47 protein-coding genes (2 of these 47 cut by a window edge) are annotated in these 57,671 nt (G+C 58.7%); 23 read left to right on the top strand and 24 right to left on the bottom strand.

What is annotated here, in order from left to right; all coding sequences use genetic code 11:
• Window positions 1–281, bottom strand: partial view of an ion transporter gene (locus ACYQ11_RS11425; RefSeq protein ID WP_459923918.1) — the 5' portion only. 1,360 nt of this gene lie to the left of the window's left edge; 281 of the gene's 1,641 nt are visible here — the first part of the coding sequence; its start codon is at window positions 279–281; the stop codon falls past the left edge of the window.
• A 799-nt stretch (window positions 282–1,080) separates the two neighbouring features.
• On the opposite strand from ACYQ11_RS11425, the gene glnD reads away from it, so the two are divergent.
• The 3 genes from glnD (at window position 1,081) to ACYQ11_RS11410 (ending at window position 5,953) form a co-directional block, all read left to right on the top strand.
• Window positions 1,081–3,723, top strand: a complete 2,643-nt coding sequence (glnD, locus tag ACYQ11_RS11420; RefSeq protein WP_459923917.1) for a [protein-PII] uridylyltransferase — start codon at window positions 1,081–1,083, stop codon at window positions 3,721–3,723.
• Window positions 3,724–3,926: 203 nt separating this feature from the next.
• Window positions 3,927–4,265 carry a P-II family nitrogen regulator gene (locus ACYQ11_RS11415; protein ID WP_459923916.1) on the top strand — a complete coding sequence of 113 codons (339 nt, stop codon included), beginning with the start codon at window positions 3,927–3,929 and terminating at the stop codon, window positions 4,263–4,265.
• Between the two features lie 371 nt (window positions 4,266–4,636).
• Window positions 4,637–5,953: an ammonium transporter gene (locus tag ACYQ11_RS11410; protein WP_459923915.1), complete on the top strand. Its 1,317-nt coding sequence runs from the start codon at window positions 4,637–4,639 to the stop codon at window positions 5,951–5,953.
• Here the strand turns inward: ACYQ11_RS11410 and ACYQ11_RS11405 are convergent.
• Entirely contained in the window at window positions 5,923–7,047 is a 1,125-nt protein-coding gene (locus ACYQ11_RS11405) for a hypothetical protein (RefSeq protein ID WP_459923914.1), read from the bottom strand. The two genes, ACYQ11_RS11410 and ACYQ11_RS11405, sit on opposite strands and share 31 nt — an antisense overlap.
• Before the next feature lie 120 nt (window positions 7,048–7,167).
• On the bottom strand, window positions 7,168–7,560 hold the full coding sequence (locus ACYQ11_RS11400; protein WP_459923913.1) for a hypothetical protein: 393 nt from the start codon (window positions 7,558–7,560) through the stop codon (window positions 7,168–7,170).
• 626 nt (window positions 7,561–8,186) lie between these two features.
• Here ACYQ11_RS11400 and ACYQ11_RS11395 point away from each other — a divergent pair.
• From ACYQ11_RS11395 to asd, 3 genes are all read left to right on the top strand, one after another.
• Window positions 8,187–8,573, top strand: coding sequence for a hypothetical protein (locus tag ACYQ11_RS11395; protein ID WP_459923912.1), 387 nt, complete (start codon window positions 8,187–8,189; stop codon window positions 8,571–8,573).
• Window positions 8,570–9,076, top strand: coding sequence for a tetratricopeptide repeat protein (locus ACYQ11_RS11390; RefSeq protein ID WP_459923911.1), 507 nt, complete (start codon window positions 8,570–8,572; stop codon window positions 9,074–9,076). Before ACYQ11_RS11395 ends, ACYQ11_RS11390 begins: the two co-directional genes overlap by 4 nt.
• A 137-nt stretch (window positions 9,077–9,213) precedes the next feature.
• Window positions 9,214–10,329 (top strand): aspartate-semialdehyde dehydrogenase, encoded by a 1,116-nt coding sequence (asd, locus tag ACYQ11_RS11385; RefSeq protein ID WP_459923910.1) that lies wholly within the window; start codon window positions 9,214–9,216, stop codon window positions 10,327–10,329.
• Window positions 10,330–10,372: 43 nt separating this feature from the next.
• On the opposite strand, the gene ACYQ11_RS11380 is transcribed toward asd, so the two are convergent.
• Window positions 10,373–11,041, bottom strand: a complete 669-nt coding sequence (locus ACYQ11_RS11380) for a hypothetical protein (RefSeq protein WP_459923909.1) — start codon at window positions 11,039–11,041, stop codon at window positions 10,373–10,375.
• Window positions 11,042–11,350: 309 nt separating this feature from the next.
• Here ACYQ11_RS11380 and carA point away from each other — a divergent pair, with 309 nt between their 5' ends.
• From carA to ACYQ11_RS11350, 6 genes are all read left to right on the top strand, one after another.
• A complete protein-coding gene (gene carA / locus ACYQ11_RS11375) occupies window positions 11,351–12,490 on the top strand; it encodes a glutamine-hydrolyzing carbamoyl-phosphate synthase small subunit (protein ID WP_459923908.1) in 1,140 nt (379 codons plus the stop codon).
• Between the two features lie 32 nt (window positions 12,491–12,522).
• Complete coding sequence (gene carB, locus ACYQ11_RS11370; RefSeq protein ID WP_459923907.1) at window positions 12,523–15,768, top strand: carbamoyl-phosphate synthase large subunit; 3,246 nt, start codon at window positions 12,523–12,525, stop codon at window positions 15,766–15,768.
• Entirely contained in the window at window positions 15,765–17,171 is a 1,407-nt protein-coding gene (purF, locus tag ACYQ11_RS11365) for an amidophosphoribosyltransferase (protein ID WP_459923906.1), read from the top strand. The genes carB and purF overlap by 4 nt, the downstream gene beginning before the upstream one ends.
• 118 nt (window positions 17,172–17,289) lie before the next feature.
• Entirely contained in the window at window positions 17,290–17,841 is a 552-nt protein-coding gene (locus ACYQ11_RS11360) for a cyclic nucleotide-binding domain-containing protein (RefSeq protein WP_459923905.1), read from the top strand.
• A gap of 86 nt (window positions 17,842–17,927) precedes the next feature.
• Window positions 17,928–18,923: a radical SAM protein gene (locus ACYQ11_RS11355; protein WP_459923904.1), complete on the top strand. Its 996-nt coding sequence runs from the start codon at window positions 17,928–17,930 to the stop codon at window positions 18,921–18,923.
• A gap of 236 nt (window positions 18,924–19,159) precedes the next feature.
• On the top strand, window positions 19,160–20,968 hold the full coding sequence (locus tag ACYQ11_RS11350; RefSeq protein ID WP_459923903.1) for an acyl-CoA dehydrogenase: 1,809 nt from the start codon (window positions 19,160–19,162) through the stop codon (window positions 20,966–20,968).
• 97 nt (window positions 20,969–21,065) lie between these two features.
• On the opposite strand, the gene ACYQ11_RS11345 is transcribed toward ACYQ11_RS11350, so the two are convergent.
• The 5 genes from ACYQ11_RS11345 to ACYQ11_RS11325 all read right to left on the bottom strand — a co-directional run bounded on the left by ACYQ11_RS11345 (window position 21,066) and on the right by ACYQ11_RS11325 (window position 26,574).
• On the bottom strand, window positions 21,066–21,260 hold the full coding sequence (locus ACYQ11_RS11345) for a hypothetical protein (RefSeq protein WP_459923902.1): 195 nt from the start codon (window positions 21,258–21,260) through the stop codon (window positions 21,066–21,068).
• 61 nt (window positions 21,261–21,321) lie between these two features.
• Complete coding sequence (locus tag ACYQ11_RS11340; protein ID WP_459923901.1) at window positions 21,322–21,807, bottom strand: Crp/Fnr family transcriptional regulator; 486 nt, start codon at window positions 21,805–21,807, stop codon at window positions 21,322–21,324.
• A gap of 281 nt (window positions 21,808–22,088) precedes the next feature.
• Window positions 22,089–23,381 (bottom strand): M18 family aminopeptidase, encoded by a 1,293-nt coding sequence (locus ACYQ11_RS11335; RefSeq protein WP_459923900.1) that lies wholly within the window; start codon window positions 23,379–23,381, stop codon window positions 22,089–22,091.
• The gene (locus ACYQ11_RS11330; RefSeq protein ID WP_459923899.1) at window positions 23,374–26,019 is read right to left on the bottom strand and encodes a PAS domain-containing sensor histidine kinase; all 2,646 of its coding nucleotides are present in this window, start codon (window positions 26,017–26,019) and stop codon (window positions 23,374–23,376) included. The genes ACYQ11_RS11335 and ACYQ11_RS11330 overlap by 8 nt, the downstream gene beginning before the upstream one ends.
• 24 nt (window positions 26,020–26,043) lie before the next feature.
• Window positions 26,044–26,574, bottom strand: a complete 531-nt coding sequence (locus ACYQ11_RS11325) for a gamma carbonic anhydrase family protein (protein ID WP_459923898.1) — start codon at window positions 26,572–26,574, stop codon at window positions 26,044–26,046.
• 436 nt (window positions 26,575–27,010) lie between these two features.
• Between ACYQ11_RS11325 and ACYQ11_RS11320 the strand changes: the two genes are divergently transcribed.
• On the top strand, window positions 27,011–29,014 hold the full coding sequence (locus tag ACYQ11_RS11320; RefSeq protein ID WP_459923897.1) for an oxidoreductase: 2,004 nt from the start codon (window positions 27,011–27,013) through the stop codon (window positions 29,012–29,014).
• Between the two features lie 72 nt (window positions 29,015–29,086).
• Here the strand turns inward: ACYQ11_RS11320 and ACYQ11_RS11315 are convergent, their stop codons facing one another.
• The 5 genes from ACYQ11_RS11315 to recN form a co-directional block, all read right to left on the bottom strand.
• Complete coding sequence (locus ACYQ11_RS11315) at window positions 29,087–29,503, bottom strand: helix-turn-helix domain-containing protein (RefSeq protein ID WP_459923896.1); 417 nt, start codon at window positions 29,501–29,503, stop codon at window positions 29,087–29,089.
• 196 nt (window positions 29,504–29,699) lie between these two features.
• Window positions 29,700–30,851 carry an MFS transporter gene (locus ACYQ11_RS11310; protein WP_459923895.1) on the bottom strand — a complete coding sequence of 384 codons (1,152 nt, stop codon included), beginning with the start codon at window positions 30,849–30,851 and terminating at the stop codon, window positions 29,700–29,702.
• Complete coding sequence (locus ACYQ11_RS11305) at window positions 30,848–32,113, bottom strand: radical SAM protein (protein WP_459923894.1); 1,266 nt, start codon at window positions 32,111–32,113, stop codon at window positions 30,848–30,850. The genes ACYQ11_RS11310 and ACYQ11_RS11305 overlap by 4 nt, the downstream gene beginning before the upstream one ends.
• Before the next feature lie 36 nt (window positions 32,114–32,149).
• Window positions 32,150–32,407, bottom strand: coding sequence for an FmdB family zinc ribbon protein (locus tag ACYQ11_RS11300; protein WP_459923893.1), 258 nt, complete (start codon window positions 32,405–32,407; stop codon window positions 32,150–32,152).
• A 93-nt stretch (window positions 32,408–32,500) separates the two neighbouring features.
• On the bottom strand, window positions 32,501–34,213 hold the full coding sequence (gene recN / locus ACYQ11_RS11295) for a DNA repair protein RecN (RefSeq protein ID WP_459923892.1): 1,713 nt from the start codon (window positions 34,211–34,213) through the stop codon (window positions 32,501–32,503).
• A gap of 330 nt (window positions 34,214–34,543) precedes the next feature.
• On the opposite strand from recN, the gene ACYQ11_RS11290 reads away from it, so the two are divergent.
• The 7 genes from ACYQ11_RS11290 (at window position 34,544) to ACYQ11_RS11260 (ending at window position 44,320) form a co-directional block, all read left to right on the top strand.
• On the top strand, window positions 34,544–35,185 hold the full coding sequence (locus tag ACYQ11_RS11290; RefSeq protein WP_459923891.1) for a PAS domain-containing protein: 642 nt from the start codon (window positions 34,544–34,546) through the stop codon (window positions 35,183–35,185).
• A gap of 311 nt (window positions 35,186–35,496) precedes the next feature.
• Window positions 35,497–38,484: a sensor histidine kinase gene (locus ACYQ11_RS11285; RefSeq protein ID WP_459923890.1), complete on the top strand. Its 2,988-nt coding sequence runs from the start codon at window positions 35,497–35,499 to the stop codon at window positions 38,482–38,484.
• Window positions 38,481–40,514 (top strand): ATP-binding response regulator, encoded by a 2,034-nt coding sequence (locus ACYQ11_RS11280; RefSeq protein ID WP_459923889.1) that lies wholly within the window; start codon window positions 38,481–38,483, stop codon window positions 40,512–40,514. Before ACYQ11_RS11285 ends, ACYQ11_RS11280 begins: the two co-directional genes overlap by 4 nt.
• Entirely contained in the window at window positions 40,511–41,260 is a 750-nt protein-coding gene (locus tag ACYQ11_RS11275; RefSeq protein WP_459923888.1) for a response regulator, read from the top strand. The genes ACYQ11_RS11280 and ACYQ11_RS11275 overlap by 4 nt, the downstream gene beginning before the upstream one ends.
• Before the next feature lie 44 nt (window positions 41,261–41,304).
• Window positions 41,305–43,029, top strand: coding sequence for an HD domain-containing protein (locus ACYQ11_RS11270; protein WP_459923887.1), 1,725 nt, complete (start codon window positions 41,305–41,307; stop codon window positions 43,027–43,029).
• Window positions 43,026–43,889, top strand: coding sequence for an HDOD domain-containing protein (locus tag ACYQ11_RS11265; protein WP_459923886.1), 864 nt, complete (start codon window positions 43,026–43,028; stop codon window positions 43,887–43,889). Before ACYQ11_RS11270 ends, ACYQ11_RS11265 begins: the two co-directional genes overlap by 4 nt.
• 68 nt (window positions 43,890–43,957) lie before the next feature.
• Complete coding sequence (locus tag ACYQ11_RS11260; protein WP_459923885.1) at window positions 43,958–44,320, top strand: response regulator; 363 nt, start codon at window positions 43,958–43,960, stop codon at window positions 44,318–44,320.
• 9 nt (window positions 44,321–44,329) lie between these two features.
• On the opposite strand, the gene yedF is transcribed toward ACYQ11_RS11260, so the two are convergent.
• Window positions 44,330–44,923: a sulfurtransferase-like selenium metabolism protein YedF gene (yedF, locus tag ACYQ11_RS11255; RefSeq protein WP_459923884.1), complete on the bottom strand. Its 594-nt coding sequence runs from the start codon at window positions 44,921–44,923 to the stop codon at window positions 44,330–44,332.
• A gap of 230 nt (window positions 44,924–45,153) precedes the next feature.
• Here yedF and ACYQ11_RS11250 point away from each other — a divergent pair, with 230 nt between their 5' ends.
• The gene (locus ACYQ11_RS11250; protein WP_459923883.1) at window positions 45,154–46,101 is read left to right on the top strand and encodes a tetratricopeptide repeat protein; all 948 of its coding nucleotides are present in this window, start codon (window positions 45,154–45,156) and stop codon (window positions 46,099–46,101) included.
• A gap of 18 nt (window positions 46,102–46,119) precedes the next feature.
• Here the strand turns inward: ACYQ11_RS11250 and ACYQ11_RS11245 are convergent, their stop codons facing one another.
• Together ACYQ11_RS11245 and ACYQ11_RS11240 are read right to left on the bottom strand one after the other, a co-directional pair.
• A complete protein-coding gene (locus tag ACYQ11_RS11245; RefSeq protein WP_459923882.1) occupies window positions 46,120–47,529 on the bottom strand; it encodes a radical SAM protein in 1,410 nt (469 codons plus the stop codon).
• 151 nt (window positions 47,530–47,680) lie between these two features.
• Window positions 47,681–49,384, bottom strand: coding sequence for an FAD-dependent oxidoreductase (locus ACYQ11_RS11240; RefSeq protein WP_459923881.1), 1,704 nt, complete (start codon window positions 49,382–49,384; stop codon window positions 47,681–47,683).
• A gap of 267 nt (window positions 49,385–49,651) precedes the next feature.
• On the opposite strand from ACYQ11_RS11240, the gene ACYQ11_RS11235 reads away from it, so the two are divergent.
• Complete coding sequence (locus ACYQ11_RS11235) at window positions 49,652–50,818, top strand: TraB/GumN family protein (RefSeq protein WP_459923880.1); 1,167 nt, start codon at window positions 49,652–49,654, stop codon at window positions 50,816–50,818.
• Window positions 50,819–50,890: 72 nt separating this feature from the next.
• Window positions 50,891–51,334, top strand: coding sequence for a thioredoxin TrxC (trxC, locus tag ACYQ11_RS11230; protein WP_459923879.1), 444 nt, complete (start codon window positions 50,891–50,893; stop codon window positions 51,332–51,334).
• Between the two features lie 220 nt (window positions 51,335–51,554).
• Here the strand turns inward: trxC and ACYQ11_RS11225 are convergent, their stop codons facing one another.
• From ACYQ11_RS11225 to dsrK, 7 genes are all read right to left on the bottom strand, one after another.
• Complete coding sequence (locus tag ACYQ11_RS11225) at window positions 51,555–53,447, bottom strand: DUF2207 domain-containing protein (protein ID WP_459923878.1); 1,893 nt, start codon at window positions 53,445–53,447, stop codon at window positions 51,555–51,557.
• Window positions 53,444–54,013 (bottom strand): LemA family protein, encoded by a 570-nt coding sequence (locus tag ACYQ11_RS11220; RefSeq protein ID WP_459923877.1) that lies wholly within the window; start codon window positions 54,011–54,013, stop codon window positions 53,444–53,446. Before ACYQ11_RS11220 ends, ACYQ11_RS11225 begins: the two co-directional genes overlap by 4 nt.
• Window positions 54,014–54,113: 100 nt before the next feature.
• Window positions 54,114–54,977 (bottom strand): hypothetical protein, encoded by an 864-nt coding sequence (locus ACYQ11_RS11215; RefSeq protein WP_459923876.1) that lies wholly within the window; start codon window positions 54,975–54,977, stop codon window positions 54,114–54,116.
• Between the two features lie 234 nt (window positions 54,978–55,211).
• The gene (dsrP, locus tag ACYQ11_RS11210; RefSeq protein WP_459923875.1) at window positions 55,212–56,372 is read right to left on the bottom strand and encodes a sulfate reduction electron transfer complex DsrMKJOP subunit DsrP; all 1,161 of its coding nucleotides are present in this window, start codon (window positions 56,370–56,372) and stop codon (window positions 55,212–55,214) included.
• A gap of 12 nt (window positions 56,373–56,384) precedes the next feature.
• Window positions 56,385–57,194, bottom strand: coding sequence for a sulfate reduction electron transfer complex DsrMKJOP subunit DsrO (dsrO, locus tag ACYQ11_RS11205; RefSeq protein ID WP_459923874.1), 810 nt, complete (start codon window positions 57,192–57,194; stop codon window positions 56,385–56,387).
• The gene (gene dsrJ / locus ACYQ11_RS11200; RefSeq protein WP_459923873.1) at window positions 57,191–57,601 is read right to left on the bottom strand and encodes a sulfate reduction electron transfer complex DsrMKJOP subunit DsrJ; all 411 of its coding nucleotides are present in this window, start codon (window positions 57,599–57,601) and stop codon (window positions 57,191–57,193) included. The genes dsrO and dsrJ overlap by 4 nt, the downstream gene beginning before the upstream one ends.
• A protein-coding gene (gene dsrK / locus ACYQ11_RS11195; protein ID WP_459923872.1) for a sulfate reduction electron transfer complex DsrMKJOP subunit DsrK crosses the window boundary here: on the bottom strand, window positions 57,594–57,671 show its 3' end. 1,533 nt of this gene lie beyond the right edge of the window; 78 of the gene's 1,611 nt are visible here — the last part of the coding sequence; its start codon lies off the right edge, out of view — the gene reads right to left on this strand; the stop codon is at window positions 57,594–57,596. The genes dsrJ and dsrK overlap by 8 nt, the downstream gene beginning before the upstream one ends.

Genomic DNA, 57,671 nt, shown 5'->3' with positions numbered 1-57,671 from the left:
GTGAAGGGGTAGCGCAGCCGGTCGGGAGAGCCGTACCACCGGAGCAGGTATTCAACCACGAAAATGGCGGTAAAGCCAAGTTCGATGTTCCATAGAAGGTCCGTCTGGGCCGGGAACAGATACTCCAGGGGAATCAGCAGGCAGGACAGGATGATGCAGGCGATGATGAACAGATCCATGAACAGGCTGGCCCGGGTGGACGTTTCTGTGTAGGCGAAGGGCTCCATGATTTCATGGATCGCGGCTCTGAGGGACGAATCTTTCAGTTTGAAGCGGATCACGATACGGTCACCCTTTTTGGGACTGAAGGCCCGGTGTATGGGTCCGGAAGCCGGTGTTTGTGTGCATGCCGTCCTGGCGAATGGTGTGTCTTGGGGGTTGCTTCGCAATAGGTAAAAAAACCATAGCACAGTCCCCCGCGGGATTCAATAGGGCTCTTGGGCAGCGGCAGGGCAATCGCATGTATGTGTCCGGTTGAATCGCTATCGGCTCCAACATCGTTCGATACCGATAGCGAAAAAAGCCAACTCCGGCAGAATGCGTTTTCTCTGAGGTGGGGCAATTCTCTGGAACGGAAATTGGTGTGACGCCGCCAGAAGCCGTGAACCATGCCTTGGGCATGGTTTTGTTATCTCTGTGTCTTGGTGTCTCCGTGAGAAAACAAAAAGACCGGCGTACCTTCGGGGAAGCCGGTTTAAGTACTCTCACAGAGACACAAAGCCACGGAGAAAAGCCGGACATGCCGAGGTATGTCGCACGGTACCGCTCATCGGAATGGGGCGGATGCCCCCGGCACATGCGATTGCCCTGTGGGCAGCGGCAGGGCCGTTTCATGGTCCATGGGCATGGACCATGGGCGACGGGGAACACGAATATGCAAAAATGCAATTTTTGGGGTTTAAAAAATACAAATATGTCATTTCGACTTTGGGGGCTTGTCAGGGACCTTATTTTTTGTATACCCTGATCAGACATCGCCGCATTCGGCGTGCGGCCGGCAGAGAAGTTGCTTGATGATCGGTCGGGGGGGGCTTTGGGTGCCCCCCAACCGATTACGACGCGTAAACGAAAGAAGAGGCCATGACACCACGCCCATCGATCCAGTTGAAGAAAAACAGGGACGCCCTGATCGCCGCCCATGGAAAAATGTCGGCCACGGCCTATCTGAAGGAAAACGCCCGTCTTATCGATGAATATTTTCTGGAGAGTTTTGCCCGGAGTCAGGTGGGGCCGACCCTCAGCCGCGCGGGGGCTACCTGCGCCATGGTGGCTCTGGGGGGTTACGGCCGGGATGAGCAGTGCGTGCATTCCGATGTGGATATCCTGATCCTGTTTGACCGCAAGGTGCCCCGGGAAGCGGAGGATCTGGTCCGGGAAATCATTTATCCCCTCTGGGATATCGGTCTCGATGTGGGCCACGCCACCCGGTCCATCGACGACTGCATCAAGATGGCCGGGTCGGATCTGGAGGTGTTCACCTCCCTGCTCACGGCCCGGTTTCTCTGCGGCCTGTCGCCCCTGTTCTCCCGGCTGACCTCTGCCATCAACGACCGTCTGATCCAATCGTCCCGGGGAAAGATCCTGAAATGGCTGAAGGCCGGCAGCGAAGAGCGGCATAGAAATTTCGGGGATTCGACGAACCTGATCGAACCCCATCTGAAAAACGGCATGGGCGGGCTTCGGGACTATCACGTCATGCTCTGGCTTGGGCGGATCCGCTCCATGGTCAAACAGCCCGAGGACTTTCTGACGCAAGGGTACATGAACGCCAATGAATACGCCGGGTTGATGGATTCGCTGGAGTTCATCTGGGATGTCCGAAACCGGCTCCACATCATCACCGGCCGCAAGTGCGACCAGCTTCATTTCGAGCATCAGGCCACCATCGCCAAGTCGTTCAAGTTCAGAAAGATGGACGGTCAGCAGCCCGTGGAACGCTTCATGGGGGTGCTTCACGCCAAAATGGAATTTATCAAGCAGCACCACCTGATGTTCCTGGCCGAGATGGGTCAGAACCGCACGGCGGTGCTCAGCAGGGATCTGTTCAAGCGGTCCCGGATTCCCGGGCTGGCCATATCCAAACACATGCTTCACTTTGTGTCGGACCGGGATATTGTCGACAACCCATTGCTTCTGCTTGATATTTTTTCTGAAAGTGCCCGTCTGAAACTTCCCCTGTCGTCGTCGGCCAAGCGCAAGGTCACCGAGCACTGGGACCTGATCGAAACCTTCCGTTACGACAAAGCCGTCACCAAAAGCTTTGAGCGGATCATGGCCGGTGTGAGCCCGGAGTTCAACGTCCTCAACGACATGCTGTCCACCGGCTTTCTGGTCCGGCTGATTCCCGAGTTCGACAAAATCGCCAACAGGATCCAGTACAACCAGTATCACATCTATCCGGTGGACCGTCATTCGATCCATGTGCTCCAGGCGGTGATCCATTTCAGCTCCAGGGAGAGCATGGCCACGGAACCCTTCCACGCCAAACTCTACGGTGAGCTGATCAGCAAAAAAGCCCTCCACTGGGCGGCCCTGTTCCATGACATCGGCAAGGGCGTCCCCGGGGGCGAGCATTCCCGGGTCGGGGCGAAAATCGTAAGGGACGTTCTGGGCAAGCGCGCCGTGAACCCCCGGGTCATCGATGCCGTGGCCTTTCTGATCGAACGCCATCTGTACCTGATCAACGTGGCCAAACGCCGGGATATCGACGATGAGGAAACGGTGATGGCCTGCGCCCGGACCATCAAGGACGCCGACCGTCTGAAGATGCTGTATCTGCTGACGGTGGCCGATTCGGTGTCCACGGGGCCCAACGCCTGGAACACCTGGACCGCCAGTCTTCTGAGGGACCTGTTTTTCAAGGTGCTTGAGATCCTCGAATCCGGAGACCAGGTGTCCCACCGCAAGGAAAAAACCATTCAGCACAAGAAAGAAAAAATTCTGGCCGCCGATCATGCGTTCCGTCTCGATCCGGGTGCCCTGGGCGATCTGATCGAAAGCATGCCGCCCCGCTATCTGCTCAGCACCCCTGAAAAACGGATCATCGAGCATATCGATCTTTACGAGTCGAGACAGGACGCGCCCTTCGCCCTCAAGGTGCGCAAACTGCCCCAGTCCAGCAACCGCTGCGCGGCCATCTGCGCCACGGACAAGCCGGGGTTTTTTTCCAAGGTGGCCGGGGTGTTCACCCTCAACGATTTCGATATTCTCGATGCCCAGATCTATTCCTGGGGCAAGCAGACGGCCCTTGATCTGTTCACCATCAAGCCGTTTTACGACCTGAGCCGGGAATCCGAACGATGGGACCGGGTGCGGGATGATTTGTCGCGGGTTCTGTCGGGTTCCCTGGACCTGGAAGAGGCCTTGAGAAACAAGACCGCGGGGCCCTTCCGGAAACACCCCGTGGTGATGTCCGGTCAGGCCAACCGGGTGGATATCGACAACAAGAGTTCGAGTTTTTCCACCATCATCGAGGTGTACAGCTACGATTTTCCCGGTCTGCTTTACGCGGTAACCAACGCCTTGTACCAGTGCAGCCTCGACATCGTCTATGCCAAGATCGCCACCCATGTGGAACAGGTGGTGGATATCTTCTACGTGCGGGATCTGCTCGGCGCCAAGGTCGATCAGCCCGACCGGATCCGTGAGATCCGGAAGGCCGTTTTGACGGCCATTGGCCAGAGCCGAAGGCCCGCGGCCTCGCCGACCGTGATCGAGTTCTGATCTTTCCCGGTTGAACGGAGCAGGGGCTTGTGTGACGGCGGGCTTTGGTGTATGCTGTGCAGGTTTTTGCCAGTGTGATCGGTTTTTATTTTCGATGAGGACGCCCCTTCGATTCAATGCCGCCGGCGGCGGCTGAGGCGGGGTGGGCCAACGATGACGTTTTGTGTTCAATGAACACATTGCCGGAGAAAAGGAGTTGAACCATGAAGAAACTCGACGTGATCATCAAGCCCTACAAGCTCGACGACGTGAAAGACGCCCTCAACGACATTGGTATCAAGGGCATGACCATTTCCGAGGTCAAGGGATACGGGCGACAGAAAGGCCACAAGGAAATTTATCGCGGTGCGGAATATGTGGTGGATTTTGTGCCGAAAATCAAGATCGAGGTGGTGGTGCCCGCCGAGCTTCTCGACCGCGCCGTCGACGTGATTCGAAAAGCCGCCAACACCGGAAAGATCGGGGATGGAAAAATTTTCGTGACCCCGGTGGAGAAAGCCATCCGCATCCGTACCGGCGAGCAGGGCGAAGACGCCCTCTGACCCCGGGTTCCGAGATCAGCGCCGGATCAGGTGCCTCACCTGATCCCGGACGCCCGGCCTTCCCCAGCCTCCTCATCCCCTCCTCTCTGTGATGCCGTTTCAATCATGACGGCATCGTAACACATCCGATTTCAAGCGCTGCGCGTCATCCCCCGTCAGGGCGACGGACCTTAGGTGCGCCGTATTCCCCGATTTTGCCGGCACAATCGAACAAAAATGTCATATCCATAAAACGTGTGACAACGAAAATCATAGCCGTTTTGTCTTTTGTTTCAAGCGGTTGTTTTGTGTTTCATGATCTGGCACAGAGGTTGCTCATCTGGCCGCGAAAAACTTTCTTATTCTGTTCATCCATCAAGGGAGGCAAAGGAATGAAGGCGTGCTGGAAACGTGTCGCAGGGAGTCTTGTCCTGATCGGAATGCCGCAGGTTCTGTGGGCGGGCCAGGGGCAGGTGGTCGATACCGGGAATACGTGCTGGATGTTGATTTCGACGGCGCTGGTTCTGCTGATGGTGCCGGGGCTCGCCATGTTTTACGGGGGGCTGGTCCGGTCAAAGAATGTGCTGGGCACCATGATGCACAGTTTTGTTTCCCTGGCGGTGATCGGCGTGCTCTGGGTGGTCTGCGGCTTTGCCCTGACCTTCGGCCGGGGCATCCTGGGCGGCGTGGTCGGATGGAATCCGGACTATTTCTTTCTCACGGGGATCGATGACATGATTACGGACGGCATCCCCGAGTATATCATTGCGATGTTTCAGGGGAAATTCGCCATCATCACCCCGGCTCTGATCAGCGGCGCTTTGGCCGAACGCGTGTATTTCAGGGGGTACATCCTGTTTATCGCACTCTGGTTCCTTCTGATTTACTGCCCCCTGTGCCATTGGATCTGGGCGCCGGACGGCTGGCTTTTCAACGCCGGGGCCCGGGGCGTCATCGATCTGGCCGGCGGGCTGGTCATCCATGTTTCCGCAGGGATCAGCGCCTTGGTGGCGGCATTGTACCTGGGCCCCCGAAACAGTTCCCCCAAGCTTGCGGTTCAACCGAACAACCTGGTGATGACCCTGATGGGCGCAGGCCTTTTGTGGGTGGGCTGGTTCGGTTTCAATGCCGGATCGACCCTGCAGAGCGGACTCGACACGGCCCGTGCCCTGACCATGACCCAGATTTCGGCGGCCGCCGGAGCCCTGACCTGGCTGGCCATCGAGGCGGCGGTCTTCCGCAAGGCAACGGCCCTGGGTTTCGCCTCGGGCATTCTGGCCGGTTTGGTGGCCATCACCCCGGCGGCGGGGGTAGTGCAGCCCCTGGGGGCCCTGCTTTTGGGTTCCCTGTCGTCGCTGGTCTGCTACTACGCCCTGAAGATCAAGCTGGTGTTCGGTTATGATGACGCCCTGGACTGTTTCGGGATTCACGGTGTGGGCAGCGGCATGGGGGTTCTGGTGCTGAGTTTCCTGATCCGGGACAGTTGGATGGCGGCGGCCTCCGAGGCGGCGGGCCGGACCTGGACGGTCTGGGATCAGCTGCTCGTTCAACTGACCGGGATGGGGACCACCCTGGTGTTTGCGGGGCTGGGGACGTTTCTGATCTGCGTTCTGGTCGAAAAGAGTCTGGGCTTCCGGATTGATGAGGAATCGGAGGCTCTGGGCCTCGACCAGGCCCTTCACGGTGAGCGGGGATACGATCTGGTCTGATCAAAGGCCTCGTCGGTCAAACGCCGGAGTTCATCCAGGCGGGACAGGGTGTTCTCGATGATTGGGCCGCCTTCGGCGCGAAAGGTGTTCAGGGCGTCGACCCAGGACGTGAGTCGGGCAAGATCCCGGCTGATGTGGGCCGGCGACAGGGGGGGCGCCGGGGCCCGTCCGTCCTCGGCCTCCGCACCGGACCGGGTCCACCCCGGGGGCAGGGTCACGATCCGTTTCCGGGTCAGTCGGAGGCAGAGGTCCGCGCACCGTTCGAAAACCCCGATCAGGGCCTCCCGGAGCCGGTGCAGGCCGTAAGCCAGTTCCCGGCTGTTCTGGATCAGAAGCTCAAGGGTGATCAGGTGTCTTCGGTTCAGATCCATCTGACGGGTAAGGGCCTGCAGCCGGTTGCGCAGACGGGTGAGCAGGACTCCGGAGATGAAGTGCTCCCGGGGATCATCCCGGGGGACTTCGTACACCAGGGCTTCGCAAAGGGTCTGGTCAATCAGTTGCCCCAGGCGGATGGCGCGGCCCAGGGTTTGGGACAGATGCTGCACGTGTTCCATGTGATCGACAATGAGGAGTGCGGCGGCTTGTTGTCGGGACAGAATCCGGTCGATGGTTTTAAGATGTTTTTCCGCCTCGGGGCGAAGGGCCTCGATCTCCTGAAAATAGCGTCTGAGGGGCGTCGTTCCGGCGGGCAGACGCTCGCGGAGCCGGGCCTGGATGCCGGTGGGCAGCGGGCGGTTTACGGGGGAAAGACGGACGGCAAGACGGGCCAGGTCAGACAGGAGACGGCGGAGATCATCCGGCCCGGAGTCGGAAAACAGCCCGGCCAGCACGGCGCTTTGGGTGTCGATCGCCTCATCCAGAGCCTTCAGGCCGTCCCTGGCCTTGGCGCCGATGGTCTCCGCGCAGGTCAGGTGCTTGTCCAGCCGATCGATCTGCTCGGTGGCGTCGGGATTGACGTCGAGCACCGATTCCACAAAATGTCCGGCCCGGCGGGACAGGGCTCCCCGGGTGGACTCCCGGGTCACATCACCGATGGTCTTGAAATCATTCCCGGATCCCTCCAGGCTTTGTTCGTCCGTGACCTTGAGAATCACAACACCCTCCCGCAGGCGAGCCCCATGGCCCCCTTCTTTTGATGTCTGATCTCTATAAAGCAAATTGCCGGGGTCTGCAATCCTAAAACGGCGGACGAGGTTCCCTGAAAGGGTGAGGCATCAGGTGTCGTGAAGCCGGTACTCCGTGATGGTGATTTTTTTGACCGGATGGGAAAGGACCTGACGGGAGATGGCGCGAAGCGCATTGGCCACATTGCGCCGGCCCCGCCCCTCGAGCATGTGGGAATCGTGGTCCCGGAAGGCCAGGGCCATGGCCAACCGGAGCTGACCTTCCTTGGCCCGAACCTCCTGGAGAGCGTCGGGGCTGTCCAGGAGGAAATCGGCGGTGATCAGAATGTATCGGTGATCCTTGAGTCGGATGTCGCCCCGGATCGGGTGATGAAGATCGGGAGCCGGACACCCGGCCAGGGCGCAGGCAACAAGAACGAGAAGAAGAACGAGAACGGGTCTGTGGCGCATGGGAATACCTTTTTGAAGCATTAAGAGAGTCATGCTCCATCATGACATACATCTTGCGTGCCAGAGCAGTGAAATTACTTAAACGCTATTGATATCAAAGTGTTGTCGAGATTTTTCCGGCAAACCGATGTGACGGGCCGGGGCGGCTGTCCGATATTCCGGACAGCCGCCCCGGCCTGAGTAGCCCGCCGCCGGGGGCTTTTATTAAATAAGACGGCTTCGTAAAACGTCCGATTTTAAGCGTTGCGCGTCATCCCTCGTCACTGCGGCGTACCCTAAGTACGCCTCATCCTTGCGGATTCGCGACGCCTTGAACTCGAACGTTTTTCTTTGCCGTCCTTGGATGACTTTTTACGAGTTCATCAAATAACGTTTGTTTTCAAATGGTTTTGCGGCAGGTCAAATGTTCATGATTGTGGACGCCCCCCCATTTCCGCCTGCTGACGCGGGCGCGTTCGGGAATCCGGCCGTTTTAATCACACCCAAGCTGAGATTGAACATTGACAGAACTTGAAGAAGTATAATAAGGTATCATCCTTCTAGAGATTCCCGAACAAACGTATGGCTTCTTTTAACAATCCACGCTGTGGAATAGAGACGTGTTATCTCATTAGGGTCTATCGCGGAGACGTATAGGTTTAGTGAGGATAGTATGTGTTATGTATATGATAAAATCAAACATCGAAAAAAACAGACTGTATATCACGCTGGGCAAGATGGATGACCCGGAAATCCGAGGGCTCATCAAGGACATCACCTACAACACCGCCCAGCTCAAGCCGGGGTTCACCTGCCTGGTGGATATCCGCAACATGGATATCAAATACTCGGAAAAGCAGATGTTCACCATGGAACTGATCATGGGTGGGCTGGTCGACGCCGGCATGGGCCGGGTGGTCCGGGTGGTATCCAAGAAAAACAAGATTTCCCAGATGAAAATGGAACAGGAGAGCCGGGCGCTGGGGTACCGGGCCCGGCCGGCCTCGACCATCGAGGAGGCCGAGCGCATCCTCGACGAGGAAGATCCCAGAAAGGCTGATGAATGATTCGAACCGTTCTCGCCCTTTCGGCCCTGCTGCTTCTTCTCAGCGGTCCGGCCCGGGCGGATGATTTCCTGGCCCGTGCCGAGACCTGCTTTGCCCAGGGCAATTTCAAAAAAGCGGCCCGGTATGCGGAAAAGGCCCTGAAAGCCGATCCGGCCAACCTCAGGGCCGGCATCTGCCTGGCGGAGAGTTTCAGCGAGCGCGGCCGCATCAAGGCGGCCATCACACAGTACAAGGCCATGATCGCGGAGCATCCGGACAACCTGGATCTGATGCTTCGGCTGGGCCTGGTGTTCGACAAGGGCCGGTATCATCCCCAGGCCGTGGAGACGTACAACCGGGTTTTGGCCAAGGAGCCGAACAGCGCCCTTGCGCATTACCGGCTGGGGGTCAGCCACGCCATGGTGATGAATCTCTCCGACGCCTACACGCAATACAGGATTGTGAAAGGTCTGGACGCCGGGCTGGCGGACGACCTTCTCGAACGCATACAAACCAACAAATGACGGCGTCGTAAAACGTCCCATATGCTGCCTTACAGTGTTTGGCCTATGGATTTTTTTCCATAGCCGTCGGGCGACTTTTTACGAGTTCACCAACAAATGATCATCCGGATCGATCGGATGTCGGAAAAGGAGTGGGTATGATCAAGGTAGGTTTTGTAGGTTGGCGGGGCATGGTGGGCTCCGTCCTGATGGAAAGAATGCTGGCGGACAACGATTTTACGGGCATCGACCCGTTTTTTTTCACCACGTCCCAGGTTGGACTGAAGGGGCCGGACATCGGGCGGGACGTACCGCCGCTTCTGGATGCCATGGATATCGAGGCCCTGTCCCGGATGGACATCGTGGTCACCTGCCAGGGCAGTGATTACACCAAAAAGGCCTATCCCGCCATTCGCAAATCCGGCTGGAAGGGCTACTGGATTGACGCGGCATCGGCCCTGCGCATGGAAACGGACAGCGTCATCGTCCTCGACCCCGTGAACCGGTCCGTGATCGACAAGGCCCTTTCCTGCGGCGGAAAGGATTTCATCGGCGGCAACTGCACGGTCAGTCTGATGCTGATGGCCCTGGGCGGTCTGTTCGCCAACAACCTGGTCGAATGGATGACGTCCATGACCTATCAGGCGGCCTCCGGGGCCGGAGCCAACAACATGAGGGAGCTGGTTCGTCAGATGGGCGCCCTGTACGGTGCATCCCAGGCCGTTTTGGACAATCCCGCCTCGGCCATCGCCGAGCTGGACCGCACGGTGACCGCCACGATGAACGGCGCGGATTTTCCCACCTCGTTCTTTGGCGTACCCCTGGCGGGCAGTCTGATCCCCTGGATCGACGTGGCCCTTGAAAACGGTCAGTCCAAAGAAGAGTGGAAGGGCTTTGCGGAAACCAACAAGATTCTGGGGACCGGCACCCCGATTCCCATCGACGGCACCTGTGTGCGCATCGGCACCATGCGCTGCCACAGCCAGGCCATTACGGTCAAGCTGAAAAAGGATGTGCCTCTGTCTGAGATCACCGATATGATCGGGTCGGCCAATGACTGGGTGTCCGTGGTTCCCAACACCAAGGAAGACAGCGTCCGGCACTTGTCGCCGGCGGCGGTGACCGGCACCCTGACCGTTCCGGTGGGGCGTATCCGGAAAATGAATCTGGGGCCGGAATATCTGAATGTGTTTACGGTGGGCGATCAGTTGCTCTGGGGGGCGGCCGAACCCATCAAGCGGATTCTTGGCATTGTTCGGGAGCATCTGGCCTGATCGATCCGGACCGTTCCGGGCGGGTCCCCTGGCCCGTCCGGACTCAGGGCCGAGCCTTCAGTCTGGACAGGCTGAATTCAAGCAGGCGCCGGTCGACGGGATCGAGTTCGGCGGGCCGGATGTCGTTGGCCTTGAGGACAAATCCTTCATCGGTCCGGCGGATAAACCGCTCCAGATCGATCCGCCCGCTCAACTCCGTGTAGAGCGGGTACAGGGTCGACGCTTTCAGGGTTACCTCCGCAATCACCCACTGCCCCTTCCGCCGCTCGACCCACATGATGTCTCTGACAAAATTGTCGGAACCGATTCCGTAAAATAATTCGTGGACCAGGTTTTTCTTTTTTTCCGTAAAAGCGACGCTGATCCGGATCCGGTCATCGGTCACATAGGGAATCCAGAAGTGATCCCGTTTGATTTCAACTGAATAGTCTCCTTTGTCCAGAAGACCGAACCGGGAAAGGAAGGCCAGCTCGAACAAAAAAGCCGCCTGCGGGCAGGCGTCGTCGCCGGAAAGTGCCGGGATACCCGAAACGTCGCCCGGAACAGTGCAGAGGGCGTCGTAGTTACGGTTTTTCAGATCATTGAAAAAGCGTGTGACCAGGTCGTCGATCTTGTGGTTGTCTCCGAGAATGGACACGTAAACGATCAGCGTGAAAAAGGCCAGGGCCAGAAACCCCAGGACGCCGGTGGTCAAGGCATTCAATTTGTTCATGATGTGTATTCCAGTCTGTCCGGGTTGTCGGTTCAGGTTCGGGTTGTATCAGGTTCATTCGGCCTTGAAAAGTATAATCGGGGCAGGGGGTGTTTTTGACCGGAGGTCTGGTGGAGGCGGATTTTTTTTGGTGTTGTGTTAAATTCGGGATGATTTTTGCATAAAAGTTGGCTCTGGTTGATCTGGCCACTTGACTCTTTTGTCCAGTATGCTAAGTGACAGCCACCCGCACCGTCGTAAGAGATTGTGCGGGTTTTTTAAGGATGTGAATAATATCCTGTAACCATTAAAGATAATGAAGACGGTATCATGAAAGCAATGCTTGCCCTTGAAGACGGGCGTCTTTTCCCCTGCCGCAGCTTCACCGGCCCCGGCGAAACGGGCGGTGAAGTCGTATTCAACACCAGCATGACCGGTTACCAGGAGGTGTTAACCGACCCTTCTTATCGGGGTCAGATGGTGACCATGACCTATCCCCTGATCGGAAACTACGGGATCTGCCCTTTGGATGAGGAGTCGGACCGGGTTCAGGCGGCCGCGTTTATCGTTCGCGAATACCAGGATTTTCCGAGCAACCACCGTTCCCGGGAAACCCTGGCCGATTACCTGAAACGCCAGGGCGTGATGGGGGTGGACGAGCTGGACACCCGGGCCCTGACCCGCCATATCCGCAAGGGAGGCGCCCTTCGGGCCGTGATTTCCACCGAGGATACGGATCCGGAATCCCTGGTCCAAAAGGCCCGGGCCCTGCCTTCCATGGTGGGATGCGACCTGGTTCGCGAGGTGACCTGCCCCCGACCCTACCGCTGGGACGGTGAAAAACCGTTGGTCATCGAAGGCGACCTGGCCACCGTCTCGCCGCTCTGGCAGAGCGGGAAAGACCGGTTCAAGGTCGTGGCCTTTGACTTCGGGATCAAATACAACATCATCCGCTGCCTGGAGGCGGCCGGCTGCGAGGTGATCGTGGTCCCGGCTGAGACGTCCGCCGACACGGTCAGGGCCGTGAACCCGGACGGGGTCTTTCTGTCCAACGGCCCGGGGGACCCCGAGCCCCTGACCTATGCCGTCGACACGGTCCGGGCGCTTCTGGGTTTCAAACCCCTGTTCGGCATCTGCCTGGGCCACCAGATTCTCAGTCTGGCCCTGGGGGGCAAGACCTACAAGCTGAAGTTCGGTCACCGGGGCGGCAACCAGCCGGTCCAGAACCTGTTCAGCCGGAAGGTGGAAATCACCTCCCAGAACCACGGCTTCGCCGCGGACATGGCCAGTCTGGCCGGCAAGGATCTGGATGTGTTCCACATCAATCTGAACGACAACACGGTGGAAGGCCTGAAACACCGGACCCTGCCGGTGTTCAGTGTCCAGTACCACCCCGAGGCTTCGCCGGGTCCTCACGACGCGGCCTATCTGTTCGACGAATTTGTCGGCATGATGAAAAAACATCAATAACAAACCCCTGACGACCCGGAAGTTGAGAGACCATGCCAAAACGTACCGATATAAACAAGATTCTGATCATCGGGGCCGGCCCCATCATCATCAGCCAGGCCTGCGAATTCGACTATTCAGGCACCCAGGCCTGCAAGGCCCTGAAGGAAGAGGGCTATCAGGTCATCCTGATCAACAGCAACCCCGCCACCATCATGACCGATCCGGATCTGGCCGACTGCACCTACATCGAGCCGGTCACGGCGGCCAGCGTGATCAAGATCATCGAAAAAGAGCGGCCCGACGCCATCCTGCCGACGTTGGGGGGGCAGACCGGCCTCAACACCGCCATCGAGGTTTACCGCAGCGGCGCCCTTGACAAATACGGCGTGGAAATGATCGGCGCCTCCGAGCCGGTCATTCAAAAGGCCGAAGACCGGGAACTGTTCCGGAACGCCATGGACAAGATCGGCCTTCGGATCCCCCGCAGCGGCTTCGCACGGACCATGGAACAGGTCTGGGCCGTGGCCGAGGAGATCGGCTACCCGATCATCGTCCGTCCCAGCTTCACCCTGGGCGGCACCGGCGGCGGGGTGGCCTACAACCCCGATGACCTGGAAACCATGGCCAAGGCCGGCCTCGACGCCAGTCTGATCACCCAGGTGATGCTCGAGGAATCGGTGCTCAACTGGAAAGAGTACGAGCTGGAAGTGGTCCGGGACAAAAACGATAACGTGGTGATCATCTGTTCGATCGAAAACATCGATCCCATGGGCGTTCATACCGGAGACAGCATCACCGTGGCCCCGGCCCAGACCCTGTCGGACAAGGAATACCAGATGCTGCGGGACGCCTCCATCGCCATCATCCGTGAAATCGGCGTGGAAACCGGCGGCTCCAACGTGCAGTTTGCCATCAACCCGAAGAACGGCGACATGGTGGTGGTGGAGATGAACCCCCGGGTGTCCCGGAGTTCGGCCCTGGCCTCCAAGGCCACCGGCTACCCCATCGCCAAGATTGCCGCCAAGCTGGCCGTGGGCTATACCCTGGATGAGCTGAAAAACGACATCACCGGCGAAACCATGGCCTCCTTCGAGCCCACCATCGACTACTGCGTGGTGAAAATCCCCCGCTGGACCTTCGAAAAATTTCCCGAAACCCCGGATTTTCTGACCACGGCCATGAAATCCGTGGGCGAGACCATGTCCATTGGCCGGACCTTCAAGGAGGCTTTCCAGAAAGCGGTCCGGTCCCTCGAAATCGGACGTTTCGGCCTGGGCGCCGACGGCCGGGGACCCGAAGATCTGGACGGCGAGCCGCCCTCGGCCGCCGAAATCGAACGCAAGCTGGCCACCCCCAATTCCAAGCGCATGTTCTACCTGCGCTATGCCCTGAAAAGCGGCATGAGCATCGATGCGATTTATGCCCTGACCGGCATCGATCCCTGGTTTCTTCACCAGTTCAAGCAGCTGGCCGATTTCGAAGAGGTGATCCGCGCAGCCGGCACCGCCGTCGACCGGGATCTTCTCTGGAAAGCCAAGGCCTGGGGTTTTTCCGACACCCAGATCACTTATCTGTGCGGATTCGACGGTGAGGATCAGGTTCGTGAACTGCGTCGGAGTATGGATGTCCGGCCCGTGTACAAGCTGGTCGATACCTGCGCCGCCGAATTTTCGGCCCGGACGCCGTATTACTACTCGACCTACGAAAGCGAATGCGAGGCCCGGGTGTCCGATACGAAAAAGGTGATGATCCTGGGCGGCGGACCCAACCGCATCGGCCAGGGCATCGAGTTCGACTACTGCTGCGTCCATGCCAGCTTCGCCCTGCGCGAGGAAGGCATTGAAAGCATCATGGTCAACAGCAACCCCGAAACCGTCAGCACCGACTACGACACCTCGGACAAGCTGTACTTCGAACCGTTGACCAAGGAAGACGTGCTTCACATCGTCGAAACGGAAAAACCTCTGGGCGTCATCGTCCAGTTCGGCGGCCAGACACCGCTGAACCTGGCCTGGGGCCTCGAGGCCGCAGGCGTGCCCATTCTGGGGACCCGCCCGGAAAGCATCAACCGGGCCGAGGACCGGGACCAGTTCCAGGCCATGCTCCGCAAGCTGAATCTGGTCCAGCCGGACAACGGCATCGCCTACCGCTATGACGAAGCCCGGGCCGTGGCGGAAAAAATCGGTTACCCCGTGATGGTCCGCCCCTCGTTCGTCCTCGGCGGCCGGGCCATGAAGATCGTTTACGACCCCCAGGATCTGGATAATTTCGTCCGCCTGGCCATCGAAGCCTCCCCCGGCCATCCGGTACTCATCGACAAATTTCTCGAAGATGCCGTGGAGCTGGATGTGGACGCCATTTCCGACGGCACCCGCACCATCATCGGCGGGATCATGGAACACATCGAGGAGGCGGGGATTCACTCGGGCGACTCGGCCTGCGTGCTGCCGCCGGTGACCATCGACGCCGCCATGCTGGACCAGATCAGCGCCGCCACCAAGGCCATGGCCAAAGAGCTTCAGGTGGTGGGTCTGATGAACGTTCAGTATGCCATCAAAAACGGTACCCTCTACGTGATCGAGGTCAATCCCCGGGCATCCCGGACCGTGCCGTTTGTCAGCAAGGCCACCGGCGTGCCCCTGGCCAAGCTTGCCACCAAGGTGATTCTGGGCAAAACCCTGGACGAGCTGGGACTGACCGCCGAGGTGATTCCCGCACACCGCTCCGTCAAGGAGGCGGTCATGCCCTTTGACCGGTTCCCCGATGTGGACACGGTGCTGGGGCCGGAGATGAAATCCACCGGCGAGGTCATGGGGGTGGACATGGATTTCGGCATGGCCTTTGCCAAGGCCCAGCTGGGCGCCGGCCAGAGGCTGCCCCTCTCCGGCACGGTGTTCGTCAGTGTCCGGGACAAAGACAAGGAGGCGGTGATTCCCATTGTGAAACGGTTTGTGGATAACGGGTTTTCCATCGTGGCCACCAGCGGGACCTCGGCCTTTCTCAAGGAACGGGGTATCGAAAACACCATCATCAACAAGGTGTCCGTGGGCCGTCCCCATGTGGTGGACGCCATCAAAAACAACGAGATTCAGCTGGTTCTGAACACGCCGTCGGACCGGGGTTCGGTTCACGACGGGTACAAGATCCGGCGGGCCGCCTTGAAGTACAAGGTGCCCTACGCCACCACCATGGCCGGCGCCTCGGCCGTGAGCAAGGCCGTGGCGGCCCTCAAAGCCCAACCCTATGCGGTCAAAACCATTCAGGCCTATCATTCAAAACAGGGGAAACCATCATGATTGAGCATGATCGTCCGCGCGATGAGTGCGGTGTGTTCGGTATTCACGGCCATCCGGAAGCGGCCAAGATAACCTATTTCGGCCTTTACGCCCTCCAGCACCGGGGGCAGGAAAGCGCCGGCATTGCCGTGGCCAACGACAAGCGGATCGATGTTCACAAAGGCATGGGCCTGGTGCATGAGATCTACACCATGGAGGATCTGGAGAAGCTTCCCGGAACCAGCGCCATCGGCCATGTGCGCTATTCCACCACCGGGGGCTCGGTGCTGGCCAACGCCCAGCCCTTCACCGCCCGGCACAAGAATAAAACCTATGCGGTGGCTCACAACGGCAACCTGGTCAACGCCCATATACTCAAGGAAGAGCTGGAAGAGATGGGGTCGATTTTCCAGACCACCATGGACAGCGAGGTGGCCATTCACCTGTTCATCCGGAACGTGCAACGGGGGTTCGTGGACGGCATGGTCGAAACCGTGAGCCGTCTCAAGGGTGCCTTTTCCTTTGTGATCCTCACCGGCAAGGGCGAGCTGATCGGCATCAAGGATCCCAACGGCTTCCGGCCCCTGTGCCTGGGCCGCCTGAACGGTCACTACCTTCTGGCCTCGGAAACCTGCGCCCTGGATCTGGTCCAGGCCGAGTTCGTCCGGGAGCTTGAGCCGGGTGAAATCGTGATCATCGATGACTCGGGCATTCGCAGCATCATGCCGGAAACGCGCGTCACCCCGTCCATGTGTATTTTTGAATACATCTACTTTGCCCGGCCCGACAGCACCATCGCCGGTCGCAATGTCTACCAGATGCGCAAGGCCCACGGCAAACGCCTGGCCAGGGAGGCCCCGGTCGAGGCTGATTTTGTCATGCCCTTTCCCGATTCAGGAAACTACGCGGCCCTGGGGTATTCGGAGGAATCGGGCATTCCCTTTGAAATGGCGATGATCCGGAATCATTACGTGGGCCGGTCCTTTATCCAGCCTACCCAGTCCATGCGCGATTTTGCGGTGAGGATCAAGCTCAATCCGGTCAAGGAGCAGATCAAGGGCAAGGACATCATCATCATCGAGGACTCCATCATCCGGGGCACCACGGCCCGGACCCGGGTCAAGGCCCTGAGGGAGCTGGGGGCGAAAAAGGTCCACATGCGGATCAGCTGCCCGCCCCACCGGTTCCCCTGTTATTACGGCATCGATTTCTCGACCAAGGGTGAACTGATCGCCGCCACCAAAACCATTGACGAGCTGCGGGACTACCTGGGTCTGGACTCTCTGCACTACCTGAGCATCGAGGGCATGCTGGCGGCCGGCGGCGTCGAGAATCCGGAACGGCATTTTTGCAAGGCCTGTTTCGACGGGAAATATCCGGTTCCCTTTGACCCCTCCATTTCAAAAAACTGCCTGGGAGACTGATAAAAATACTTGAATGTTAAACGCTTATAGTGGTAACTTGGATTCTGTCGATACTTCCGGCAATGTGCTTTTACGGTTTTCCAATGAGAAAAATAGTCTGCTTCGGGAGTTTTTGTATATGATCGAAACCAAATATCTGAAAGATAATATCGAAAACATTCAAAAGCTGATGAGCATTCCGGCTCTGAAGAATTTTGAAACCAAATACCTGGGCAAACTCCTCAAACTGAGTAAAATCCGCGAGTACGAAAACGGTGAAATCATCATCAAGGAGGGGGATCTGGACCCCTGGCTGTATTTCCTTCTGGCCGGCAGCATCGTCATCAAGAAGGAAGGGGTCGAAATCGGCAAGATCGACAAGGTCGGTGAGATTTTCGGTGAAATGCGGATCGTGGACAGCATGAGCCGGTCGGCCTCGGTCTACGCCGTGGGCAGGACCACCTGCCTGGCGGTGGACACCAGTGCCGGGGACAAGCTGTCCGGTCAGGGCGAGCGGGACGAAAAGCTGGATTTTCTGCTGCTGCTCTACAAGATCTTTGCCGAGTACATGTCCCTCCGGCTCCGCCTGACCAACGAGGAACTGATCAAGGCCAAGCAGGAAGTCGAGCGCATCCGGGAAAGCAAGATGAACATCATCATGCGGAAAATTCAGAACAAGGATACCGACTGATCCGCAGACCCCGTTCGGCATCCGATGACAACCCAGATACGCTTTATGCCCGGTGACGGGCATTTTTTATTTGATTGAAGTGAGTTATGAAAAAAACCGTCTCGTTCTCAAAAAACGCCTGTAATGTGTTCTTTCACCTGCTGACACAATGCAACCTCAGTTGCCGTCACTGCTACATCAACAAAGAGCAGCACGGTTCACGCAGTGTCACCAGAGAGGAGATCGCCGCCTGGCTGAGGCTCTTTGCCGATAAACGTTCCGAAGCCAACGTGATTTTTTTGGGCGGCGAGCCCACCCTTCATCCCGACCTGGCCTTTGCCGTGAAAGAGGCCCGGGCGCTCGGTTACCAGTCCATCACCATCGATACCAACGGGTATCTGTTCCACGACATCCTGTCGGCCATCGGTCCTTCCGAGGCCGATTTCATCAGTTTCAGCCTGGACGGCGCGACGGAAGCCGTCAACGACGCCATCCGGGGCAGGGGCTCCTACCGCGCCTGCCTCGCCGGTATCCGACGGGCCGTGGACCGGGGCTTCGGCACCAGCCTGATCTACACGGTCAGCAGCGACAATCTTCATGAGCTCGAGCAGATGCCGCCCCTCCTGGCCGATCTGGGCATCCGGGAATTCTTCATTCAGGTGATCGGCATCCGGGGACATTCCGCAGCGGCGGAATCCGGATGCCGCCAGGTGACCCGTGACCTCTGGCAGCAAATCGTCCCGAAGGTGGCGGCCCGGGCGGCCGAAAGCGGAATCCCCGTCACCTATCCCAAGGTGTTCCTGGACGATGAGGATGTGTTCGAGTGTGCCGGCCTGGTGGCCGACAATTATTTCATCTTTCCCAACGGCCGGGTGTACCGCTGCCCCCTGTGCGAGGACTACCCCCTGCATGCCCATGAAATCAGGGACAATCGCCTGGTCGACACCCCCAAACTCAACGAACGGGATTTTTTCCCGCTGTCGATCCCCGAAGGCTGCGTGATGAACAAGCTCATTCAGCCCGACAATCTGACCTACGGCCCCGACGGCCGTCCTGCCTGCCGCATTGCCTGCTGTCTGCTCAAGGAGCGGATCGAACCCTGACGGCCAAATAAAAATGAATAGATATTCAGGTATTTGGTTGACCCTGTGAAAAAAGTTTGCAATAATACCGCGTTATGCTTGGGGGTCTTTGTTATACACAACGATTTCAATGAGTTCTGCTGAAATTGATTGAGAGGACCCCGGGCCCGTATGTGCTTTTTTAAAACCGCCATCGTGAGGGCCGGCGGTTTTAAACGACATATTATCATTATTCATTATAGAAGGAGAGATTGATTATGGCACAACAAATTGCAGACCGCAGAGACCAGGATTACGTACTGCACGAAATGCTCGACATCGCTCAGCTGACCGAAACTGAAAAGTACGCTGATTTCAACCGCAAGACCATCGACATGGTGCTTACCGAAGCCCGTAACCTGGCTGTCAAGGAAATCCTTCCCACCCAGAAACTGGGCGACGAAGAAGGCGTTAAACTGGAAAACGGCAAAGTCAGCGTTCCTCCTTCATTCCACAAACCGTACAAACTGTTCTGCGAGGGTGAATGGGTGGCCATGGCTGACGATCCTTCCGTAGGCGGTCAGGGTCTTCCCCACGCGGTTGCCCTTGCCTGCGGCGAGCTTTTCACCGGAGCCAACTGCGCCTTCATGATGTACCCCGGCCTGACCCACGGCTGCGGCAACATCATTTCCTCCCTGGGTACCGACAAACAGAAAGAACTGTACCTGAAAAAAGTCTTCACCGGTGAGTGGGGCGGAACCATGTGTCTGACCGAAGCCAACGCCGGCTCCGACGTCGGTGCCCTTGAATCTATTGCCACCCCCAATGCCGACGGCACCTACAACATCGTCGGTAACAAGATCTTCATCTCCGGCGGCGACTCCGACATGGTCACCAACGTGATCCATCCCGTGCTTGCCCGCATCGAAGGCGCTCCCGCCGGTACCCGCGGTATCTCCCTGTTCATCGTTCCCAAGATCTGGGTCAACGACGACGGAAGCATGGGCGAAGACAACGACGTGGTCGTGACCGGTGTGGAACACAAAATGGGTATCCACGGCAACGCCACCTGCTCCATCGCCTTCGGCGGCAAGGGCAAATGCCGCGGCACGCTGATCGGTGAAGTGAACAAGGGTATGAAAGCCATGTTCCTCATGATGAACGAAGCCCGCCAGGGCGTGGCCATGCAGGGCCTCGGCTTTGCATCCACCTCTTACCTGAACGCCGTCAACTACGCCAAGGAACGTATCCAGGGTCCGAACCTGATGACCATGCTGGAAGCCGATCCTCCCAAGGTTCCGATCATTCAGCATCCCGACGTTCGCCGCAACCTTCTGATCATGAAATCCTATGTGGACGGCATGAGAGCCATGCTTTACTTCATGGGCTTCTGCTTTGACAAGGTTCACACCGCCAAAGACGACGCTGAAAAAGATTACTACAGCGGTCTGATCGAAATCATCACCCCGGTGGCCAAATCCTACTGCACCGACAAGGGTTTCGACGTGTGCTCACTGGGTATCCAGGTATACGGCGGTTACGGTTTCATCGAAGAATATCCCCAGGCACAGCTGCTCCGCGACTGCAAAATCACCTCCATCTACGAAGGCACCAACGGTATCCAGGCCATGGACCTCCTCGGCCGTAAGCTGGGTATGAGAAAAGGCAAGCCGATGATGGATCTGATGGGCGAAATCAACAAAGCCATCGCCATGGCCAAAGAAGTGGGCCTGACCGATCTGGCCGACAAAGTCAACGCAGCTCTGGGCAAACTCGGTGAAGTCGCCATGACGCTGGGCGGCGCCGCCATGAGTGCAAAAGTCATGGATGCCTTCGGTTCCGCCACCCTGTTCCAGGAAGCGGCCGGCGACGTGGTCATGTCCTGGATGCTTCTGTGGAGAGCCGCCGTGGCTCAGGGCAAGATCGAAAGCGCCAAGAAGAAAGACAAGGTCTTCTACGAAGGCCAGGTGATCACGGCTGATTTCTTCATCAACCACATGCTGCCCATCGGCCTTGGCAAGATGAATTCCGTCATGGGTCTGACCGGCACCATCATGGCCATGCCTGAAGATGCGTTCAACGCCTGATCCTGATTAAGGATCGGCGTCGTCGCACACGATGACACATCAAGCCCCCCGCCACCGGATTTTCGGGCGGGGGGCTTTTTTTATGGCGGGAGGACGGTCAGTCTTCTTTCCGCCGGAGGGATGCTTCGGCCCGGCTGACGCAAGTATCCTCCCCGCCGCATTGACATCCCCGGCAGGTGGTTCGCGGCTGATCGTCGCTTCTCAGACCGCGTTTCCGATAAAGCGCATCCACACCCGCCCAGAGGGCGAGAATTCCCACAACCAGACCAACCGCAACAAGATACTGCATCATCACTCCTTTATCGTGACATGAATCCATGGACCTCTTACCATGCCACGGAGCCGCGTTTGGCTCAAGTCATTTCAGACTCGATCATCTGTCCGGAACCGTAGGTTTCCCGGGCCGTGTCATGAAGATTCTCGTAGATGCCCTGGTAGCTGGTGATCAGCCGGTTGCCCAGCATGGCGGCCAGTTTTTTGTAGAGCAGCATGCCGTTGACCGGGTTGTCTTCGGCCAGCCGCTGGATGTCCCGGGCATCGAATTTAAGCAGGGTGGTCTGTTCCATGCACTGGGCCCTTGAGGAATACCGGTCCCGTTCGAGCAGGCTGGACCAGCCGAAGGCCTCGCCGGCATGGCTGACAATGTAGACCAGCTGCTCGTCCCGGCCGATGTCGATGCGGACCCGGCCCTTGAGCAGCACAAAAAACCACTGGGCCGGATCGCCTTCATTGCTGAGCACATGCCCCGCCTCGTGGGTTTCCTTGACGGCGACGTCCATCAGTTCGGCAATGAAATCGTTGTCCATGCCCCAGAAAAGATCGGCTTGTTTGATAAACATGGCGGAATCCTCCTTGTGATAGGGTGTCTTCGGGGAAAGAAAAACCGCAGCAGAACGGGGGGAAACGGACATCCGGTGAGGGCTGATTCATCGGAAACGGTCACTGGCGTTCATGGAGCATCCGACCCGGTGTCTTACCGTCATATGATCAGCGCAAAGATGGGGTTTCTGCTGCGGAGTCTCTGTTCCTAAATTATCACAAAGAGGCTTGAAATCAACATGATACAAAGATTATTCCGGTAAACAAAATTACACCCCGGGACGGTGCGGGCCCGGGATGATCAACGAATCCGGGCCCGCACATGACGGCCCAGGACCGTGTAAAACAGGTGAGCATCGTCGGCTCCGGCCGTTTCACGGATCGAATGCATGGCCAGCATGGGGATGCCCGCATCCACGGTCCGGATGCCGATGCCCCCCGCCGTGATGGGGCCGATGGTGCTGCCGCAGGGCATGTCCGACCGCACGACAAACTCCTGGCAGGGGACCTGGTCCAGGGCGCAGAGATAACGGAAGGCGGCGGCGGTGCGACTGTCTGTGGCGTAGCGCTGACCGGCATTGAATTTGATCACCGGCCCCCGGTTGAGCAGCGGACTGTGGCGGGGGTCGTAGCGATCGGCAAACCCGGGATGGACCCCGTGGGCGTTGTCGGCCGAGATCATCAGCGACCGGGCCAGGCATCGGGCGCGGGTCTCGAAAGAGGGCATCATGCGCCCCAGGACCGAGGCCAGAAAATTACCCCCGGCCCCCGAGACGGACAAGGACCCCACCTCTTCATGATCATGGCAGACCAGAAGGGCGGGAAGCGGTCCGCCGTGATCGATCAGGGCCCGGGCGCCGCAATAGCAGCTGACCAGGTTGTCCAGGCGGCCGCCGGTGATGAATTCACGGTGACGACCGGTGAACGCCGGCGCCTTGGGGTCATACAGCATCAGGTCGAAATCGATCAGGGCGGGGTCCAAAGACGCATGTCCCATCCGGTCGAGCCTCAGGGCCAGTTCGTTTCGTAGATTGAAAGGCGTTTCGCCTTCGATCATCAACAGGGGGGGCAGATCGTTCTGTCTGTTGACGGCCTTTGAGGTGTTGGCCTCACGGTCCAGATGAATGGCCAGATTGGGGATCACGGCCACCGGGTCGATGAGGTCGATCATCACGCTTTGGATCTGACCCGTCTGGTCCACATAGGACACCCGACCGGCCACCGACAGCTCCCGATCGAACCAGGTGCCGAGAATGGGGCCGCCGTAGACCTCGACCCCGAACTGGACCAGGGACTTGGCGGAGATTTCGGGCCGGGGCTTGAGTTTCAGCCCCGGACTGTCCGTGTGGGCCCCGATCATCCGAAGGCCGTTTTCCGCATAATCCCCGTCCCCACAGACAAAGGCGATGAGGGCCGCGTCGTTGCGAAGGACCAGATAGCGGCCCCCGGGCTTCAGGTCCCAGGCCGCGTCTTCAAAAAGACGCTCAAATCCGGCCCCGGTGAGCAGCCGCGCCAGATAGGAGGCGGCGTGAAAGGCCGTGGGGGATTGGGACAGAAATTCGAACAAACCGTCGTTGAACGGGGTTTTATCCATTGAGGCAGGCCTCCTTGTCGTTGTGATTGACCACATTGTCCATCATGGGAATTTCCACCTTGATGCGGGTGCCCCTGCCGGACTGGGACCGGAATTCGATGGTTCCGGCCAGCAGGCGGGCCCGTTCCTCCATGCTGCGCAGCCCCATGCGTTTTTCCGCGCAGGCCTCACTCAGCCGTTCGTTGATGTCAAAGCCGAGGCCGTTGTCCTCGATGCGCAGGATAATGGTGGGAAAGGAGGCGATCAGGCGGATGGTCACCTGCCCGGCCCGGGCATGTTTGACCACGTTGTGCAGCCCTTCCTGGACGATGCGGTACAGGTTGATTTCCGTATCGGCGGACAGGCTCAGCCCCGACAGCCCCGCGGAAAAAAAATCGACGGCCAGGGCGTTGCGCCGGCCGAAATCCTCGCAGTAATTGGTCATGGTCCGTACCAGCCCCAGCTGGTCCAGGCCCGGGGGTCTGAGATCGTAGGCCATGTTGCGCACGTTCATGATGGTGCCCTGGAGAATGCGGGAAAGGCCGCTGACCTTGGACACCACGTCCGTGGGAAAGGGGTGCGGATCGGAAAACAGGGTGTCGCAGGTGATTTTCATGGTGGCCAGTTCCTGGGCCACGTTGTCGTGGAGATCCCTGGAGATTCTCTGGCGCTCGCGCTCCTGGACCTTGATCAGTTCCTGGGACAGGCTGTGAATGTGTTTTTCCGCGTTCTTCAGGTCGGTGATGTCCCGGGCAAACACGGCGATGCGTTCAATCGCGGGTTTGTCGTCGTTGATCGGGTAGACATGGATCAGATAATGCCGCTCGTCAAACTGGTCTTCGAAAATCACCGGCTCCCGACGGCTTACCGCTTCGGCCAGGGATCGCAGGCGGTGGGGGTTCTGGTCGGACCGGAAGTAGTCAAACAGGTTTTTCCCCTTGAGAGACCGGGTGTCGGCCCCGAGGCGGCCGGCCATCATTTCGTTGGCCATGAAGATGGTGCCGTCGGGTTTGAGCATCACCACGGCATCCCGGCAGGCGTCGAGCAGGGCCCGGGTCATTTCCTCGCTTTCACGCAGGGCCGTTTCCATGGATTTCATGCGGGATATGTCGGCGATAACCGAAAACCGGCCCTCGACGGCGCCGTCATCCCCATACAGGGCGGCCGGAGAAATGTAGACGTGGATTCGCTTTCCGGTTTTTTGCACAAGAACGGTTTCCCGGGGGCCGGCATCCCGGTGAGCGTCGTCATCGAGACGCTGCCTGAGCGCCTGAACATGGTCGGCGTCAACAAAATCATAAAAACTCCGCCCGACAATGTCGGTAAGGGGCCGCGAAACCATGGCGCAGAACCGTTCGTTGGAATAGCGGATTTTCATGTCGGCATCGAATACGAGAAAACCGTCGTTCATGTTTTCGATGAGCATCCGCGACTGCTCTTCGGTTCGCCGGAGGACGTTTTCCGTGCGCCGGTGGTCGGAGATTTCCTGGTGCAGAAGGCGCGCCGTTTTTTCCACCCGCTTGCTGCCTTCCCGGACCCGCTCGGCCAGATCGGTGTTTGACTTGCGCAGCTCCTCTTCGGCCACCTTTCGCCAGGTCACATCCCGGGCCGTGGCCAGAATCAGGTTCCGGGTCTGGAGCGTGATCAGCGAACACCGGATGTCCACGACGACGACGGAACCGTCCCGAAGGGTCAGCGGGATCTCATAGGGTCCGGCAAAGGTTTTTTCCAGGGTTTCCTGAACGATGGCGTCGATCAGGCGGCATTGTGACTCGGTGATAATCTCGATGTCCCGGTAGTTTTTTCCGATCACGTCGTCGGGGGCGTAATCGAACAGCTGTTCGGCATAGCCGTTGATCTCCGTGAACACGCCCCGGTCGTTATCGTAGAGCATGAAGGCGTCCGGCGCCTTGTCGAACAGGGTTTTCAACTGGGCCTCGGACCGTTTGAGATCGTCCAGGGCCTTGAGCCGTCCGCGGCTTTCCTCTTCGAGGGTCCGGTTGGCCCGGGCCAGCTGCTTTCGGATGTCGTAACCCCGGGCCGCCGCCATATAAAAGCTTCGTGAGATGAGCCAGGACACGATCATCAAAACGGGGATATGCATGTGCTCCACCCCCAGCCTGAGGATGTCGCCGCGGTAAAACAGGGTGGTCAGAACCAGCATGAGGGCGCTGAGGATGAAGAAGGCCAGCATGGCGTACCAGTTGATCACGAACACGATGCACAGCGAGAACATGGTGAAGAAAAACCGGGTGAGGGTGCCGGAGCCCACATATTCGACCCCCGAGGCGATGGACATCAGCACCGTGAAGAAAAAGGCCGCCGCATAGACCAGTCGCCCATGGACGGGGCGGACATCGGCCAGGGTGTCGGGTGTGAACCGCTGGAACAGGATCAGGAGAACGGCCGAGCCCAGCATGATGAAGACATTCAGGACGAACAGCGAGGTGTAGCCCGGCAGGGTTCCGTAACCGGGGTAAAGAAGAAGCCTCAGGCTGAAAAAAAGAAATCCGGCGGCCAGAAAGCCGCCGACGGCGATTTTCGCCCGGATGAAGTTCGACACGGTCAGTTCGGCGAGGAATTCACGGTCCGGGTGCCCGCAGGCGAAATACCCTGTTTCCGGAGATCCGGCCGTCGTGTCATGGGTGGGTGTCGTCATGATTATTCCACAGGTGTGAGACCGTCAGCCGATGCGGACGAAACGGGCCGGGTCCTTGTAGGCTTCCGACCGCTTGCGATACACGTCCGCCATGGCGGACATCAGGGTCACCATGTCGGGTTCAAGGGTGCGTTTGATCTTGCCGGGGGCCCCGGCCACCAGGGAACCTGCGGGAATATCCGTGTTTTCGAGAATGACCGATCCGGCGGCGATGACGCTGCCCTTTCGGATCACGGCGCCGTTCATCACCACCACCCCCATGCCGATCAGGCAGTCGTCCTCGATGGTGCAGCCGTGAATCACGCAGTTGTGCCCCACCGTGACCCGCTTGCCCACAAGAAGGGGTTTGCCTTCGTCCGCGTGACACATGGTCAGATCCTGGATGTTGCTGCCTTCGCCGATGGTGATGGTTTCAAAATCGGCGCGGATCACCGTGTTGAACCAGACCGAGGCCCGGGCCGCAATGCGGACCCGGCCGATCAGTACGGCATCGGGGGCGATAAAGGCGGTAGGATCGATGTGGGGCGTGTCCTGATCAAGTCTGTATATGCTCATGGCGACCTTCTTGGCATGGATCGGGGTGTTTGGGTGCCCCGCCGGGCGGAGACATGTCCGATGTCCGGCGGACGGATGAATTACACTGTTAGTAAAAAAAACCATTCATTTCAATAGAAACTTGGACGATGCCCACGAAAAACAAGTCTTTTTCAGATCTTACCGCCGGGTCCGATCAATTGTCTTGACATTTCCCGGCGGGTCATTTAATTTGTATACGAATGATATTTCATGTCTGCCCGACAGAAAAAAGCCGGTCAATTCCAATCGGGTGGAAGGGCCAACGACGATTTGGCCCTTATTAGCAATGGTATCCAGGCTTCGTGAGTCCGTTTCAGGTTGTCACGGGGGTGCGTCGGCCAGCTGGAAGAGAAAAATAACATATTAGCATGCTAAACAGTTTCGTCCGGAATCAGGACGCCGGAAAGGGGGAACCATGAACGACCCGTTGTTCGAATCCATTCAGATCAACCAGCTTCGCCTGAAAAACAGGATTTACCTGCCGGCCATGCACCTGGGAATGGCCGATCAGTTCCAGGTCACGGACCGGCTGGTCGATTTCTATGTTGAACGCGCCAGAGGCGGAGCCGGCATGATTGTGGTGGGTAACGCCACGGTCAACGAGGTCTCGGGCTTCTTCCAGTACATCGGCGCCCACCATGACGATTTCATTCCCGGTCTGACCCGGCTGGCCCGGGCCATCAAGGATCACGGGGCCGCAGCCGCCGTCCAGCTGAACCATGCCGGGCGCTATTCCCATTCGGCCCTGATGAACGGCAAAAAACCGGTGGCCCCCTCGGCCCTTGCCTCGACCTTGAGTCCGGAAGTCCCCGACGCCCTCGATGACGCGGGCATCAAACAGACGGTGGCGGATTTCGCAACGGCGGCCCGTCGGGTCAAACAGTGCGGCTACGACGCCGTGGAGGTCTTGAGCGGCACCGGTTACCTGATCAGCGAGTTCCTTTCGCCGGTCACCAACAAACGGACCGATGCCTACGGGGGAAGCTTTGAAAACCGCATGCGGTTCGGCCTGGAGGTGATGGCCGCCGTAAGGGAGGCCGTGGGCCCCGATTTTCCGGTGATTGTGCGCATGGATGACAACGATTTCATGGAAGGGGGGCTAAGGCACCATGAACTTGGGGAATACGCACGGCGGCTGGTCGCAGACTGCGGCGTCGACGCCCTTTGCGTCAAAGGGAGCTGGCACGAATCCCGGACGCCCCAGCTGACCACCCATGTCCCCCGGGGCGCCTACGCCTATCTGGCCCGGAACATCAGGCGGATGGTCGATGTGCCGATCATTGCCAGTCACCGGATCAACGATCCCCAGGTGGCCCGGGAGCTGATCCGGGACGGGTTCTGCGATATGGCGGCCATGGCCCGCAGTCTGATCGCCGATCCCTATCTGCCGGAAAAAGCCCGGACCGGTCGGGAAAAAGAGATCATCCACTGCATCGGCTGCGCCCAGGGCTGCTTTGACAATCTGTTCAAGCTCCAGGCCGTGGAATGCCTGTGCAATCCCGTGGCCGGGCACGAAAAGGAACGGGCCGTGACCAAAGCCGACCACCCCAAAAAGGTCATGGTGATCGGCGGGGGGGCCGCCGGCATGAGCGCCGCCCTGTCGGCCTGCGACCGGGGGCATGCGGTGAGTCTCTATGAAAAAACCGATCGTCTGGGCGGCCAGTTGTTTCTGGCGGCCATCCCCCCCGGCCGGGAGGAGTTTGCCGAGCTGGCCAGGGATCTGGCGACCCAGGTCTCATTGAAACCCATTGACGTTCATCTGAATACCGTGGTCGACGGGGAGCTGCTGGATCGGGAACGGCCCGATGCAATCATCGTGGCCACGGGGGCCGGTCCGATCACGCCCCCCATTCCCGGCGTGGACCGTCCCCATGTGGTTCAGGCCTGGGATGTTCTGGCCGACCGGGCCGATACCGGCTCCCGGGTGGTGGTGATCGGCGGCGGCGCCGTGGGGGTGGAAACGGCCCTGTTCCTGTCGGAAAAGGGAACGCTGTCGGCCGAAGCGATCAAGTTTTTGCTGGTCAATCGGGCCGAGGATTACGACACCCTGTATGACCTGGCCACCCGTGGGTCCAAGCAGGTGACCCTCATCGAAATGGCGGGCAAGGTCGGCGCCGGCATCGGCCGCAGCACCAAATGGGTGATGATGCAGGAGATCGACCGGAACCGGATCGACATCCGGGTGGGTACCCGGGCCCTTGAAATAACCGATGACGGGGTGAGGGTCCAGTGCGGCGATCGCATCGAGGACATTCCGGCCGATTCGGTGGTGCTGGCGGCGGGTGCCGCTCCGGTCAACACCCTGGCGACCCTGGCAAAGGATCGGGGCATCGCCTGTGTGACGGCGGGTGACGCACGGGCCATTGCCCTGGCCTTCGATGCCGTGCATCAGGGCCATGAGGCGGGCCGGTCCGTCTGACATGCCCTGGCCGGCCTCATAAAAAAAGCCCCTCTGAATGATCAGAGGGGCTTTTTTACGTGGGTGAAGGAACTATTTTCGTTTTTTACCGTTTGCGCACCGGTAATTGCCCCCCCGCTCAATGCACAGGATATGTTCGAAATATTCTGCGGGGACGGAGCCGTCGATGAACCGCTGGCAGAACAGCGTCTCCATCTCGGATTTGGTGATTTCCAGTTCTCTGTCCGCATAAAGATCAAGCAGGATTTCCAGCTCGTCGTCATTGGGCATGCCGTGCATCAGGGTGTAGGGTGATACCCCCAGCGCGTCGGCAATTTCGGCGATCCGGCCCAGAGAAACACCCACATGGCCGTTTTCGAGCTTGGCCACGTAAGATCGGGATGTCCCGATTTTCTCGGAGAATTCTTTCTGGTCGAATCCTTCGAGTTTTCTCCAGAACTGCATCGCTTTGCCAATGGATTTCACAATGGCCTTTCCTTCGTCTTCCATGTTGTACCCCCCCAAAAAAACAATGATGTGTATTGAACGTTTTTTGAAAAAACGGTCCTATGGTTGTTCAACACTATAGAACAATTTTCCCCTTCCCAAGAAACGTCTGTAAAAAGAATATTCCTTAAAACCATATCCTGACGTTTAGATCAATGCTTTTTGTCACATTTTTTGAAATTTTTTGAGTGACCGCGGGTCACTGTTCGGGGGGCGTCATGATCGATCCGGATACCAGGAAAAGCAGGGCGCCGGAAAGGGCCGTCAGCGCACTGGCAAGGTATAGATACACGCCGGCCGCTTCGAAAAAGTACCCGTTGAAGACAAACCCGGCCATCATGCCCAACCCGTAGGACACGGCGTTGTTGGCCACCTGGCCGAAGGTTTTTGTTTCCGGTGAGGACAGCTGGTCCATATAAAGGATGCAGGCGATATGGAAGGCCCCGTAGGTCAGGGCGTGGAAAAGCTGAGACAATAGAATCATCTCTGGAGAAACGGCGACGAACAGCAGCAGCCAGCGCAGGGCCGCCGCGACAAAGGATGTGATCAGGACGGTCCGGATGCTGAATCGCCTGAACAGGCGGTCGGAATTGAGCATGATGCCGATTTCGGCCACCGAGGCCAGGGCCCAGGCCAGGCTGATGAATGTGGGGCCAAACCCCAGCTGTTCCAGATGAATTGAGAAAAATCCATAGTAAGTTCCGTGGCTTGCCAGCATCAAAAACGAGCAGGTCAGAAAAATCACCATCCGAAGGTTGATAAAGGATCGCATCTGGCCGACCAGGGAGGTGACCCGGGCATGGGTCGTACCCGGAGGTACGGTCGGGGCCAGGAGGGCCTGAACCACGGAGCCCACAAGGATCAGGATCACGATGGTCCGGACCGGATAAAGATCGACAACATAGCCCGAGATCACCACCAGGGCAATGAAGCTGACGGACCCCCAGACCCGGATGGCCCCGTAGCGACGCTTGCCGCCGTCCCGACCCAGGGTGTCCATGGTCAGGGCCTCGAGGAAGGCGATGATCGGGCCGTAGAAGAGACCGTAGGCGATGGTGACGGCCAGCATGGGATAAAACTCCCCGGTGAACAGGTAAAGAGTCCAGATGGCGGCGCTGGCCGCGTTACACAGCAGGTAGACCGGCCTTCGGATGGCGTAGCGATCGGCCACGATGCCCCAGGCCAGGGAAAATACCACGATGGACAGGGTCCTGGCCGCCGAGAGGATGCCGATCTGGAATCCCGTGAATTCGAGGTGATAGCAGTACAGGTTGAAAAAGGGCAGAAACATGCCCATCACACCGAAATAAAAAAAATACTGGAGGGACAGGGGCCAGGTCGACGGTTTCATAGGCGTTGAATCAGGTAAAGAAACACCGGCAGGCGGCAGGCGCTCTTGAATACTTTGAAGTGTGAGATCAGGGTCCGACGGTCACGGATCGGGCCGTAGGGCGACACGTACACCGCGCCCCGGGGAAAAAATCTGGGGTATTTCGATTGAATCAGTTCGATCAGGGATGCCGTGTGGTCCGGGGAAAAGGATTCGCCGTAAAGAACGTTGGCGGTGATTTCAAGACCCGGATACCCGCGATTGAGGTCGGTCATGCAATCGAAGGCCGCCGTCACCTTTTCGGGGGTCAGGGGTTTGCCCAGACGCCGGAGGGTCGGACCGTGGGCCGATTCCAGCCCGATGTTGATCAGGACCTCACAGGGCAGGGCCGAAAGCTCCCGAAACAGCGCGGGCGGTGCGCCAAGCAGGGAATCGACGCTGCCGAACATGAACAGCCGGGGACCGCGGACGGCGGACCGGTCAAGACCGAAGGCCCGGAAGGCCGATTCGGCGGCATGGAGGATGAGGTCCCGGCCGGCCTGAAGGGCGTCGTGCTGCCCCAAAAAGATCGAATTGTAGTTGGTGAGATTGGCCCCGAAAAAGGCCTGGAGATCCCGGATCTGTCGGTCGATGTCCGGCCGGGACAAGGGAGAGAAGGCCCGGCCCGTCTTGACGGTGCAGAACCGGCAATTGTAGAGGCAGCCTTCGGCCACGGTCAGGGGAATCACATCGTAGTCCGTGTGACGGGCATCGGGCGGCAGGACGGTGACCGGACCGCGGATCAGGCGGTGCAGGGTGTCGGCGTGGTTCCGCAGGGCCGATGGGGTGTTGCGGTGCCGGGCGGTGCGGGCCCAGCGTCCGGCGGGGCCGTCGGCCGTGTCGGCCAGTCGGGCCAGGGTCCGGTCAAGAGCCGACAGCGCCCGGTCAAGAATCCCGTCACGAAAGGGATCGCCGCCCAGAAGGGGGTTGCTCGCATAGGTGAAGCAGGGAACGTAGTATTCGCCCAGGGCGTCGAAGGCCCCGTTGTATCCCCCGGAGGTATAGTACACCCAGTCGCCGCCAAGGGTCCGTTTCAGCCATTCCGACGGCGGCATGGCGTCCGCCCCGCGTCCGCGGATATGGGTGATGTCATGGTTCAGATCGAACTGGAACACAAAATCGTCGGACCGGATTTCCGTGTACGTTCCGAAACGGATGGGGCAGCTGAGTTTGGCGTAGTGATCGAGACCCCGTTCACCGAAGTGAATGGAAAGATCTCCGAGTTGATAGACGGCGGCATCCATGGTCGTGGGATGAAAAAAGGCCCGAAGGCCCTTTCTCTAATCGGAACCGGGAATGGTGTAAGTGGTGCAGGACCCGGTCGAACAGGTGCGCTCCTGTACGCCGACCCTGCCGGAGGGCCCGGCGGCGCAGGACGAAGTCCCGCCGCTGACGCTGAAATTGGTCCGACTGATGACCCGCTCAAAGGACTGGGCGCCGCATTTGGGGCACTTCATATCCTCCTCGTCGCTTTTTCCCACCATCAGAAGTTCGAAAAATTGGTCACATTTCTGACATTTAAATTCATAGATTGGCATGGTGACTCTCCCGTTAAGCCGTTTAAAAAAGTATGCTTAATTATCAGCACCCGATGAAAATTGTCAAGGTGTGAGTGGGGTCGTTTCCGGGCATCACCGGGTTTCAAGAAGCATTTCCCGGGCGTGGGCCAGGGTGGCGTCGGTGATGGTGGCGCCGCCGAGCATCCGGGCCAGTTCATCGACGCGGGCGGTTTCGGACAGGGGATGGATTCCGGTGGCGGTGCGGCCGTCCACGACGGTTTTTTCGATTTTGTAATGATGATCGCCGAATTTGGCGATCTGGGGCAGATGGGTGATGCAGATCACCTGATGGTGGGCGGACAGGGCCTTGATTTTTTCCCCGACTTTTTCGGCCACGGCACCGCCGATGCCCGCGTCCACCTCGTCGAAAATGATGGTCGCCACCGAATCCACTCCGGCGAGAATGGCCTTGAGCGCCAGAATCACCCGGGACAGCTCGCCGCCCGAGGCGATGCGGGACAGGGGTTTCATGTCTTCTCCCACGTTGGGCGCAATCATGAATACGGCCTTGTCCATGCCGGTCTCGAAGATGGCCTGATCCCGGTCCTTCAGCCAGGAGGAGGTGGTCTCGTCGGCAAGGATCGGTGTGACCTGAACCTCAAACCGGGTTCGTGCCATGTCCAGGCTCGAAAGCTCGGCCTCGATCAGGGCGGACAGCTCGGCGGCGGCACGCCGTCGTTTGTCCGACAGCTCCCGGGCGGCCCGGACCAGCCGGCCGTGAAGATCCTCGATGGTCCGTTCGAGATCGCCGATGGTCGTCGACAGGTTTTCAACCTTGTCAAGTTCCGTGATAATGGACGCGTAAAGCGCCTCCACATCGGCCAGGGTGCCCGACGGGCCTGCGTACTTGCGTTTGAGTTTGTTCAGGAGATCAAGGCGGGCCTCGATTCTGTCCAGGTGGTCGCTGTCCGTGCCGATTTGTCCTTCATAGTCCCGGAGACGTGCCGACAGATCCTCGATGCGGTACACCAGGTCGGTGACGTCCTCGGCGGATTTGGTCAGGGCGGGATCGAGTTCCGCCGCCCGTTCCAGGTTCTTGCCGATGTCCGACAGTCGTTCGAAGATCGCCCCGTCCATGTGATAGAGCTCGTTGACGGCCTGAATCACGATCCGGCGCAGGGCTTCTCCGTGGCGAAGCCGGGTGCGCTGTTCGTCCAGCACCTCGTCTTCGTTCGGCGTGACGGCGGCCTGTTCGATATCGTTTTTCTGAAATCGCAGAAATTCCAGATGCCGGGCCTGGTTGAGTTCCATGGCCCGGTGTTTTGCAAGGGCGGCCAGAAGGGGTGTGATCCGGCCGTGGAGACCGGCCACCGTGTCCTTGAGGGACTGAAGGTTGCCGAACTGGTCGAGAAACAAAAGATGCTGATCTTCCCTCAGCAGACTCTGGTGAGCGTGCTGTCCGGAAATACCGGCCAGGTTCTGGGTGATGTCGGCCAGCATCTGCATGGTGGCCATGCGGCCGTTGATGAAGATCTTGTGCCGGTCGTTGGCCGAAATGATGCGGCGGATCAGAAGCCCCTCCCGGTCGTCGAAGCCGTTTTCGGTCATCAGGCGCACCGCGGGACTGTTTTCCGGCAGGGTGAAAAACGCTTCGATCTCGGCGCTGTCCCGGCCGGTGCGAATCAGCCGCGCCGTGGCACGGTTTCCGAGAATCAGGTTGACGGCGTTGATGATGATTGATTTTCCCGCGCCGGTTTCGCCGCTGAGCACGGTCAGTCCCTCTGAAAACGAGACGGTCAAATCGTCGATGATGGCCAGGTTTTTGATGGATAGTTCAGCGAGCATAGCGCATGCCGTCCGGTTTGAGGTCAGTCGATCCGATTCGTACGAACCATGATTTATGGCACAGCCCGGTGATTTTGTAAAGAAAAGGCAAGGGTCTTTTTCCATGCCGGCGGGATCGGTATCGACCGGTGTGGGGATCGATAGCAGAGGGGTTTTTTCGAATTCGATTTAACGTTTTTACATTTTTCGGACAGTGTGATAAAACAGACAAAAAAACAAACGGTTGACATCGCGTGGGGGCTGTTTCATCGACGGTCGGCCTTCCTTACCGAACGGAAACGTCCGTAACCCGGCACGTCCATCCGTTCCGACAACACATGATCGAATCTTATGCCGGCAACCTTGAGCGCACAGTGGTTTGGGTTTATCGAATCGGAGTATCTGGTCACGGGACCGGCTCTGGCCATGGGTCTGTTCCTGATTGTTTTTTTTATGCTCGCGCTGGCCGTTCAGTACCTGAACCTCCGGCGGGAGAACAGAATTTTTCAGATGGAACTTGCCCTCAACACGCGCATCGATGAAACGAACTATGAACTCCATGAACGCCTGCTGCGCCTGAACGAGCAGATTCGGACTCTGGACAGTGAAATCGATCCGTCCCTGTCCCTGTTCGAACAGTGCCGGGAAGCCATGCTGATGATCTGCGACGATCGGATTCTGGACATGAACCGGGCGGCCATGGCGCTTTTCGGCTTCGACGCCCGGGAGGAGGGCCTGGCCGTGCCGCCCGAGTGTCTGTTTGAACAGGTGTCGTCCAGGGACGGGTACCGATCCGGCGTGATCGGGGCTGAACTGACCGGGTACGGCCGTTTTTCAGGGCCCCTCCGCCGGGCCGACGGGACGACGGTCCAGGCCGAGACCGTCGTCAGTCTGATTCTGCGATGCGACCGGCGTGTCCTTCTGCTTTCCATCCGGCCCACAGCCGCCTCCGGTGAAAAAAGCCGTCAAGATTCGGCTCCCTCCGGTCGATAATCATGATGATGGAAACAAAATCGGACCTTCGATGCGGCCGGGCTCCGGGAGCTTTTTCTTGAAATAATCCCTGAAACAGGTATACTGGAAGCCAATGAATAAACCGGCCAAATCATGAAATAATCCGACATCATGGGGGCCTTCCGACGGCGGCTGATCTGCCGCGACACCTCGACGTTAAGGACCTCTGACCCTTTCCCCCGACGATATCGGCGGGTCACGACCAGCGGGACGCCCCGGGCATTCCCGAAACAGATTCGAACGGAACAGGACGGAGCTGCCCTGTCCATCGCAAAGGATACCAAAGCGCGATGCCGACGCCTTTTTCTCAGATTGACGCCAAGGTCGGGCTTACGCCCCAAGGAGGGCCGGGACGACGGCTTTCATCCGCCGTTTCGTCCGGCGTCGCAGCCGTCGCCCCGGTGATGCCCAGCCGGCTGGGCCGCCTGGTCTGGCTTCTTTTCGTCAGCGGCTGTCTGGTTCCTCTGCTGCTTTTCATGGTGTTTCAATACCGGCGTCTGGCCGAGGCGAGGGTCGCGTCCCTCGGAACGGCCATGATTCAGGCCGCTCACAGCGTACAGGCCGATGTGGAATACCATATCGCCACCCGCTTCGATTTTCTCGAACACATGATTCTCCATCTGGATGTGATCTCCGATCTCTCCGGCGGGGATCACGCCCGAGAGGGCGGTCAGGGCGCGCTCATTTATGAAGCCGGTGCGCTGGGGTTTGAAACCTTTCTCGTCGTCGACCGCTCCGGGACCATTATCCGGTCATGGCCGGATGACGGACGGGTCGGGCAGATTCTGCCCATCGGAGATCCGGACCCGCCTTCCTGGGTGGTGTTTCTCGAAAAAACCCTGGACACCGGGCAGCGGTTCTGTGCGCCGCCGGAGACCGGCGACGCACGCGTCACGGAACGGCTGGCCCATTTGAGCGCCCCCATTCGCGATGAGGCGGGACGAATCATCGGGGCCGCCGTCGGGCTGCTTCGTCCGGAGCCCCTTCTGGCCTCGTTGAGGCATGCGGCGGAAGGTCTTCCGCATGCCTCCCTGACTCTTCGCTGCCAGGATTTCAGTCTGTCGCTGGGGCCGTCGCCGATACGCGCGGACGATCCCGATAGGCCCGGCAACACGAGGATCATCGGCCGCGGGTCATGGCCGGAGCCCATCGTCACCTATCGGGATGGTGCGGGGCATCCGTACGCCGGGCTTGAGATCAGGCTGGATCCCGGCCTGTTCCGGGGGGCCGTCTGGCAGCTTGCCGTCAACACCGATCTGTCGTTTATCGGGATACTGCAGCGGGACGATCTTTGGTTTGCCGGAAAGTTCCTGCTCGGAGCCCTCGTGCTCATCGGGTTTCTGACCTATGTCATCACCCATGAGACGGTGTCGGCCCTCAGACACTATCTGGGCTGGGCCGTCGATGCGGCCCGGGGCCGCGCCGTGGCCATGGAGCGCCCCCACGGTCATCATGAAGTTGCCGAACTGGGCAAGGCCCTGAGTGACCTGTCTTTTCGTCTGAGGGAGACCCTCGATCTGTGCTCGTCGCTGTCGGCGGGGAACCCCGGAAAGCCCCTTCGCGTTCTGGACGAAAACGACCGTCTGGGCCTTGCTTTGAACGGGGTCAGGGATTATTTCAATAAATTGATGGACGCCCTTGACCGGATCACCGGAGGGCAGTTTGTCACGACGGATCCGGCCGCGGCCCCCACCGATCTGATGGGCCGGAAGCTGCAGGCCCTGTCCGATTCGCTCAGCCGGATGAACGAGGGGAACATGCGCCTTCTTTCGGCCACTTACGCCCAGATGGAACTGGCGCGCCAGATGGGGGCCGAGCAGAATTTTTCAGCCCTGATCACCGGGATCCTGTCTTTTGTCTGCCGCCAGGTGAAGGCGACGACCGGGGCCCTTTACCTGGCCGACACCGACTCGACGGCGTTTGTCCTCAAGGGAACCCATGGCGCCATGGACGATGACTATCCTGAAAAAATCGCGCCGGGCGAACGATTGAGCGGTCAGGCGGTTCGGTCGATGAAACCCCTTCTGGCGCCGCCGGCCCCGGTTCCGGCGGTGGGCATTGAAGGCGGTCTGTTCCGCGGCCGGGCCGTTTCGGTACTGGCCTTTCCCTTCGTGCTGAGAAACGAGGTTATCGCCGTGATGGAACTGGCCGGTCTTTACGAGTTCAAGAGCGATCATGTGGAGTTTATCAAGAAAAACAACGAAAGTATCGCCATTGCCCTTCATTCGGCCCAGGCCCGGAATCTGACGGAAACCCTGCTCAGAAAAACCGTGGACCAGGCGGAAAGCCTTAAACGGCAGCAGGAACAGCTTTCAACGGCCAACCGCGATCTGGCGGCCCAGGCCGATGCCCTCAAGCAGTCCGAGACCCGGCTCATGGCCCGTGAAAAGGAACTGGAAGAGGCCAACCGGGAACTGGCGGCCCACACCCGGCGCCTGGAAGAACAGAAACGGTTTCTCGACCAGAAAAACCGTGAACTCGAAGACACCAAATCGATTCTTGAAACCAAGGCTGAGGAGCTGACCCGCAGCAACCGCTACAAGTCGGAGTTTTTGGCCAACATGAGCCATGAGCTGAGGACGCCCCTGAACAGCATCATTCTGCTGTCCCGGACGCTGGGAGACAAGCTGGAGAAGGAACCGGGCAGCCCGCTCGTCAAATTCGCCGACATCATCAACGCCGCGGGCCGGGATCTTCTGAACCTGATCGACGATGTGCTGGATCTGACCAAGCTGTCGTCCGGCGACATGGCCCGGAACATGATTCCCTATGAGCTCAGGGACGTTGAACGGGTGCTGAAATACTGGTTCGGCAAGGTCGCCCTCGAAAAGAACATCGACTTTGACATGGTGTGGACCGAGCCGCTGCCGACCATCGTTTATACCGATCCGACCAAGCTGGAAAAGATACTTAAAAGCCTCCTGTCCAATGCCTTTAAATACACATCCAGGGGCCGGGTTTCGGTGACGATCCGCCGACCCGATCCGGACAGGCCCCTGCCGGTCAAGACCCTTAACCGTGAGCGCACGGTGGAATTTCTGATCACCGATACGGGTGAAGGGATTCCCGAAGCCATGCAATCCGCCATTTTTGATGCCTTCAAGCAGGGGGACGGGAGTATCACCCGCAAACACGGAGGCACCGGCCTGGGCCTTTCCCTGGCCCAGGAGTTCGCCCGTCTGCTTCGGGGCGATATCCAGCTGGTTCATTCCGACGAGCGGGGAAGCGCCTTTCGCCTGCTTATTCCCGATGGCGAACCGACAGGGGGGGAGGCATGATGAATGCATGGCAGTTTGACATGAGCGACCTGGCCCTGGACGATTATCCCGAATCGGTGAGGATTCTGATCACAGGCGATCAGGGTGAACCGGACCCGGATCTGACCAGGCTTACGGATTCCCAAGAGACCCGGATCCTGATTGCCGCCTCGGGTTCTGAGGCACTGGATCTGGTCAAGCGGCAGGATGTGGCGGTGATCGTCCTCGACCTTGGCCCTGTTGACGAGGACGGCGTCGCGACCGTGACGGCGTTTCAGTCCCAGCCGGGAACATCGCAGGTGCCGGTGATCGCCGTCGTTCCTGCCGATACGGACGAAGGAGCGATACTCCGGCTCTATGAGGCCGGAGCCGCCGATGTTCTTGTCCGGCCCGTGGCCCTGTCCATCGTGCAGGCCAAAATCCGTGTGCTTGCCAGGGTCTTTCTCAGTCGGAGGAAATCGGAACAGCGGACCCGGGAACGGCTGAAAAGCTCCGAGGCCAAGTACAAAAGCCTGTTCGACACCAGTCGCGACGGTATTGTTTTCATGAGCCTCGACGGTCATATCGAAAACGCCAACACGGCTTATTGCGAGATGCTGGGTTACTCGCTCAACGAACTGATCTTTATGACCGACGCCCAGCACACCCCTGCGAAATGGCTGGCTGGGGATCGGGACATTCTTGAAAACCAGGTGCTCAAGCGGGATTATTCCGATGAGTACCGCAAGGAGCTGATCCGCAAGGACCGGACCGTGTTTCCCGTGAGGGTCCGGGTCTGGCTGGTCCGGAACAGCAAGGGCGAGCCCCTTCGTCTGCTCAAGCAGGTCCACGACGCCACCGCCCAGACCCGCCTGGAAGCCCAGCTTCGCCAGGCCCAGAAAATGGAGTCCATCGGTACCCTTGCAGGCGGAATCGCTCATGATTTCAACAACATTCTCGGGGCCATCATCGGCTATGCCCAACTGGCCCGCTACAACCTCAAGGATCATGATCCGGCCGTCAGGGATATCGACCATGTGCTGACCGCCTCGAACCGGGCCAAGGATCTGGTCAAACACATCCTGGGTTTCAGCCGTCTTACCGAGCATCGCATGCAGCCGGTTCAGATGCATCATATCGTCAAGGAGGCGCTCAAGCTGATCCGGGCCTCATTGCCCAGCACCATCGAGATCCGTCAGAACATCGCTACGACAAGGACCACCATTCTGGCGGATCCCACGGAGATCCACCAGGTGATCATGAATTTCTGCACCAACGCCCTGCATGCCATGGAGGGCGCCGGAGGGATTCTCGAGGTCCGCCTCGAACCGGTGGAAAGCGATGCCGTGGATATGAACGATCATCCGGACCTGAAGCCGGGGTGTTACCTGAAGCTTATGGTCCGTGATACCGGTTGCGGCATCGATCCCGTTCATATCGAGCGGATCTTCGATCCCTATTTCACCACCAAGAAGCAGGGCACGGGCACGGGCCTGGGGCTGGCGGTGGTTCACGGCATCGTGAAAAATCACGGCGGGTCCATCCATGTGAAAAGCGATTCGGGCAGCGGAACGGTCATGACCGTGCTGTTCCCCCGGCTGGCCGATGCGGCCGAAAAGGCCGTGCCCGCGCCCGAGGCCCTGCCCACGGGCCATGAAACCATTTTGTTTGTCGATGATGAGTCCGCCCTGGTGGAAATCGAGAAAAACATGCTTCAGAGGCTGGGCTACCGGGTGATGACCGAATCGAGCAGCGTCCGCGCCTTTGACCTGTTCAGAGAAGACCCCCACCGCTTCGACATGGTGATCACGGATATGACCATGCCCGATATGACGGGGCTGGATCTGGCCCGACGGTGTTCGTCCCTGAGGCCGGGGCTGCCCATCATCCTGTGTACCGGTTACACCAACAAAATCACCGAAGGCCGGGCCAGGGCGGCGGGCATCGGACGGCTGCTGATCAAACCGGTGGAGATCAGGGAACTGGCGGGGGCCATCCGCAGTCTCTTTGATCAGGGCCAAACCGGTGAATCGCCGGATTTATGTGCCGTTGAGCAAAAGGATTCGCTATGAGTGACGAAATCAGAACCAAAATCCTGATCGTGGATGATCGCCCTGAAAACCTTCTGTCCCTGGAAGCCCTTCTCGAACGTCCGGATATCGAGATTCTGACCGCCGACTCGGGCAACAGCGCCCTGGGTCTGGTGCTTGATCACGAATTCGCCCTGATCCTTATGGATGTTCAGATGCCCGGGATGGACGGATTCGAGACCGCCGAGCTGATCCGGGACAACCGGAAGTGCCGCAACACGCCCATTATCTTTATTACCGCCATCGGAAGGGAGGATGAATACACCGCCCGGGGATACGAGGTCGGGGCCGTGGATTTCATGTACAAACCGATCAACCCGCAGGTTTTGATGAGCAAGGTGTCCGTGTTCATCGAGCTGTACCGTCAGCGTCAGGCCCTGGAGCGGACGGGCATGGAGCTCAAGAACAAAATCGCCGAACTCGAAGAGGCCGGCCGCAAGATCACCGAGCAGCAGGAAGAGGTGGTCAAGCAGGAACGGCTGAAGGTTCTGCTTCAGCTGGCCGGAACCACGGCCCATGAACTCAACCAGCCTCTGATGGGCCTTCTGGGCAACATCGAGCTTCTGGAGATGAACCAGCACGACTCGGAAAAGGTGCTCAAACACATTGCCCGGATCAAGACGGCGGGGCTTCGGATTTCGGATATCGTGAAAAAAATCCAGGCCATCAGCCACGACAAACTCAAACTGCACGACAGCAAGTCGCCGATCATCGACATTCATCAATAACGGTTTTAAAGGTGGTGATCCTTCACGATCACAAGGCAGCGCCCATGACCCGGAAAGGAACAGAAAAGCCCGGTATTCTGATCGTGGACGACAAGCCCATGAATCTGGTTTCCCTGGAAGCCGTCCTTGCCGGTGATCCGGTGGACATCGTCAAGGCCGGATCGGGCAACGAGGCCCTGGGTCTGGTTCTCGAGCGGGAGTTCGCCCTGATTCTGCTGGACGTGCAGATGCCGGACATGGACGGCTTCGAAACCGCCGAGCTGATCCGGTCCAACCCGAAGACCCACCATATCCCCATTATTTTCATTTCGGCCGTCAATCAGGATGAGGCCCACCTGTTCCGGGGATACGAAAGCGGGGCCGTGGATTACCTGTTCAAACCCGTGGACAGTCATATTCTCCGGAGCAAGGTCCGGGTGTTCATCGAGCTTTATGAACAGAAAAAAGAGCGGGAAGCCCTGAGCCGGAACCTGGAAGAGGCCCTGGCCGAGGCCAGGCGCCAGCGCGGCATCATCGCCGAGCAGAACGAGCAGCTCAAGGAGCTGGCCGTCAAGGACGGCCTCACCGGTCTTTACAACCACCGTCACATGGCCGTGGTGGCCGACGCGGAATTCAACCGGGCCATCCGGTACAAGACCCAGCTGTCCTGTTTGATGATGGATATCGATTTTTTCAAGGAAGTGAACGATTCCCTGGGCCACCCTTACGGTGATTTCGTGCTCAAGGCCTTTGCCGACTGCCTGAAGGCCTACATGCGGGAGTCGGATTTTCTGTTCAGGTACGGCGGCGAGGAGTTTCTGGTTCTTCTGCCCCAGACTGACCTGGAAGGGGCCCGCAGCACGGCGGAAAAATTTCGCAGCGGCGTGGAAAACAAGGTCTTTGACGATGGGACCCACGCCAGGAGCATCACGGTGAGTATCGGGGCGGCCTCCCTTCATTTCAATCATCCGGTGTCCGCCGAGGAATTTATCGCCTTTGCCGACAAGGCCCTGTTTATCGCCAAGGCCCAGGGCCGAAACCGGGTGGTGGTGTATCAGGAACACAGTCAGGCCCTCCCGGAGGACGCCGGGGGGACGGGCGCCAGGGTGCACCATCTCAAGGAAAATCTTGAAACCATTCTGAAAAAAACGAAAAACGCCGCCATCGCCTCCCTGGAACTTCTGGTTCGCGACACGGGCGACAGCGTGGCCGAACGGCGCAGCCGGATGCTTCGGGAGTACATCGCCATGATCGGATACCACCTGAATCTGCCGCCGTCGATCATCGAAACCTTCACGCTCACGGCCGTGATACACGACTGTTTTCAGACGCTTCTGGGGCGGACCAACGCGCTTTTCGCCTGGAACTACACGGACAGGCCCATGGATGAGGTCAAAGAGCTGCCTTACATCCTGGCCGACCTGACGGAAAAATTCGATTTTTTTGCCCGGGAGCGGGAACTGCTTCTGACGCACCACGAACACTACGACGGCAACGGCTACCCGGAAGGGCTGAAGGCCGATGAAATCCCCATGGGGGCACGGATTTTCGCCATAGCGGATTTTTTCATCGGCATGGCCTTCCGCGACGGAGGCCTGGAGGACGGGGGGCTTGATGAGGCGCTGGTCCGGCTGGCCGAGGAATCGGGCAGGATGTTTGATCCCGATCTGGTCCGCCAGTTTGTGGCGGCGCTGGAAAAAAACGAGCCCAACCGAGTCTCCCGGGAAACCTACCGGCGCGTCAACGGTCTGCTCGGGACCGGGACTGATTCACGAAAGGACGAAGGATGAACCATCCGGCGGTTCTCAATGCGCTGATACGAAAAATCGGGGACATTCCCACCCTGCCGTCGGTGGTGGTCCGGATTCTGAGACTGACCTCGGACCCCGACAGCGCCGTCGAGGATTTCATGGATCTGATCCGCTGCGATCCGTCGTTGACCACCCTGGTTCTCCGGCTGGCCAATTCGGCCTATTACGGACAGATCCGGGAAATCGGAACCCTTCGGGAGGCCATCGCCCTTCTGGGGCTTAACGAAATACGGAATGCCGTGGTGGGACGGGCGATTTTCGCGAGTTTCAGGCAGATGGACACGGTGGGGGAGGGCCATGTGCGGGGTCTGTGGCGGCACGCCTTCCGGACCGGACTGGCGGCCCGGATCATGGCGAAGGACATCGGCGACGGCGTCGATTATTTCATTCCCGGACTGATTCACGATATCGGAAAGCCGGTGCTCTTGTCCGCCCTGTCCTCGGCCTATGTCGATCTGATCGAGACGCACCGCGGGGCCCCCTGGGAGATCCACGCCCGGGAAAAGAACATTCTGGGCCTGTCCCATGAGGACGTCGGCCGGGCCCTTCTTCGGCGGTGGCTGTTTCCCGACCGTCTGACGTCGGCCGTGGCGCACCACCACCATCCGGATCGGGGGGGCGATCACCCGGGTCCGGTGTTGATTTACCTGGCGGATATGGTAAGCTATCCGCACCACGATACGGATCTGCCGATGGTTCCGCCCCTGGACCCGCAGATTGATGCCCGGGCACGCTCGGCGGGAATCCCATGGAACGAAACGACCGTCGCCGCGTACCGGTCCGCGCTTGAGTCGGAGGCCGACTCGGCGCGGGAGATGTTTGATCTGATCAGCGCCTGACGATCCGGACACCGCAGACCCAGGCGGTCTCACACCACGAAATAACGAGGAACAGACGAGGTTTGACCATGACATCCAACAAAACAGTGCTTGTAATCGATGATGATGAAACGCTCCGGGAACTGATGCGATCCATGCTGGTGCGCATGGGATACACCGTGATTGTGGCGGAAACCGGCCGGCAGGCCCTCGACCTTTCCAAAAACAGCGAGGCTCCCATCGACATCGCCATCATGGACCTGTTCCTGCCGGACATGCGCGGCGATACGATCTGTCCCCAAATCCAGGAAATCCATCCCGGCCTCAAGGTCATCGTGATGAGCGGATACGGCCTCCAGGACACCGCGATTCTCAATACCGCGGTGCACGGATTCATCCAGAAACCCTGCACCTATGACGTGCTGGCCCGGACCCTTGAGGACCTTTCCTGACAGCGGGTCTCAGAGCTGGATGACCTTGGCGGCCACCTGCAGGCTGGTGATGATGTCGAGCATGTTGGTGGTCTCACCCACCTGTTTCTGATCAAGCAGCTTGAAATAATCCAGGCAGGTGCCGCAGACCAGGATGCTGATGCCGTCTTTTTCGAGCTGTTCAAGGACAGGAAGGGTGTCGCTGCCGCCGATGGTGAGTTTGACCCCTTCATTGACGAAGATCAGGCGCCAGAGGCTGTCCCGTATTTCGGGCAGGGTTTTGATGAAGTTGACCATGAGGGCGGCGCCCAGGGTTTTGTCGTCGCCGCCCAGGGTGTTGCGGGTGATCATTACCAGGGTGTTTCTGTCCGCAGGCCGGGGCGCCGGGGCCGCTTCCGCCGGTGCGGTGCCGGTGCCGACCCCGGTGACGGTCAGGCGGGGTGACCGGCCGTCGATGCGGGTCTCAAAGCCCCGGCTTCGAAGAAAGCGGCTGACATTTTCTGCCGCAGCCGGGTTGTCGACCGTCACACAGATCCCGGCCGTGTCCGGATGGGCATCCAGACGGTTCTTGGTGTCGATGACGGGTTGGGGGCAGCTGAGCCCGGTACAATCAAGGCATTCCATGAAAACCTCCTTGGGGTTGACCGATAGGGTCCGCCGGATCGTTGGGGCCGGGAACCGTTAAGCGCGTCAGTGTCTCACAGACAGCCGGCCTTCGTCCAATTTCTTTTATCGATTCTCTCTCGCTTGCATCATCGACGATGTCGATAATGCAAGCGTTTTGACATTCTTTCCCATCGGATGTATAGTTTTCCCCATCGTGAATTTCATGGATCTGAAACGGAAAGGCGCTCATGGTGATATTTCGGATGATCAGTCTCTGGACCCTCGCGGTTCTCGTCTGCGGCCTTGCGGCCTGCTCAGCCAAAGACGCCCCCCGGTTGCCCCGCCATCAGGCGGCGGCCGTCGACGAGCTTGTCACGGGCAACACCTGGTACATGCGCGGCTGCTACGACAAGGCCGCCGAGTCCTTTGAAAAGGCCCTGGAGCGGTTTGCCGCCTGCGACGATCAGGGCGGTGTCGCCAAGACCCTCAACAATCTGGGTGCGTTGTACCGGGCAACACAGGACCCGGCCACGGCCCTCTCCTGTTTCGACGAGGCGGAACGGCTGTTCGCACGCCTGGGGCTCAGGTCCGATCGGATCCAGGCCCTTTCCAATGCCGCGGCGGCGCATATGGATTTGAAGCAGCCCGACCGGGCCGGGGCCTTGCTCGATCAGGCCGAAATCCTGGCCCGGGCGGCGGGACTCGCTCAACCCACCCTGCTCAGCCACCGGGCTCTGTGGCTGATCGATCAGGACCGCATTGCCGAAGCCGACCCCCTGATGGTTCAGGCCCTGGCCCTGTGTTCGCCGGACAGGCCCTTTGAATACGCCGTCATTTCCCATGCCGTGGGGCGGCTGATGGAAACGAAAGGCGATCTGGACCAGGCCATCCGGTATTACCTTCAGGCCCTTGACACAGACAGAAACGCCAATGCCGTCCGGGGCATCGCCGCCGATCTCACGGCCCTGGGCCGGGTCCATCTGGCCATGAATCAGTACGAAACGGCCGCCGATTACCTGTACCGCAGTCTTGCCGTCCAAACCCTTGTGGGTGACGCCGACAATGCCCGGGTGGTGTCCGATCTTCTGAAAACAAGCCTCACCGCCCAGGGTGATGCGGCCCAACCTCGGCCGGTCACCGATCATTTCCTCAAACAATGGGCCGGGGGCGCGGTCATTTCCGGCCCCTGCGACTGAGGGTACCCCGGGGCGGCGTCAGAAATAACTCTGGAGCCCCGGGGTGATGAATTCCGCTGAAACAAAGGGGGCATCCCCATGCCCGGCGGCGTCCTCCGCGGGCGCCTTGCCAAGCACCCGTTGTTCGAAGGCGTCGATCGCAGCACCCTCGAGGGTCAGGCGTTTGCGTACCCGTTTTTCCACGTAGATCTTCATGCCCGACGGCAGCCGGACCTCACTGAAGGGATGGTGGTAGGACAGGGCCGGGCTGAGTACCGCTTCGGCGTAGGTGAGGGTCAGGGTGCACCCGGTTTTGTCCAGAAGGGGCGAAAGCTCGGGATGGACCGTGAGCGCATTCGATCCGGCCTGCCACAGGCCTTTTTCAGGATAACGGGCCTCAAGGGCGCGGGCATTTTGTGCCGTGACCTCCGGCGGCCCGCTCACGGTCATCGTCCGGATCAGCCCGCTTTCGGTGAGGCTTTCAACGGGCTTTATGATCCAACGGGCGCTTCGTTTCCGCGCCGCGGCCTTCTGGAACTGGTTTTTGTAGGTAAACGAACAGTAATTGACCGGCAGGGGCAGGGAGCGTTCCGCGCATTCGTTGAGAATGGACAGGGCGGTCAGTTCCGATTCCAGAACCGTGACCTTTTCCCCATGCAGAAAGGTGTAGTTTCTCCGGCTCAAAAACCGGCTGTTGTGAGGCGTCAGACGCAACTGGTGAAGGTTCAGGTGGTTGACTCCGACCTCGTGAAGCTCGGTCAGGAGGGCCGACAGGCGGTCCCGGTCTTCGGGGATGGCGGGGATTTCCACGGTGACGACGGGAATGTGGCCCACGGCCAGACGCAGCCGGGACAGGTCATAATCCTTGGCGCTGATGTCGAAACGGATTTCGTTGAGCCCGGCGTCTTTGAGCCGACGGACCGTGTTTTCGTCAAGCAGGGTGCCGTTGGTGTACATCCAGATGTGGCGGCTATCGTCGCTGTTGCGGCGGACATGGTCGATGAACCGGACGGTTTTGTCGGCGGTGAGCAGGGGCTCTCCGCCGCTGATGCTCACCCCCTGAAACCCGAAATGATTCACGTACTCCCCATAGTCCTTTTCCCGGGAAAACGGAAGGCGGTTGGTGGTGGGCACGCTGATCTCGTCCTGGCTGGTGGGGCAGTAGAAGCAGCGGCAGTTGCATTTGCCGTTGATGAACAGGCAGGACCAGCCCCCGTTTCCGCAGGCAGTGCATCCCGGTGAGATTGGCCCCCAGGTCGGTTTGGTCTGGCTGAACAGCCAGGAAATCCGGTCCCCGAAGGCGGCCAGAAGTTCTCCCCGCCGCTGTTCCCCATGCCGGGCCCCGTCCTCGGTTACCCAGGTCAGCGCCTCCTTCATATCGGCGTATTCGGAAAGATTGGCGGCGATCAGTTCCTGCCGTAATGCTGTCATCGTCTGCGATGGGTTCATGATCCGGTCTCCTTGGTCGGCCCTGGTTGAGTGAAACGTGTGTCCGGCTGTATCTATGAGCTTTTTTCGATGGGAGTGCAAGAAAATTTGACGGGTCGTCGGAAGAACGGGAGGGTGCCGGGACGGGTCTGGACCCGTCCCGGCAGGGTGATCAGATGTCAAGACCCCAGGTCTGGAGCATTTTCATGCCGCCTTCGATGCTTTGGGACGTGTCGATGCCCATTTCACGGAGGTTCAACTGGGCTTCATAGGAGCGCATGCCGGTGTTGCAGACCAGGACGATGTTCTTGTCTTTCGGGATCTCGTCAATGCGTTCCTTGATCTCGCCCTGGGGAATGTTGTGCCAGCGTCCGGGATATTTGCTGAGGAACGGAGCGGCATCGGCCCGTTCACGGCAGTCCAGCAAATAGACGTCCGTGTTTTCATCGTTTGACCACAGCAGCTCGAAGCTTTCGTGGTCCAGGGGTTTGAGACGCCCTTCGAGGACGTTTTCCGCCACGTTGGCCAGGGCGTTGACAATGTCCATGGCCGAGGAGAAGGGCGGCGAATAGGCGAATTCAAGATTGCTGATATCGGCCAGCACGGGCCTGTATTTGAGCATGGCCGCCACGGCGTTGATGCGGCCCACCATGGCGTCGCCGCTGGTACCGAACCCCTGGATGCCCAGGATCCGCCGGGTGTCCGGTTCGAACACCAGTTCAAGAAACATGAATTCCTTGTGGGGATAGAAGTGGGCCCGGTCCAACGCACCCATGCGGACGCTCATTGCGTTTAGTCCGGCCTGTTTTGCCGCATCCAGGGTCAGGCCGGTTCCGGCAAGGGAGGTGTCGAAGAGCTTGACCACATAGGAGCCGATGGCCCCTTCGATCTGGGCGTGGCCCCCGGCCAGGTTGGTGCCGATGATCCGGCCGTGACGGTTGGCGATGGAGCCCATGGGATAGAACCCCGGACGGCCGCTGACCAGATTGATCACCTCGGCGCAGTCGCCCCCCGCATAAATGTCCGGGTCGGAGGTCTGAAGCCGCTCGTTGACTTTGACGGCGCCGGTGTTGCCGATTGCAAGACCCGCTTTGACGGCCAGTTCCGAACAGGGCTGGATGCCCACGGCCATGATCACGATGTCGGCGTCAAGGGTCCGTTTGTCGGTGACCACCCGTTCCACCCGGCCTTCACCTTCAAACCGCAGCACCCGCTCTTCGAGGAAAATGGACACCCCGTGATCCTTAAGGGCCTTCATGGCCATTTTGGCCATGGGCCGGCTGACGTTGCCGGGCATGATCCTGTCGGCCATTTCAATGACCGAGGTCTCGATGCCCCACATGTCCGACAGGGCTTCGGCCATTTCAAGTCCGATGAAGCCCGCCCCGACAATCACGGCCGATTCAACCCGGCCTTCGGCAATCAGGGCCTTGATGTTGATGGCGTCCTGCAGGTTTCCCACGGGATAGATCCGCTTGAGATTCTGGCCGGGGATGTTCAGGTCCCGGGGCCGACTGCCCGTTCCGATCACCAGCTGGTCGTAGGGCAGGGTCAGGTCTTTCCCCGCGGTGGTCCGGGCGATGACCTGTTTGTTTTTACGGTCGATGCTCAGCACTTCGGTGCCGTTCATGACTGTGAGCCCCTTGATTTTTCGGAAGAATTCGGAGTCGCGGACCATATGGAAGGCCGTGCTCTGAAGGGCATCGGCCTCGGCCACGTCGCCGGAAATATAATAGGGGATCCCGCATCCGCCGTAGGAAATCTTTTCGTCCTTGTCCAGAACGATCACTTCGGTGTCCGGGGACAGTCTCTTTAGACGGCAGGCCGCTTTGGTGCCCAGGGCCACCGCGCCGATTACGATCACTTGTTTGGCCATATCAAACCTCGACTCATCGTTATAAGGTGTCGGAGAAGCAACGCTTCAAGCAAACCAATTCCCTACCGCAATCCGGAAAAGGCGTCAACGTTTAATCCGGCACAGGCGCATGTGCCGCGGACACACAGCGGACAAGAAGAAGACGGACCATGCGATTGCCCCGGCCATGCAGCACGCGACGGTTGTCAAACGGGGATAAATATACTATACGCTTAATCTGTCGAGGGGACCGGATTCATTTATCATCAGGCAAAGGAAAAGCACCGTATGCGTTCCGCAGAAGACAACGTTGACGTCATTCATTACAACGGCAAGACCATCGTGCTTGTCGGTACGGCCCATGTATCCAGAGACAGCGTGGACCTGGTCGAGCGGGTGATCCGTGAGCACCGGCCAGACACGGTCTGTGTGGAACTCTGTGAATCCCGGTACCATGCGGTAATGCAGAAGGACAGGTGGGAAGACATGGACATCGTGAAGGTGGTTCGGGAGAAAAAATCCTTCCTGCTTCTGTCCAATCTGCTTCTGGCCTCGTTTCAGAAAAAAATTGCCGATAAATTCGGTGTCCGCCCCGGAGAAGAAATGGTCCGGGCGGCGACTGTCGCCGGACAGATCGGCGCGGAAGTGCACCTGGCCGACCGGGAGATCAACGTCACGCTTTCCCGGACCTGGCGATCCATGGGCCTGCTCAGTAAGGTCAAGCTGCTGTTCCAGATGCTGTTTTCCTTGGGTAACACCGACGAGATCGAGGAAGAGGATATCGAACGTCTGAAAACCGACGATGTGCTTCAGACGGTCCTGGCCGATGTGGAAAAGTCCCATCCCATCATCCGCAAGATTCTCATCGACGAGCGGGACCAGTACCTCTGCCACAAGATCCGCACCGCCCCCGGCGATACCGTCGTGGCCGTGGTCGGGGCCGGTCATGCCCCCGGCATTCTGCGATATCTGAACGAGCCCATCGACATCGAGGCCCTGGACAGCCTGCCGCCCAAGGGGCGGTTCGGTCCGGTTCTCGCCTGGCTGATTCCCCTTCTCATCTGCGCCCTGATCGTCGGCGGTTTTTTTTTCAAAGGCGCTGATGCGGGGACGGAAATGGTGGGCTGGTGGGTGGCGGCCAACGGTATTCTGGCGGGCCTGGGGGCCGTGATCGCCCTGGCCCATCCCTTGACCATTCTATCGGCCGTGATCGCCGCCCCCATCACCTCGCTCAATCCCATGGTGGCCGCAGGGTGGGTGTCCGGCCTGACCGAAGCCTATGTCCGTCGGCCCAAGGTCCGCGATCTCGAACAGTTGTCCGACGACATCCTCAGCGTCAGGGGCTTCTGGAGAAACAAGGTAACCCGGATTCTTCTGGTGGTGGTGTTTACCAACCTGGGCAGTACCTTCGGCACCTTTGTGGCGTTGCCGCTGATGTACAAGGTGATTCACTGATCGACGGGTGGACAGGGCCCCGCCGATCCTTTCATTTAGGACTATCGCCTGCGCATTCAAAAGGAGAGCGTGATGACTGCTTCGTTACATATCCTCGTGTGTCCCGCCTGCCTCGCCGTCAACCGAATCCCCGCCGACAAACTGTCGGATCGTCCGGTCTGCGGCAAATGCAAAAAGAGTCTGTTTACGGGGCGTCCCCTCGAACTGACCGGCCTTGGGTTTCGCAAGCACCTTGACAAGACCACGATTCCCGTTCTCGTCGATTTCTGGGCCCCCTGGTGCGGTCCCTGCAAGATGATGACGCCGGTCTTTCAGGAGGCCGCGTCCCGGCTCGAACCCCGGATCCGTCTGCTCAAACTCAACACCGAAACAGACCAGGCCACGGCAGCCCAGTTTCGCATCCAGAGCATCCCCACCCTCTGCCTGTTCCAAAACGGTCGGGAAAAAGACCGCCAGTCCGGAGCCGTCGACCTCAAGCGCCTTTTGGCCTGGGTGAGTCGCCACATCGGAGCATGAAAAAAACAGGCCCCCCGAACGATTGATGAACTCGTAAAACGTCATCACATGACGGCAAAGAAAAACGTTCGAGCTTACGGCGTCGCGAATCCGGAAGGAATGAGGCGTATTTCGGGTGCGCCGCAGTGACGAGGGATGACGCGCAACGCAGACACGAAGTGACGCTTTAACGCTAAATCGGACGTTTTACGAAGCCGTCGAACGGTTGAACGCCAATCGACTACCAGCTCCTGCCTCCCCCGCCTCCGGAACCCCCGCCTGAAAAACCGCCGGAGGAGGAGCTTCCGCTGCTGCCGCTTGACGATGAAGACGCGGGTGCCTCGTTCATGCTGCTGGTGAGCGCCGCGATGTCATTGTTCAAACGTTTTTCAAAGTCCCGAATATCGAAGCGGTCACGGCGCGATGCCCCATACCAGGTCGGGGGCGGAACCGCCATACCCTCGAAGTGGGCGGACCATTTAGAACTTGACCGAAGCACGATGGCATAGGGAAGGATATGGTAGTAATACTGAGGGTCGGCCTCAAACATCAGTTCAAGCTTGGCCTTTTCCGCTTTTTCGATGAATTCCCGGAAACCGAGAACCCGTGACAGGATGCTGTCGCCGTAAGGTGTTCGTTTGGGCATCAGATGTATGAAAAAGCTGCTTAAAACCGTAGCACAAAGGGCTGCAAGATACTGGGGGACAGGCACTGAGGCGAAATAAACTGCGGCAAAACCAAGTGCTGCGGCACAAATTGAACCGAAAGCAAACGCGATGAGTAATTCTTTTTTCTTGGCCGCCCCTTTCAGGCTCAGGTGCTTACCCAGGGTGGCGAAGGGCCCTATAACGACGATCACGGCAAAGAAAGCCATAAACGCACTGAGCCAAAGGTTGAAATCAAATGCCTTGAAAAGATCGATTGCGATAAGAAACAGGGGGACAAAGGCGAAGATGCCTGCAACAAAGCCGGAAGAAAACGACAGACCCCCTAATTTTACCGTTTGGCTTTTCGGATCATACAACGCCCTTTCCGGATGATTCGAAAAAGACGTCATCACCGCGTTCTGCGTTTCGGCGATGGTGCTGTAAAACCTGAGGCTCAGGTCACGGGTTGTCACTTTGCCGTCCGTACCGAGTTCAAACATCTTCCGGAACATCTTCTTTTCATAGGATCTCGCGCCGGCATCCAGATCCCTGACCTTGGTCAGAACCAGGTATCCCCCTTTCCTCTGGGTTGATGCCGGAATCTCCTCGATGGTCAGGCAGCCCTTCTGGGCCCAGTGAATCACAAGGGCCGTGATGTCCTCCGTATCGACAAGGCCATCGACAATGTAACCGATCTCGGCAGGGTTCAGCCCGTCGGGCGGCCGGAACTCCACGACGGGGATGACGGGCTTGTCCCGTCCCTTGGTGAACCACAACAGCCAGGCAAAGAAGATCATCAGGCCGTAAAGGGGGTAGCTGAGCAGAAGATCCTTCAGGGGCGGCCAGTGTCGCTTGGCACCAACCCAGTACCCCTCGGGAAGGGGCAGGGCCACCGTGAGGCCTTCATGGTTGCCTAACGGTCGGGTGATGCTTCCCCGGATGGTCGTTCCGTGAACGGTCCAGTCAACACCGGTGTTGTCTGTGGAACCATAGGGGCCGGAGGTCACATTCACATCCTCGGCGCGAAAGGGTTTGGGCAGCCGGATGTCGAAGCTCGCCGCAGCAATGGTCGTATCCCATTCAAGTCCGATCAGGTTATGATTGAATTCATCCATATCCGACAGGCTGTCCGCCCCCACATCGTAGGCGTAGCGGATGACATAACGCTGCCTGCCGTGAACGAGGATATCGGGATGTCCGATGCGGATCAGCAGGGTCCGGGGTTCATGCATGATCTTGTACTGGTGTCCCGGGACGGACACGGAATGGATGTTGACCGGCTTTTTGTCAAACAGGAGCGGGAGCTCCCGAATGATCCCCCGGCGTTCTTCCGTGAACGTGAGATCGATGGTTTCGGTGATGTGGTAGACGTTGTTTTCCATCACCTCCATGTCGATGTGGTAGGTGTCGATGTCAAAGGCCTCCATGGCGGAGGACGAACAAACGAGGGCCAGGCAAAAAACCGTGACAAGGCTGATCCGCTTCATCGCAGATCCCCGAAGGACACGTGAACTGGGCTTTTTTCCGAAGAATCGATTTCGAAATATTCTTTTTTTTCAAGGTTCATCATGGCCGCAATGAAGGACTGGGGAAAGAGTTCCCGTTTGGTATTCAAGGCCTTGACCACGGCATTGTAGTATTTGCGAGCCTGAAGGATATCCGTTTCAATGCTTTGCAGCTGGTTCTGAAGGTTGACAAACCCCTCATTGGCTTTGAGATCCGGGTAAGCCTCGCTCAATGCAAATAGACGTTTGAGCCCGGACGCAAGGACGTTTTCATTTTTCTGGAGATCGTCAATGGACCCGGATGCCATGGCCCTGTTCCTGGCCTCGATCACCCGTTCAAGGGTTTCCTTCTCATGGGAGGCATAGCCCTTGACGATGGATACGAGATTGGGAACAAGGTCATACCGTTTTTTGAGATAGGCGTCCATGGTGGCGAAGGCTTCTTCACACTGGTTCCTTAGTCTGATGAAACCGTTGTAGATCACGATAACGAAAATCAGTGCCGTAAAAATTACGGCAAGGAGTGCGAAAATCAAGATGAAAGTCATACGCTTGTCCTCGGGGGGGTCGGATGCAAAGACATCCTGGTTATGGGTTGACGGGCACGTTTCGGTGCGCATGCGCCCGGACTGGGATGAGCCTCTCCTGTCATGTAGCAGAGCGATGGGGTCCTGCGCTGGTCAGGTGGCCGGAAGAGAAAGAAATCGGTCGCTGTCGGCCCAGGTGGCGATAACCGTTGACGCGGTTTTTCCAGCCGGGCAGCCAGCGGTGTTCCCGGCGCTCGAGGGGGGCGTTTTGGACCCGTCGGACAAGCACCGCTTCCGCAGCCCGTGAAAATTCGTGGAGGGCCGTCTCACCGCGGTCCGTGCCGTTCATTTCCTCGAGCACCTGAAGCAGTCCCCATCCCTGGTTGTTGTAACGCTCGGTCCGGCGGGTCCCTTCGCCTTTGAAATTCACGTAATCAATGAGGGCGTAGAGCTTGACGGATGAATCGGCGACACGCATAAACTGATGCCGCACATGATTTTTTTTCTGGGGAGACACCGAGGCCATGATTTTGGGAAAGGCGTCCTTGAGCCGGTTGACGATAAAAAGGCTCTGTTCGGGCATGGTCCGGATCAGAAAACGCTTGAGGGTTTGCATGCGGGCGCTGTCCCGATCCGCGTAGAAATCCTGCCGGTTCGTCCAGGGGCAGCCGGGATCATCGGCCGTTTCGATCCAGGCCGGGGGCCGGATCCCGCGTTTTCGGGCGAAATCCAGAAAGGCGGGAAAGCTTTCCTCGAAGGGGCCGGATTGCCCGCACGGATACCAGATGAAGTGTCCGATGCCCAGGGAGGCAAAGGATTCACCGGCGTTCCAGGTCAGCAGCTTGTCAGGGTCTTTGCCGCATTCCTTCTGATACATGGTCTGGCCGATCCAGGCCAGGTCCTTCTGGTTGATGCGCAGGGTATGGGTTGGATGACTAAAGGAGACGTGGGGCTGAAACAGCAGGACCGATGCAATCACGTTCAAAATGAGAAAATTCCGAAAAACGGCGGTGGACGATGGTGTGCGGATCAGACCCATAACTCCCGATCAAAAAAAGGTTGGCGTGAGATGATACGACCGTCTGTCGTGTGCTTTGAAACACATTATCGAGTGTATGGGAAATTGTCCACCCCCAAATAAGCTATTATCAAAAAAAAGGACCCGCCCCCTTTCGGGGACGGGTCCTTCGACCATAGAGCGTAAAGGCGATGCGATCGTCTAAGCTCGAACTTCTTCTTTGATGGACACGGCAATTTTGTAGAGCACCGTGATGACCACGAAGCCGACGCACCAGATGCCGAAGGTGATCATCAGTTCGGACGGGGTCGGGACGTACTGGTTGTAATGGTGAAGGGTCGAGGGGACGAACCCGCCGGCCATCATGCCCATGCCTTTGTCGATCCAGGTGCCGACGAAGACCATGATGCAGAGAATGGGCATGTATTTTTCGTTGTTGCGGATCTTGGGCTGAATCAGGAAAAAGATCGCCGTCAGCATCAGGATCATCGAGGTCCACATCCAGGGCGCGATCACGTTGTGACCGTGGCCGTCAAACCCGAACAGGTACTTGATGTGCGCCATATGTTCGGGAATCTGGCTGTAGAAGGCCGTGAACAGCTCGCAGGCAAAGAAAAACACGTTGGCGATCAGGGCGTAGGTGATGATTTTCATCAGCGTTTTCATGGCTTTCTCGCCCGGATCGAAGTTGGTGTTCCGACGGACGATGAAGCAGAGGAGCATCAGAAAGGCAGGACCTGCCGCGAAGGCCGAGGCAAGAAACCGCGGGGCCAGAACGGCGGTAAGCCAGAAGCCCCGTCCCGGAAGACCGCTGTACAAAAAGGCGGTCACGGTATGGATGCCGAAGGCCCAGGGAATGGACAAATAAATCAACGGCTTGACCCAACCGGGTGCCGCCACGCCGTTGCGCTCGGCTTCCAGCAGTTTCCAGCCGACAACGAGGTTGATCAGCAGGTAGCCGTTGAGTACCACGGCATCCCAGAACAGCATGGAATAGGGCGTGGGGTTCAAAATCACGTTCATGGCCCGCATGGGCTGGCCCAGGTCGGCGATGATGAACAGCAGACACATGGTCACCGCGCCGATGGCCAGGAATTCACCGAGGATGGTGATCCGGCCGAAGGCCTTGTAGTCATGCAGGTAGTAAGGCAGCACCAGCATCACGCCCCCGGCGGCAACCCCGACGAGAAAGGTGAACTGTGCGATGTAGAAGCCCCAGGTGAAATCCCGGTGCATGCCGGTGATTCCCAGACCGAAGGACCACTGCTTCATATAGACAAGAAAAGCCAGGCCAATGATCGCGCCAAGACCCGCCAGCCACAGCCAGTAACTTTTACTTCCGTTTAACGCTTTGTCCAGCATCGTTACCTCCTGTTACACGATGTAGAAAACCGAAGGCCCTGTTCCCAGGTTCGATTTTCGACGGATCGTATAGTTTTCTTCGAGCATCCGACGGATCTCCGAATGTTCATCGCCAAGATCGCCGAACGTGATAGCTCCCTTGGACACCTCGACACAATAGGGCTTTTTACCCACGGCCAGCCGTTCCACGCAGAAATTGCATTTTTCCACCACGCCTTTCATGCGGGTGGGGAAATCCGGGTTGGTGGGCAGTCCGCCGGGAAGACCGTTTCTCGGATCCTGGAAGTTGAAGCTCCGTGATCCGTAGGGGCAGGCGGCCATGCAGAACCGGCAGCCGATGCAGCGGTGGAAATCCATCTGGACGATGCCGTCGGGTCGTTTGAACGTGGCCTTGGTCGGACAGGCCTGGACACAGGGCGGATTGTCGCACTGGTTGCACATCACGATAAACGGGGTGTGCTCGAGTTTCTTTGACAGAAAATCGGCGGCCTGATCGGGAAAGGCGTTGTGGTAGTGCTCTTCCCAGACCCATTTGACATCGTGATTCTTCTTGTTGTTTTCAGGTTCCGTAAACAGGTTGTAGTCCGGAACGTTGTGTTTTTCACGGCAGATGTGGACGATGTCCTCGACGACCTTGTGGTTGAGTTTTCGTGTGTCGATGACCATGCCCCAGCGGGTGCCCTTGAGGGCGCCGTTTTTTTCCTTGGTCTCATCTGCGGGAATGAAATGCTCGCCGATGGCGAAGGCATTTCCGGCCGACAGGGTCGAGAGACCCAGAGCGGATGCTCCGGCCACTTTCAGAAAATCTCTTCTGTTTTTCATAATGATGCCTCCTTGGCGTTGGGGTCCACGTGGCAGTCCCAGCAGTAAGGGTTAACAGAAGCATAGTTGTGGCATGAGTCACAGAACTCCGCTTTGTTGGTATGGCAGGCGAGGCAGGTGTTGGACAGACTCATGTCGTATTCCTTGACCGTGCCGGTCGCCTCATCCGTGACGACGTGGACGAACTGCCCGTCGCGTACGACGGAATTTCTCCAGCCGTCCAGCAACTGCATGTGGTTGGTGGCCATGACGTCCTTCGGCAGAATACAGGTTCCTGCGGCCAGGGCCTTTTCGGAAAGAACCGGTTTGGGGACCTCTTTGGCTTTGCCCGCGTTGATCCAGAACGGACACGTGGCGATCAGGACAAAGATGACCAGTCCGGCGACGATTTTAATTTTTTCATTCATCACTATCACCCTCCGCACCTGGTAAATCTTCCATTCTCAGGTTCATGGTTCGTTCGATTTCACCTTCCAT

This window comes from Desulfatiferula olefinivorans, from assembly GCF_054657895.1.
Note: the sequence above shows the minus strand (reverse complement) of the source record. Positions and strands in the feature narration are given on the sequence as shown.

Coding starts and splice junctions, on each gene's coding strand:
- glnD (WP_459923917.1), top strand. CDS start 1,081: ATGACACCACGCCCATCGATCCAGTTGAAGAAAAACAGGGACGCCCTG.
- ACYQ11_RS11415 (WP_459923916.1), top strand. CDS start 3,927: ATGAAGAAACTCGACGTGATCATCAAGCCCTACAAGCTCGACGACGTG.
- ACYQ11_RS11410 (WP_459923915.1), top strand. CDS start 4,637: ATGAAGGCGTGCTGGAAACGTGTCGCAGGGAGTCTTGTCCTGATCGGA.
- ACYQ11_RS11400 (WP_459923913.1), bottom strand. CDS start 7,560: ATGACTCTCTTAATGCTTCAAAAAGGTATTCCCATGCGCCACAGACCC.
- ACYQ11_RS11395 (WP_459923912.1), top strand. CDS start 8,187: ATGTATATGATAAAATCAAACATCGAAAAAAACAGACTGTATATCACG.
- ACYQ11_RS11390 (WP_459923911.1), top strand. CDS start 8,570: ATGATTCGAACCGTTCTCGCCCTTTCGGCCCTGCTGCTTCTTCTCAGC.
- asd (WP_459923910.1), top strand. CDS start 9,214: ATGATCAAGGTAGGTTTTGTAGGTTGGCGGGGCATGGTGGGCTCCGTC.
- ACYQ11_RS11380 (WP_459923909.1), bottom strand. CDS start 11,041: ATGAACAAATTGAATGCCTTGACCACCGGCGTCCTGGGGTTTCTGGCC.
- carA (WP_459923908.1), top strand. CDS start 11,351: ATGAAAGCAATGCTTGCCCTTGAAGACGGGCGTCTTTTCCCCTGCCGC.
- carB (WP_459923907.1), top strand. CDS start 12,523: ATGCCAAAACGTACCGATATAAACAAGATTCTGATCATCGGGGCCGGC.
- purF (WP_459923906.1), top strand. CDS start 15,765: ATGATTGAGCATGATCGTCCGCGCGATGAGTGCGGTGTGTTCGGTATT.
- ACYQ11_RS11360 (WP_459923905.1), top strand. CDS start 17,290: ATGATCGAAACCAAATATCTGAAAGATAATATCGAAAACATTCAAAAG.
- ACYQ11_RS11355 (WP_459923904.1), top strand. CDS start 17,928: ATGAAAAAAACCGTCTCGTTCTCAAAAAACGCCTGTAATGTGTTCTTT.
- ACYQ11_RS11350 (WP_459923903.1), top strand. CDS start 19,160: ATGGCACAACAAATTGCAGACCGCAGAGACCAGGATTACGTACTGCAC.
- ACYQ11_RS11345 (WP_459923902.1), bottom strand. CDS start 21,260: ATGATGCAGTATCTTGTTGCGGTTGGTCTGGTTGTGGGAATTCTCGCC.
- ACYQ11_RS11340 (WP_459923901.1), bottom strand. CDS start 21,807: ATGTTTATCAAACAAGCCGATCTTTTCTGGGGCATGGACAACGATTTC.
- ACYQ11_RS11335 (WP_459923900.1), bottom strand. CDS start 23,381: ATGGATAAAACCCCGTTCAACGACGGTTTGTTCGAATTTCTGTCCCAA.
- ACYQ11_RS11330 (WP_459923899.1), bottom strand. CDS start 26,019: ATGACGACACCCACCCATGACACGACGGCCGGATCTCCGGAAACAGGG.
- ACYQ11_RS11325 (WP_459923898.1), bottom strand. CDS start 26,574: ATGAGCATATACAGACTTGATCAGGACACGCCCCACATCGATCCTACC.
- ACYQ11_RS11320 (WP_459923897.1), top strand. CDS start 27,011: ATGAACGACCCGTTGTTCGAATCCATTCAGATCAACCAGCTTCGCCTG.
- ACYQ11_RS11315 (WP_459923896.1), bottom strand. CDS start 29,503: ATGGAAGACGAAGGAAAGGCCATTGTGAAATCCATTGGCAAAGCGATG.
- ACYQ11_RS11310 (WP_459923895.1), bottom strand. CDS start 30,851: ATGAAACCGTCGACCTGGCCCCTGTCCCTCCAGTATTTTTTTTATTTC.
- ACYQ11_RS11305 (WP_459923894.1), bottom strand. CDS start 32,113: ATGGATGCCGCCGTCTATCAACTCGGAGATCTTTCCATTCACTTCGGT.
- ACYQ11_RS11300 (WP_459923893.1), bottom strand. CDS start 32,407: ATGCCAATCTATGAATTTAAATGTCAGAAATGTGACCAATTTTTCGAA.
- recN (WP_459923892.1), bottom strand. CDS start 34,213: ATGCTCGCTGAACTATCCATCAAAAACCTGGCCATCATCGACGATTTG.
- ACYQ11_RS11290 (WP_459923891.1), top strand. CDS start 34,544: ATGCCGGCAACCTTGAGCGCACAGTGGTTTGGGTTTATCGAATCGGAG.
- ACYQ11_RS11285 (WP_459923890.1), top strand. CDS start 35,497: ATGCCGACGCCTTTTTCTCAGATTGACGCCAAGGTCGGGCTTACGCCC.
- ACYQ11_RS11280 (WP_459923889.1), top strand. CDS start 38,481: ATGATGAATGCATGGCAGTTTGACATGAGCGACCTGGCCCTGGACGAT.
- ACYQ11_RS11275 (WP_459923888.1), top strand. CDS start 40,511: ATGAGTGACGAAATCAGAACCAAAATCCTGATCGTGGATGATCGCCCT.
- ACYQ11_RS11270 (WP_459923887.1), top strand. CDS start 41,305: ATGACCCGGAAAGGAACAGAAAAGCCCGGTATTCTGATCGTGGACGAC.
- ACYQ11_RS11265 (WP_459923886.1), top strand. CDS start 43,026: ATGAACCATCCGGCGGTTCTCAATGCGCTGATACGAAAAATCGGGGAC.
- ACYQ11_RS11260 (WP_459923885.1), top strand. CDS start 43,958: ATGACATCCAACAAAACAGTGCTTGTAATCGATGATGATGAAACGCTC.
- yedF (WP_459923884.1), bottom strand. CDS start 44,923: ATGGAATGCCTTGATTGTACCGGGCTCAGCTGCCCCCAACCCGTCATC.
- ACYQ11_RS11250 (WP_459923883.1), top strand. CDS start 45,154: ATGGTGATATTTCGGATGATCAGTCTCTGGACCCTCGCGGTTCTCGTC.
- ACYQ11_RS11245 (WP_459923882.1), bottom strand. CDS start 47,529: ATGAACCCATCGCAGACGATGACAGCATTACGGCAGGAACTGATCGCC.
- ACYQ11_RS11240 (WP_459923881.1), bottom strand. CDS start 49,384: ATGGCCAAACAAGTGATCGTAATCGGCGCGGTGGCCCTGGGCACCAAA.
- ACYQ11_RS11235 (WP_459923880.1), top strand. CDS start 49,652: ATGCGTTCCGCAGAAGACAACGTTGACGTCATTCATTACAACGGCAAG.
- trxC (WP_459923879.1), top strand. CDS start 50,891: ATGACTGCTTCGTTACATATCCTCGTGTGTCCCGCCTGCCTCGCCGTC.
- ACYQ11_RS11225 (WP_459923878.1), bottom strand. CDS start 53,447: ATGAAGCGGATCAGCCTTGTCACGGTTTTTTGCCTGGCCCTCGTTTGT.
- ACYQ11_RS11220 (WP_459923877.1), bottom strand. CDS start 54,013: ATGACTTTCATCTTGATTTTCGCACTCCTTGCCGTAATTTTTACGGCA.
- dsrP (WP_459923875.1), bottom strand. CDS start 56,372: ATGCTGGACAAAGCGTTAAACGGAAGTAAAAGTTACTGGCTGTGGCTG.
- dsrO (WP_459923874.1), bottom strand. CDS start 57,194: ATGAAAAACAGAAGAGATTTTCTGAAAGTGGCCGGAGCATCCGCTCTG.
- dsrJ (WP_459923873.1), bottom strand. CDS start 57,601: ATGAATGAAAAAATTAAAATCGTCGCCGGACTGGTCATCTTTGTCCTG.